Source organism: Microbacterium paraoxydans, assembly GCF_900105335.1.
Classification (GTDB): domain Bacteria; phylum Actinomycetota; class Actinomycetes; order Actinomycetales; family Microbacteriaceae; genus Microbacterium; species Microbacterium paraoxydans.
Genome location: NZ_LT629770.1, coordinates 662,771 through 719,385, shown reverse-complemented (window position 1 = coordinate 719,385; position 56,615 = coordinate 662,771). Strand labels below are relative to the sequence as shown.

The 56,615-nt window shown below is 69.6% G+C and carries 54 protein-coding genes, 2 tRNA genes and 1 pseudogene (1 of these 57 cut by a window edge); 38 read left to right on the top strand and 19 right to left on the bottom strand.

The annotated features are described in order from the left end of the window. The 3 genes in view from coaE to BLU02_RS03685 are tightly spaced (at most 11 nt apart) and all read left to right on the top strand, a layout consistent with a single transcriptional unit that may run on beyond the window. A protein-coding gene (gene coaE / locus BLU02_RS03695; RefSeq protein WP_060921199.1) for a dephospho-CoA kinase crosses the window boundary here: on the top strand, positions 1-89 show its 3' end. It extends 547 nt beyond the left edge of the window; only the last 89 of its 636 coding nucleotides appear in the window; the start codon falls outside the window, past its left edge; the stop codon is at positions 87-89. A gap of 3 nt (positions 90-92) precedes the next feature. Beyond that, a complete protein-coding gene (gene uvrB, locus BLU02_RS03690) occupies positions 93-2,165 on the top strand; it encodes an excinuclease ABC subunit UvrB (protein ID WP_060921198.1) in 2,073 nt (690 codons plus the stop codon). Positions 2,166-2,176: 11 nt separating this feature from the next. Continuing rightward, positions 2,177-2,524, top strand: a complete 348-nt coding sequence (locus BLU02_RS03685; RefSeq protein ID WP_060921197.1) for a TfoX/Sxy family protein — start codon at positions 2,177-2,179, stop codon at positions 2,522-2,524. A 12-nt stretch (positions 2,525-2,536) separates the two neighbouring features. Here BLU02_RS03685 and BLU02_RS17730 read toward each other — a convergent pair whose 3' ends face one another. Further along, positions 2,537-2,785, bottom strand: coding sequence for a hypothetical protein (locus BLU02_RS17730; RefSeq protein ID WP_060921196.1), 249 nt, complete (start codon positions 2,783-2,785; stop codon positions 2,537-2,539). Positions 2,786-2,824: 39 nt separating this feature from the next. On the opposite strand from BLU02_RS17730, the gene BLU02_RS03675 reads away from it, so the two are divergent. The 11 genes from BLU02_RS03675 (at position 2,825) to BLU02_RS03625 (ending at position 14,740) form a co-directional block, all read left to right on the top strand. Next, the gene (locus BLU02_RS03675; protein ID WP_060921195.1) at positions 2,825-3,268 is read left to right on the top strand and encodes a MarR family winged helix-turn-helix transcriptional regulator; all 444 of its coding nucleotides are present in this window, start codon (positions 2,825-2,827) and stop codon (positions 3,266-3,268) included. Positions 3,269-3,392: 124 nt separating this feature from the next. Further along, positions 3,393-6,281 carry an excinuclease ABC subunit UvrA gene (gene uvrA / locus BLU02_RS03670; RefSeq protein ID WP_060921194.1) on the top strand — a complete coding sequence of 963 codons (2,889 nt, stop codon included), beginning with the start codon at positions 3,393-3,395 and terminating at the stop codon, positions 6,279-6,281. Then, a complete protein-coding gene (uvrC, locus tag BLU02_RS03665) occupies positions 6,281-8,185 on the top strand; it encodes an excinuclease ABC subunit UvrC (protein ID WP_060921193.1) in 1,905 nt (634 codons plus the stop codon). Before uvrA ends, uvrC begins: the two co-directional genes overlap by 1 nt. A 38-nt stretch (positions 8,186-8,223) precedes the next feature. Beyond that, the gene (gene rapZ, locus BLU02_RS03660) at positions 8,224-9,096 is read left to right on the top strand and encodes an RNase adapter RapZ (protein WP_060921192.1); all 873 of its coding nucleotides are present in this window, start codon (positions 8,224-8,226) and stop codon (positions 9,094-9,096) included. 63 nt (positions 9,097-9,159) lie between these two features. Continuing rightward, a complete protein-coding gene (gene whiA / locus BLU02_RS03655; protein ID WP_060921191.1) occupies positions 9,160-10,137 on the top strand; it encodes a DNA-binding protein WhiA in 978 nt (325 codons plus the stop codon). A 161-nt stretch (positions 10,138-10,298) separates the two neighbouring features. Continuing rightward, positions 10,299-10,925 carry a superoxide dismutase gene (locus BLU02_RS03650; protein ID WP_060921190.1) on the top strand — a complete coding sequence of 209 codons (627 nt, stop codon included), beginning with the start codon at positions 10,299-10,301 and terminating at the stop codon, positions 10,923-10,925. 115 nt (positions 10,926-11,040) lie between these two features. Further along, entirely contained in the window at positions 11,041-12,051 is a 1,011-nt protein-coding gene (gene gap, locus BLU02_RS03645) for a type I glyceraldehyde-3-phosphate dehydrogenase (protein ID WP_025105026.1), read from the top strand. A gap of 10 nt (positions 12,052-12,061) precedes the next feature. Then, positions 12,062-13,276 carry a phosphoglycerate kinase gene (locus BLU02_RS03640; protein ID WP_060921189.1) on the top strand — a complete coding sequence of 405 codons (1,215 nt, stop codon included), beginning with the start codon at positions 12,062-12,064 and terminating at the stop codon, positions 13,274-13,276. Continuing rightward, complete coding sequence (tpiA, locus tag BLU02_RS03635; RefSeq protein WP_025105024.1) at positions 13,267-14,058, top strand: triose-phosphate isomerase; 792 nt, start codon at positions 13,267-13,269, stop codon at positions 14,056-14,058. The genes BLU02_RS03640 and tpiA overlap by 10 nt, the downstream gene beginning before the upstream one ends. 80 nt (positions 14,059-14,138) lie before the next feature. Further along, a complete protein-coding gene (gene secG / locus BLU02_RS03630; protein ID WP_025105023.1) occupies positions 14,139-14,387 on the top strand; it encodes a preprotein translocase subunit SecG in 249 nt (82 codons plus the stop codon). Beyond that, positions 14,387-14,740 carry an RNA polymerase-binding protein RbpA gene (locus BLU02_RS03625; protein WP_025105022.1) on the top strand — a complete coding sequence of 118 codons (354 nt, stop codon included), beginning with the start codon at positions 14,387-14,389 and terminating at the stop codon, positions 14,738-14,740. Before secG ends, BLU02_RS03625 begins: the two co-directional genes overlap by 1 nt. Before the next feature lie 56 nt (positions 14,741-14,796). Here the strand turns inward: BLU02_RS03625 and BLU02_RS03620 are convergent, their stop codons facing one another. Then, the gene (locus BLU02_RS03620; protein WP_060921188.1) at positions 14,797-15,864 is read right to left on the bottom strand and encodes a hypothetical protein; all 1,068 of its coding nucleotides are present in this window, start codon (positions 15,862-15,864) and stop codon (positions 14,797-14,799) included. Positions 15,865-16,201: 337 nt separating this feature from the next. Between BLU02_RS03620 and BLU02_RS03615 the strand changes: the two are divergent. Beyond that, a pseudogene (locus BLU02_RS03615) lies at positions 16,202-16,363 on the top strand (GNAT family N-acetyltransferase); the annotation flags it as partial. A 469-nt stretch (positions 16,364-16,832) separates the two neighbouring features. Here the strand turns inward: BLU02_RS03615 and BLU02_RS03610 are convergent. From BLU02_RS03610 to BLU02_RS03600, 4 genes are all read right to left on the bottom strand, one after another. Further along, complete coding sequence (locus tag BLU02_RS03610; protein WP_060921187.1) at positions 16,833-17,339, bottom strand: fibronectin type III domain-containing protein; 507 nt, start codon at positions 17,337-17,339, stop codon at positions 16,833-16,835. Positions 17,340-17,400: 61 nt separating this feature from the next. Continuing rightward, entirely contained in the window at positions 17,401-17,535 is a 135-nt protein-coding gene (locus tag BLU02_RS17835) for a hypothetical protein (RefSeq protein WP_255218685.1), read from the bottom strand. 275 nt (positions 17,536-17,810) lie between these two features. Then, positions 17,811-18,881, bottom strand: a complete 1,071-nt coding sequence (locus BLU02_RS03605) for a tyrosine-type recombinase/integrase (RefSeq protein WP_060921186.1) — start codon at positions 18,879-18,881, stop codon at positions 17,811-17,813. Between the two features lie 141 nt (positions 18,882-19,022). Beyond that, positions 19,023-19,093: transfer RNA gene (locus BLU02_RS03600), tRNA-Gly, on the bottom strand. A gap of 94 nt (positions 19,094-19,187) precedes the next feature. Here BLU02_RS03600 and BLU02_RS03595 point away from each other — a divergent pair. The 11 genes from BLU02_RS03595 (at position 19,188) to clpX (ending at position 29,141) form a co-directional block, all read left to right on the top strand. Further along, positions 19,188-19,261 (top strand) — tRNA-Pro (locus BLU02_RS03595). Positions 19,262-19,321: 60 nt separating this feature from the next. Beyond that, positions 19,322-20,800: a trigger factor gene (tig, locus tag BLU02_RS03590; RefSeq protein WP_060921185.1), complete on the top strand. Its 1,479-nt coding sequence runs from the start codon at positions 19,322-19,324 to the stop codon at positions 20,798-20,800. A 72-nt stretch (positions 20,801-20,872) separates the two neighbouring features. Then, positions 20,873-21,367 (top strand): tetratricopeptide repeat protein, encoded by a 495-nt coding sequence (locus BLU02_RS03585; protein WP_025105019.1) that lies wholly within the window; start codon positions 20,873-20,875, stop codon positions 21,365-21,367. Between the two features lie 81 nt (positions 21,368-21,448). Beyond that, the gene (locus tag BLU02_RS03580; RefSeq protein ID WP_025105018.1) at positions 21,449-22,036 is read left to right on the top strand and encodes an ATP-dependent Clp protease proteolytic subunit; all 588 of its coding nucleotides are present in this window, start codon (positions 21,449-21,451) and stop codon (positions 22,034-22,036) included. Between the two features lie 17 nt (positions 22,037-22,053). Further along, entirely contained in the window at positions 22,054-22,695 is a 642-nt protein-coding gene (locus tag BLU02_RS03575) for an ATP-dependent Clp protease proteolytic subunit (protein WP_025105017.1), read from the top strand. A gap of 154 nt (positions 22,696-22,849) precedes the next feature. Next, a complete protein-coding gene (locus tag BLU02_RS03570; RefSeq protein ID WP_060921184.1) occupies positions 22,850-23,785 on the top strand; it encodes a sugar-binding transcriptional regulator in 936 nt (311 codons plus the stop codon). Further along, the gene (gene deoC / locus BLU02_RS03565; RefSeq protein ID WP_025105015.1) at positions 23,782-24,783 is read left to right on the top strand and encodes a deoxyribose-phosphate aldolase; all 1,002 of its coding nucleotides are present in this window, start codon (positions 23,782-23,784) and stop codon (positions 24,781-24,783) included. Before BLU02_RS03570 ends, deoC begins: the two co-directional genes overlap by 4 nt. Before the next feature lie 53 nt (positions 24,784-24,836). Next, on the top strand, positions 24,837-26,279 hold the full coding sequence (locus BLU02_RS03560) for an aldehyde dehydrogenase family protein (RefSeq protein ID WP_060921183.1): 1,443 nt from the start codon (positions 24,837-24,839) through the stop codon (positions 26,277-26,279). Beyond that, entirely contained in the window at positions 26,276-27,127 is an 852-nt protein-coding gene (locus BLU02_RS03555; protein ID WP_060921182.1) for an aldehyde dehydrogenase family protein, read from the top strand. The genes BLU02_RS03560 and BLU02_RS03555 overlap by 4 nt, the downstream gene beginning before the upstream one ends. A 103-nt stretch (positions 27,128-27,230) precedes the next feature. Next, a complete protein-coding gene (locus BLU02_RS03550; protein ID WP_157546992.1) occupies positions 27,231-27,755 on the top strand; it encodes a hypothetical protein in 525 nt (174 codons plus the stop codon). Positions 27,756-27,872: 117 nt separating this feature from the next. After that, on the top strand, positions 27,873-29,141 hold the full coding sequence (gene clpX / locus BLU02_RS03545) for an ATP-dependent Clp protease ATP-binding subunit ClpX (RefSeq protein ID WP_025105011.1): 1,269 nt from the start codon (positions 27,873-27,875) through the stop codon (positions 29,139-29,141). 8 nt (positions 29,142-29,149) lie between these two features. On the opposite strand, the gene BLU02_RS03540 is transcribed toward clpX, so the two are convergent. Genes BLU02_RS03540 through BLU02_RS03530 form a run of 3 tightly spaced genes read right to left on the bottom strand, consistent with a single transcriptional unit; the run spans position 29,150 to position 32,660 of the window. After that, positions 29,150-29,647, bottom strand: coding sequence for a GyrI-like domain-containing protein (locus BLU02_RS03540; RefSeq protein WP_060921180.1), 498 nt, complete (start codon positions 29,645-29,647; stop codon positions 29,150-29,152). Between the two features lie 19 nt (positions 29,648-29,666). Next, positions 29,667-31,718, bottom strand: coding sequence for a M3 family metallopeptidase (locus BLU02_RS03535; protein ID WP_060921179.1), 2,052 nt, complete (start codon positions 31,716-31,718; stop codon positions 29,667-29,669). 9 nt (positions 31,719-31,727) lie between these two features. Then, a complete protein-coding gene (locus tag BLU02_RS03530; protein WP_060921178.1) occupies positions 31,728-32,660 on the bottom strand; it encodes a LysR family transcriptional regulator in 933 nt (310 codons plus the stop codon). Between the two features lie 81 nt (positions 32,661-32,741). Here BLU02_RS03530 and tdh point away from each other — a divergent pair, with 81 nt between their 5' ends. Genes tdh through BLU02_RS03510 form a run of 4 tightly spaced genes read left to right on the top strand, consistent with a single transcriptional unit; the run spans position 32,742 to position 35,855 of the window. Beyond that, positions 32,742-33,785: an L-threonine 3-dehydrogenase gene (tdh, locus tag BLU02_RS03525; protein ID WP_060921177.1), complete on the top strand. Its 1,044-nt coding sequence runs from the start codon at positions 32,742-32,744 to the stop codon at positions 33,783-33,785. Further along, positions 33,785-34,963 (top strand): glycine C-acetyltransferase, encoded by a 1,179-nt coding sequence (locus tag BLU02_RS03520; protein ID WP_060921176.1) that lies wholly within the window; start codon positions 33,785-33,787, stop codon positions 34,961-34,963. Before tdh ends, BLU02_RS03520 begins: the two co-directional genes overlap by 1 nt. A gap of 53 nt (positions 34,964-35,016) precedes the next feature. Continuing rightward, entirely contained in the window at positions 35,017-35,640 is a 624-nt protein-coding gene (locus BLU02_RS03515; RefSeq protein WP_060921175.1) for an ArsR/SmtB family transcription factor, read from the top strand. After that, positions 35,637-35,855, top strand: a complete 219-nt coding sequence (locus BLU02_RS03510; protein WP_060921174.1) for a hypothetical protein — start codon at positions 35,637-35,639, stop codon at positions 35,853-35,855. The genes BLU02_RS03515 and BLU02_RS03510 overlap by 4 nt, the downstream gene beginning before the upstream one ends. 84 nt (positions 35,856-35,939) lie before the next feature. On the opposite strand, the gene BLU02_RS03505 is transcribed toward BLU02_RS03510, so the two are convergent. Beyond that, a complete protein-coding gene (locus BLU02_RS03505; protein ID WP_060921173.1) occupies positions 35,940-36,149 on the bottom strand; it encodes a hypothetical protein in 210 nt (69 codons plus the stop codon). Next, positions 36,149-38,743: a valine--tRNA ligase gene (gene valS / locus BLU02_RS03500; RefSeq protein ID WP_060921172.1), complete on the bottom strand. Its 2,595-nt coding sequence runs from the start codon at positions 38,741-38,743 to the stop codon at positions 36,149-36,151. Before valS ends, BLU02_RS03505 begins: the two co-directional genes overlap by 1 nt. 157 nt (positions 38,744-38,900) lie before the next feature. Between valS and BLU02_RS03495 the strand changes: the two genes are divergently transcribed. Then, on the top strand, positions 38,901-39,950 hold the full coding sequence (locus tag BLU02_RS03495; protein WP_060921171.1) for a P1 family peptidase: 1,050 nt from the start codon (positions 38,901-38,903) through the stop codon (positions 39,948-39,950). A gap of 96 nt (positions 39,951-40,046) precedes the next feature. Here the strand turns inward: BLU02_RS03495 and BLU02_RS03490 are convergent, their stop codons facing one another. From BLU02_RS03490 to BLU02_RS03455, 8 genes are all read right to left on the bottom strand, one after another. Further along, positions 40,047-40,859: a serine hydrolase gene (locus BLU02_RS03490; protein WP_060921170.1), complete on the bottom strand. Its 813-nt coding sequence runs from the start codon at positions 40,857-40,859 to the stop codon at positions 40,047-40,049. Further along, the gene (locus tag BLU02_RS03485; protein WP_060921169.1) at positions 40,856-41,689 is read right to left on the bottom strand and encodes a serine hydrolase; all 834 of its coding nucleotides are present in this window, start codon (positions 41,687-41,689) and stop codon (positions 40,856-40,858) included. Before BLU02_RS03485 ends, BLU02_RS03490 begins: the two co-directional genes overlap by 4 nt. Further along, the gene (locus BLU02_RS03480) at positions 41,686-42,648 is read right to left on the bottom strand and encodes a S66 peptidase family protein (RefSeq protein WP_060921168.1); all 963 of its coding nucleotides are present in this window, start codon (positions 42,646-42,648) and stop codon (positions 41,686-41,688) included. The genes BLU02_RS03485 and BLU02_RS03480 overlap by 4 nt, the downstream gene beginning before the upstream one ends. Beyond that, positions 42,645-44,294: an ATP-binding cassette domain-containing protein gene (locus BLU02_RS03475; protein ID WP_060921167.1), complete on the bottom strand. Its 1,650-nt coding sequence runs from the start codon at positions 44,292-44,294 to the stop codon at positions 42,645-42,647. The genes BLU02_RS03480 and BLU02_RS03475 overlap by 4 nt, the downstream gene beginning before the upstream one ends. Before the next feature lies 1 nt (position 44,295). Beyond that, complete coding sequence (locus BLU02_RS03470; RefSeq protein ID WP_082749928.1) at positions 44,296-45,210, bottom strand: ABC transporter permease; 915 nt, start codon at positions 45,208-45,210, stop codon at positions 44,296-44,298. Continuing rightward, a complete protein-coding gene (locus tag BLU02_RS03465) occupies positions 45,207-46,250 on the bottom strand; it encodes an ABC transporter permease (protein WP_060921166.1) in 1,044 nt (347 codons plus the stop codon). The genes BLU02_RS03470 and BLU02_RS03465 overlap by 4 nt, the downstream gene beginning before the upstream one ends. A 72-nt stretch (positions 46,251-46,322) precedes the next feature. Further along, positions 46,323-48,128, bottom strand: coding sequence for an ABC transporter substrate-binding protein (locus tag BLU02_RS03460; RefSeq protein WP_231919632.1), 1,806 nt, complete (start codon positions 48,126-48,128; stop codon positions 46,323-46,325). 314 nt (positions 48,129-48,442) lie between these two features. After that, the gene (locus BLU02_RS03455; protein ID WP_083370875.1) at positions 48,443-49,591 is read right to left on the bottom strand and encodes a M20 family metallopeptidase; all 1,149 of its coding nucleotides are present in this window, start codon (positions 49,589-49,591) and stop codon (positions 48,443-48,445) included. Positions 49,592-49,684: 93 nt separating this feature from the next. Between BLU02_RS03455 and BLU02_RS17395 the strand changes: the two genes are divergently transcribed. From BLU02_RS17395 to BLU02_RS03420, 7 genes are read left to right on the top strand one after another with little or no spacing between them, the layout of a single operon-like run. Then, the gene (locus BLU02_RS17395; protein WP_157546990.1) at positions 49,685-50,464 is read left to right on the top strand and encodes a GNAT family N-acetyltransferase; all 780 of its coding nucleotides are present in this window, start codon (positions 49,685-49,687) and stop codon (positions 50,462-50,464) included. Beyond that, complete coding sequence (locus BLU02_RS03445; protein ID WP_060923601.1) at positions 50,461-51,144, top strand: MurR/RpiR family transcriptional regulator; 684 nt, start codon at positions 50,461-50,463, stop codon at positions 51,142-51,144. Before BLU02_RS17395 ends, BLU02_RS03445 begins: the two co-directional genes overlap by 4 nt. Next, on the top strand, positions 51,141-52,289 hold the full coding sequence (gene menC, locus BLU02_RS03440) for an o-succinylbenzoate synthase (RefSeq protein WP_060923600.1): 1,149 nt from the start codon (positions 51,141-51,143) through the stop codon (positions 52,287-52,289). Before BLU02_RS03445 ends, menC begins: the two co-directional genes overlap by 4 nt. Positions 52,290-52,319: 30 nt before the next feature. Continuing rightward, positions 52,320-53,207 carry an aminotransferase class IV gene (locus BLU02_RS03435; protein ID WP_083370874.1) on the top strand — a complete coding sequence of 296 codons (888 nt, stop codon included), beginning with the start codon at positions 52,320-52,322 and terminating at the stop codon, positions 53,205-53,207. A gap of 1 nt (position 53,208) precedes the next feature. After that, positions 53,209-54,321: a dipeptidase gene (locus tag BLU02_RS03430; protein ID WP_060921666.1), complete on the top strand. Its 1,113-nt coding sequence runs from the start codon at positions 53,209-53,211 to the stop codon at positions 54,319-54,321. Further along, positions 54,318-55,031: a type 1 glutamine amidotransferase gene (locus tag BLU02_RS03425; protein WP_060921667.1), complete on the top strand. Its 714-nt coding sequence runs from the start codon at positions 54,318-54,320 to the stop codon at positions 55,029-55,031. Before BLU02_RS03430 ends, BLU02_RS03425 begins: the two co-directional genes overlap by 4 nt. Further along, positions 55,028-56,554, top strand: coding sequence for a serine hydrolase domain-containing protein (locus BLU02_RS03420; RefSeq protein WP_060921668.1), 1,527 nt, complete (start codon positions 55,028-55,030; stop codon positions 56,552-56,554). The genes BLU02_RS03425 and BLU02_RS03420 overlap by 4 nt, the downstream gene beginning before the upstream one ends. The last annotated feature ends 61 nt before the right edge of the window (positions 56,555-56,615 follow it).

The window sequence follows — 56,615 nt, the reverse complement described above, 5'->3', positions numbered from 1 at the left end:
CGGACACGCTGGCCCAGACGGACGCGCTCTGGGGCCGGCTCCGAGCGCACGGACGCGGCCCCGATGTCGGAGGGGCGGCATACGCTTGATGTATGCAGCCCACCCGCAGTGTCCGCCCCTTCGAGGTCATCAGCGAGTACGCCCCCGCCGGTGACCAGCCGCAGGCCATCGCCGAGCTGGCTTCCCGCATCAATGCGGGAGAGACGGACATCGTGCTGCTCGGTGCGACCGGAACAGGCAAATCGGCGACCACGGCGTGGCTCGTCGAACAGGTGCAGCGTCCCACGCTCGTGCTCGCGCACAACAAGACCCTCGCCGCACAGCTCGCCAACGAGTTCCGCGAGCTCATGCCGAACAACGCCGTCGAGTACTTCGTCTCGTACTACGACTACTACCAGCCCGAGGCCTACGTCCCGCAGACGGACACCTTCATCGAGAAGGACTCCTCGATCAACGCGGAGGTCGAGCGTCTCCGCCACTCGACGACGAACTCCCTGCTGAGCCGTCGGGATGTGGTCGTGGTATCGACCGTCTCCTGCATCTACGGCCTGGGTGCTCCGGAGGAGTACCTGCGCGCCATGGTCGCGCTCCAGGTGGGTGAGCGGTACGACCGCGACGCCCTGATCCGGCAGTTCATCGCGATGCAATACAACCGCAACGACGTCGACTTCTCGCGGGGCAACTTCCGTGTCCGCGGCGACACGATCGAGATCATCCCGGTGTACGAGGAGCACGCCATCCGCATCGAGCTCTTCGGCGACGAGATCGAGGCGCTCTACTCGCTGCACCCGCTCACGGGCGAGGTCATCGAGAAGCTCGACGCCGTGCCGATCTTCCCCGCCTCGCACTACGTCGCGGGCACCGACGTCATCCAGCGCTCCATCGGCACGATCGAGCACGAGCTGGAGGAGCGGCTGAAGGAGTTCGAACGTCAGGGCAAGCTCCTCGAGGCGCAGCGCCTCCGGATGCGGACGACGTTCGACCTGGAGATGCTGCAGCAGCTCGGTTTCTGCTCCGGTATCGAGAACTACTCGCGTCACATGGACGGGCGCATGCCGGGGGAGCCCCCGCACACGCTCCTCGACTTCTTCCCGGACGACTTCCTGCTCGTCATCGACGAGTCCCACGTGACGGTGCCGCAGATCGGCGCGATGTACGAAGGCGACGCCTCCCGCAAGCGCACGCTCGTCGACCACGGCTTCCGCCTGCCGAGCGCGATGGACAACCGACCACTGCGCTGGGACGAGTTCAAGAACCGCGTGGGGCAGACCGTCTACCTGTCGGCGACCCCGGGCAAGTACGAGATGGGCATCGCCGACGGTGTGGTGGAGCAGATCATCCGCCCGACGGGACTGGTCGACCCGGAGATCATCGTCAAACCGTCGAAGGGACAGATCGACGATCTGCTCGAGGAGATCAGGCTTCGCGTGGAGCGGGACGAGCGCGTCCTCGTCACGACCCTCACGAAGAAGATGGCGGAGGAGCTGACCGACTTCCTCGGCGAGCACGGCGTCCGGGTGCGTTACCTGCACTCCGACGTCGACACCCTGCGTCGCGTCGAGCTTCTCAGCGAACTGCGCGCCGGTGTGTACGACGTCCTGGTGGGTATCAACCTGCTGCGAGAGGGACTCGACCTCCCGGAGGTGTCGCTCGTCGCGATCCTCGACGCGGACAAGGAGGGGTTCCTCCGCTCCGGGACGTCGCTCATCCAGACCATCGGCCGCGCCGCGCGAAACGTCTCCGGTGAAGTGCACATGTACGCGGACAACATGACGGACTCCATGGCGAAGGCCATCGAGGAGACCGACCGCCGGCGTGAGAAGCAGATCGCGTACAACAAGGAGCACGGCATCGATCCGCAGCCGCTGCGCAAGCGCATCGCCGACATCACCGAAGTGCTGGCGCGCGAGGGGCAGGACACGGCGGAGCTGATGTCCGGCCGGGGCCGCGCGTCGGGCAAGGGCAAGTCGCCGACACCGAACCTGCGGCGCACCGGGATCGCAGCCGAGGGCGCACAGCAGCTGGAGGCGACGATCCAGGACCTCACCGATCAGATGCTCGCGGCGGCCAGCGAGCTGAAGTTCGAGCTCGCCGGGCGTCTGCGCGACGAAGTGCAGGATCTGAAGAAGGAGCTCCGGTCGATGGAGCGGGCCGGGCACGCGTAGACGGAGACGATATGGACGCCGCAGGAGAGGAACTCGCCGACCGCGTCCGCGCGCTGTTCGGGGCCGACCCTTCCATCGAGGAGCGCCGGATGTTCGGGACCAGGGCGTTCCTCGACGAGGGGCGCATCCTCGTGGGCGCCCGGAAGGACGGGACGCTTCTCGTCCGCGTGGATGAGGAGAACGGGGCTGTCGCCGTGACGCTGCCCGGGGCCGCGCGTGCCGTGATGGGATCACGCACCATGGGGTCCGGCTGGATCGATGTCGCAGCCTCGGCGATCGCCGACGACGCCGCGCTCATGACGTGGATCGATATGGCCCGGGAGTCGGTCGGTGCCGCGCTCACCGATGACGACGCCTGACGCCGAGCGAGCTTACGGGCAGTGCACCAGCGTCTTCGGGCCCGAGCGATCGATCTCGTGCTCGGTCATCGGCGCCCCGCACAGCGGACAGGCCCGTTCCGCGCGCTCTGCGGCGCTGGGCGGGGGCGTCTTCTCGTAGGGTCCGACCGAGGCCGGACCGGCGAGACGCACAAGGTTGGTGTTCACCCAGGTGTAAAGGCCCCCCGCCTCGCGGATGCGGGTGCGAAGAGGAGGGCGGCTGGAGTCGCGTGACATGTTCATTAGTGTACTAATGATTCGTGCAGATGTATAGTCGGGATCGTGACTGACACCGATGATCTGCTCCGGCTCGAGAACCAGCTCTGCTTCGCCGTGGTCACGGCGGCGCGGAACGTCGTCGCGATCTATCGGCCGATCCTCGAGCCGCTCGGGTTGACGCACCCGCAGTACCTGGTGATGCTCGCCCTGTGGGAGCGGTCGCCGCGGACCCTGAACGACCTCGCGGCCGACCTCGCGCTGGAGCCCGCGACTGCGTCGCCCCTCGTCAAGAGACTCGAGGCCGACGGCCTGGTGACGCGCCAGCGCAGCAGTGAGGACGAGCGTCGGCTGGAGATCACGCTCACCAACGCCGGCGCGGCTCTGCGCGCGAGGGCCGTGGACGTGCCGCGGCAGGTGATGGCCGCCGTCGGGATGGGCATCGGTGAGATCGCCGCTCTCCGGGACGGGCTCGGGGCCTTCGCGGGGCGGCGCTCGGACCAGAGCTGATCGGTTCCGCGTCCGGCGTAGAGCGGGCCGCTCGCCGTGACGACTCGAGGAAGCCACCTCGCCGGGAGCCCAAGCGTTGGGCGTTCTCGGAGCCGATGTCCGTGGCCCCTCGTAGACTTGTTCGGTGCCCATCGTCCCCGTTGCTTCCCCAGGAAAACTCAGTGTCCGCGGCGCCCGCGTGCACAATCTCAAGAACGTCGACATCGACATCCCCCGTGACTCGCTGGTGGTCTTCACCGGCCTCTCCGGATCGGGGAAGTCGAGCCTCGCCTTCGACACGATCTTCGCCGAGGGGCAGCGTCGGTACGTCGAGTCGCTGAGCGCCTACGCGCGACAGTTCCTCGGCCAGGTCGACCGGCCGGACGTCGATTTCATCGAGGGGCTGAGCCCGGCGGTCTCGATCGATCAGAAGTCGACGAACCGCAACCCTCGGTCGACGGTCGGCACGATCACCGAGATCTACGACTACATGCGTCTGCTCTGGGCGCGCATCGGCGTTCCGCACTGTCCGGTGTGCGGGGAGAAGATCCAGCGTCAGACCGTCCAGCAGATCGCCGACCAGCTCATGGAGCTCCCGGAGCGCACCCGCTACCAGGTCGTCGCGCCGATCGTCTCGCAGAAGAAGGGCGAGTTCGTCGACCTGTTCCGGGAGCTCGGGGCGAAGGGGTACTCGCGGGCGATCGTCGACGGCGAGCTCATCCAGCTGGCCGAGCCGCCGACGCTCAAGAAGAGCTACAAGCACGACATCGCCGTGGTCGTCGACCGCCTCGTCGCCTCGCCGGACATCCTCGGACGTGTGACCGACTCGGTGGAGACCGCTCTCGGACTCGCCGGCGGTGTGGTGCAGATCAACTACGTCGACGGCGAGGGAGACGACGCCTGGCAGACCTTCTCGGAGAAGCTCGCGTGCCCCAACGGCCACGCGCTCACCCTCACCGAGATCGAGCCGCGCACGTTCTCCTTCAACGCGCCGTTCGGCGCCTGCCCCGCCTGCTCGGGCCTCGGCACCCGCATGTCGGTGGACGTCGATCTGATGCTCGGCGACGAAGACCTCTCGATCCGCGAGGGCGTCATCATCCCGTGGACCACGCAGGGCAAGGGGCTCTTCCAGTACTACGAGCGCCTGCTCGAAGGACTCTCCCGCGACCTCGACTTCTCCCTCGACACCCCGTGGCGCGAACTGCACTCCGACGTCAAGGAAGCAGTCCTGCGCGGAGAGAACTACAAGGTCACCGTCAAGTGGAAGAACCGCTACGGCCGTGAGATGCGCTATGCCTCCGGTTTCGAGGGCGTGGTGCCGTACATCGAGCGGCAGTACCTGCAGGCCGAGTCAGACACCCAGCGCAGCCGGTGGGGCGAGTACCTCCGCGAGGTCCCGTGCCCGGTCTGCAACGGCGACCGTCTCAAGCCCGAGGTGCTGGCCGTGCAGGTGCACGGTCACTCCATCGCCGAGGTCTCGCACCTGAGCCTGGCCGACGCCCGGGCCTTCATGGAGAAGCTGCACCTCACCGACCGCGAGGCCAAGATCGCCGCCCAGGTGCTCCGTGAGATCCGGCTGCGCCTCGACTTCCTCCTCCAGGTCGGTCTGTCCTACCTCAACCTCAGCCGTTCGGCCGGCTCGCTGTCGGGTGGCGAGGCCCAGCGCATCCGCCTCGCCACGCAGATCGGCTCCGGGCTGACCGGCGTGCTCTACGTCCTCGACGAGCCGTCGATCGGACTGCACCAGCGCGACAACCGGCGTCTCATCGAGACGCTGCTCACGCTGCGCGATCTCGGGAACACCCTGATCGTCGTCGAGCACGACGAAGAGACGATCGAGGCCGCGGACTGGGTGGTCGACATCGGTCCCGGCGCGGGTGTGAACGGCGGAGCGGTGGTCCACTCCGGGCCGTACTCCGCGCTTCTCGCCGACACCGACTCCATGACCGGCGACTACCTCTCGGGCCGTCGAGAGATCCCGATGCCGGCGAAGCGCCGGAAGATCGACAAGAAGCGCATGCTGAGCGTCGTGGGCGCGCGCGCCAACAACCTCCGCAACGTCACGGCGGACTTCCCGCTCGGCGTCCTCACCGCGGTCACCGGCGTTAGCGGATCCGGGAAGTCGTCCCTCGTGAACGACATCCTGTACCAGGTGCTCGCGTCGCGGCTCAACGGCGCGCGAACGGTGCCGGGCAAGCACACCCGCGTGACCGGCCTCGACAACCTCGACAAGGTCGTGCACGTCGACCAGGCGCCGATCGGCCGCACCCCGCGATCGAACCCGGCGACCTACACCGGCGTCTTCGACCGCATCCGCACGCTCTTCAGCGAGACGCCCGAGGCGAAGGTCCGCGGCTACCAGCCGGGCCGGTTCAGCTTCAACGTCAAGGGCGGACGCTGCGAGGCCTGCTCGGGTGACGGCACGATCAAGATCGAGATGAACTTCCTCCCGGACGTGTACGTGGACTGCGAGGTGTGCCACGGCAAGCGGTACAACCGCGACACCCTCGCCGTGCACTACAAGGGCAAGAACATCGCCGAGGTGCTGGAGATGCCCATCGAGGAGGCGGCCGAGTTCTTCGAGCCGATCCAGGCCATCCACCGCTACATGAAGACCCTCGTCGACGTGGGGCTGGGGTACGTCCGCCTCGGGCAGTCCGCGACCACGCTCTCCGGTGGTGAGGCGCAGCGCGTGAAGCTCGCGACCGAGCTCCAGCGCCGCAGCAACGGTCGGAGCATCTACGTGCTCGACGAGCCGACGACGGGTCTGCACTTCGAAGACGTGCGCAAGCTCCTCGAGGTGCTGAACGGTCTGGTCGACAAGGGCAACACGGTGATCGTGATCGAGCACAACCTCGACGTGATCAAGTCGGCCGACTGGGTGATCGACCTGGGTCCGGAGGGCGGGTCCGGCGGTGGCACGATCCTCGCCACCGGCACGCCGGAGCAGATCGCGCGGGTCGAGGAGAGCCACACCGGCCAGTTCCTCGCCGAGATCCTGGGTGAGGGGCGCTCTGCGCGGAAGGCCAGCTGATGGCCGACGTGCTGCCGTACAAGCCCCGGGCGGGCGAGATCCCGACCGACCCGGGGGTGTACCGCTTCCGCGACGCCAACGGCCGGGTGCTGTACGTCGGGAAGGCGAAGAACCTCCGTCAGCGGCTGTCGAACTACTTCGCTCCGCTGCGGACGCTGCATGAGCGCACGCGTCGGATGGTGACGACGGCGGCGTCGGTGGAGTGGACGGTCGTGCCCACCGACGTCGACTCCCTCCAGCTCGAGTACATGTGGATCAAGGAGTTCGATCCGCCGTTCAACGTCAAGTACCGGGACGACAAGTCGTACCCGTTCATGGCCGTGACGCTGGGCGACGAGGCGCCGCGCGTGCTCGTGACTCGGAACCGGAAGATCCCGGGGGCCCGCTACTTCGGTCCCTATCCGAAGGTCTGGGCGGTGCACGAGACCATCGACCTGATGATCAAGGCATTCCCCATCCGCACCTGCAGCGACGCGAGCTACAAGCGTGCGATGCAGACGGGCCGCCCGTGCTTCCCCGGGCAGATCGGCAAGTGCGGCGGGCCGTGCTCGATGACGGTGTCGATCGAGGAGCATCGCGCCATGGTCGACGATTTCGTCGCGTTCATGGCGGGCGGTGACGAACGCTTCACGCGCGAGCTCACGCAACGCATGCTCGCCGCGTCGGCGGCGATGGACTACGAGGCGGCCGCGAAGTTCCGGGACAAGCTCTCCGCGATCGAGGCCGTGCTCGGCAAGAGCGCCCTCGTGCTGCCGGCGGACGAGGACGCCGACCTGTTCGGCATCGCCGAGGACGAGCTCGCGGCCGCGGTGCAGCACTTCGTCATCCGCGGCGGTCGTGTTCGAGGGGTCCGGGCCCTGACGATCGAGAAGGAGATCGACATCTCCGGCGGGGAGCTCGTGGAGCAGGTCCTCCAGCAGGCTTACGGGGAGGCGCAGGACGTGCCGCGCCGCATCCTCGTCCCGGTGCTTCCCGACGACGCCTCCGAGCTGGAGGTGTGGTTGCGTGAACGTCGAGGCCGGAAGGTCGAGATCGCGGTGGCGCACCGCGGCCAGCGGGCCGACCTCATGCGCACGGCTACCCTGAACGCCCAGCAGGCGCTGATCAGGCACAAGACGCGTCGGACGAGCGACTACGTCGCGCGCACGCAGGCGCTGACCGACCTGCAGGAAGCGCTGGGCATGGAGGAGGCGCCGCTCCGGATCGAGTGCTTCGACATCTCGCACCTCGGGGGAACGAACGTGGTCGCTTCCATGGTCGTGTTCGAGGACGGGCTGCCCCGCAAGGACCAGTACCGCACCTTCAACATCGCGGAGACCACGGACGACACCGACTCCATGTACCAGGTGCTGCGGCGTCGGCTGGCCTACCTCGACCGCCCGGAGGAGCAGGAGACCGTCGACCCGACCACCGACGAGGTGGTCGCGGAAGACGTCGGCGAGGCGGGTGTGCGCCGGAAGCCCCGGTTCGCCTACCCACCGCAGCTGCTGCTCGTGGACGGAGGGCAGCCCCAGGTCGAGGCCGCTGCCCGAGCCCTCCGCGACTCCGGACACACCGAGATCGCCGTCTGCGGCATCGCCAAGCGCCTGGAGGAGATCTGGCTTCCGGGAGACGATTTCCCCGTCATCCTCCCGCGGACCAGCGAATCTCTCTACCTGCTCCAGCGGCTCCGCGATGAGGCGCATCGATTCGCCATCACGCACCAGCGGAAGAAGCGCAAGAAGGACATCACGACGGTGCTCGCCGAGGTGCCCGGTCTGGGTGCGTCGCGGATCAAGGTCCTGCTGAAGCACTTCGGCTCGGTCACGGCGCTGCGCTCCGCCGAACCCCACCAGATCCAGGAGGTCCAGGGGATCGGACCGGTGCTGGCCCAGAACATCCATACGCACCTGTCCACTCGCTAGGCTGGGAGGCCGAGGGGGAGAAGGAGCAGTGAGTAGCGATGTCTGACGGGGAGAAGGGCGAGTTCCTCATCGTCACCGGGATGTCCGGCGCGGGGCGCACCACGGTGGCCAATGCGCTCGAGGATCTCGGCTGGTACGTCGTGGACAACCTGCCGCCGCAGATTCTTCGTCCGCTGCTCGACCTCACCGGCATGGGCGGGGATTCGCTGCCGAAGGTCGCCGCGGTGGTCGACGTCCGCGGTCGCAACCTCTTCGACGACTTCCCCGAGGTGGCGCGTGTGCTGCGCACCCGGGGATCGATCCGCGTGCTGTTCCTCGATGCGTCCGACGACGTCCTCGTCCGTCGGTTCGAGGCGGTGCGTCGCCCCCACCCGCTCCAGGGCGATGGGACGCTTCTCGACGGCATCCGCACCGAGCGCACCCGGCTGGCGCCGATCCGCGAGGCCGCAGACCTCGTGATCGACACCACGGCGTTGAACATCCATCAGCTGGCGACGAAGGTGTCCGACATCTTCTCCGAGGAGGGGGAGGCGCGGCACCGGGTCACGCTGCTCAGCTTCGGATTCAAATACGGGCTCCCCACCGACGTCGACGTCGTCGCCGACATGCGGTTCCTGCCGAACCCGTACTGGAACGAAGACCTCCGCGGACTCACGGGGCAGGACGAGACGGTACGGGAGTACGTGCTCTCCCGCGACGGTGCGGAGGAGTTCCTCGACGCCTACGCGAAGGCTCTCGTCCCCGTCCTCGAGGGGTACCAGCGCGAGAACAAGAGCCACTCCACGATCGCCATCGGGTGCACGGGCGGCAAGCACCGTTCTGTCGCCATGTCCGAGGAGCTCGCCCGTCGACTGGCGGGAATCCCGGGCGTCGCGGTCAACGTCCGCCACCGCGACCTCGGCAGGGAATAGGCCCCCGAGCGAGTAAGCTGGAGGTTTGCGTCGCGACCCGGCGCGTGAACGTGAAGGAGTCTCGTGGCACTAACCACCGACGTCAAGGCTGAGCTCGTCAGCATCCGCAATGCACCCCCCACGGTGCGCGTCGCTGAGGTGACGGCCATCCTCCGGTTCGCCGGTGGTCTGCACTCCATCGCCGGCCGTGTGGCGGTGGAAGCGGAGGTCGATGCCGAGACCCTCGCCCGCCGTGTGGCCCGTGACCTCGCCGAGATCTACGGCGTCCGTCCGGAGATCGCCCAGGTGCAGTCGAGCACCGCCAACGACGGCGCCCGCTGGGCCGTTCGGGTCATCGCGCAGGGGGAGACCCTGGCCCGCCAGACCGGACTGCTCGACCAGCGTCGCCGCCCGGTCCGCGGACTCCCGAACCGCCTCACAACGGGTTCCCGTGCGGAGGTCGCCGGTCTCTGGCGCGGGGCGTTCCTCGCCGCGGGGACGCTCAGCGAGCCGGGCCGCTCCGCCATGCTCGAGGTCGCCTGCCCGTCGTCCGAGGCGGCCATGGCGCTCGTGGGTGCCGCTCACCGTCTCGGCGTCGCCGCGAAGGCCCGCGAGGTCCGCGGGCTTCCCCGCGTCGTCGTCCGCGAGGGCGAGGCCATCCGCACCATCCTCAGCGAGATGGGCGCCCAGCGCACCGCTCTCGCCTGGGAGGAGCTGCGACAGCGCCGCGAGGTGCGCGCCGGCGTCAACCGTCTCGTCAACTTCGACGACGCGAACCTCCGCCGTTCCGCGCAGGCCGCCGTGGCGGCGTGCGCCCGTGTCGAGCGCGCTCTCGAGATCCTGGCCGACGAGGTGCCCGACCACCTCCGTGTCGCCGGCGAGCTCCGCCTCGCGCACCGCGATGCCAGCCTCGACGAGCTGGGACACCACGCCGACCCTCCGCTCACCAAGGACGCCGTGGCCGGCCGCATCCGCCGCCTACTGGCGATGGCGGATAAGCGTGCCCAGCAGGAGGGCATCCCGGGGACCGAGGCCGCCGTCCCCGCCGGGCTCGACGTCTGACCCGGGTGACGCCGCCCTGGACGGCGTGTCAACCCCCGGAAGGATCCGGACACCCGAGGCGTTGTCGTCAGTAGGATGAAAGTCGTCCGCTCTCCGTCGCACATCGGCGACGCGGAGCATCGGCAAGCGCCGCGGCGCGGCGCGGATTGGATGAATGCGATATGGCAACCTACACGCTCCCCGACCTTCCCTACGACTTCGCCGCTCTCGAGCCGCACATCAGCGGCAAGATCATGGAGCTGCACCACGACAAGCACCACGCGACCTACGTCGCGGGCGCCAACACCGCGCTGGAGCAGCTGGCCGAGGCCCGCGAGAGCGGCAACCTCGCGAACGTGAACAAGCTCGAGAAGGACCTCGCGTTCAACCTCGGCGGGCACGTCAACCACTCGATCTTCTGGACCAACCTCTCGCCGAACGGCGGCGGCCAGCCCGAGGGCGAGCTCAAGGCGGCCATCGACGAGTACTTCGGCTCCTTCGAGAAGTTCCAGGCGCACTTCACCGCCGCCGCCACCGGGATCCAGGGTTCCGGCTGGGCCGTCCTGAGCTGGGACTCGATCGGCTCGCGCCTCATCATCCAGCAGCTCTTCGACCAGCAGTCGAACGCCGCGCAGGGCACCATCCCGCTGTTCCAGCTGGACATGTGGGAGCACGCCTTCTACCTCGACTACCTCAACGTGAAGGCCGACTACGTCAAGGCCGCGTGGAACATCGCCAACTGGGAGAACGTCGCCCAGCGCCTCGAGGTCGCCCGTCAGCAGACGAACGGCCTGCTGGTACTGTCGTAATCGGGTCGCGTCCCGGCGGGCCCAGGGCTCGTCGGGGCGCCATCTCAGCCAAAAAACCCGCGCATGGCGCACGCTCGACGGCGGCGCTCGGCGCATGAGAAACAGGGAGACCTGAGTGTCTGTCAAGATCGGTATCAACGGCTTCGGCCGCATCGGACGCAACTACTTCCGCGCAGCTCTCGCGCAGGGAGCAGACCTTGAGATCGTCGCGGTCAACGACCTCACCGACAACAAGACCCTGGCACACCTGCTGAAGTACGACTCGGTCAGCGGCGTCCTCGACGCCGAGATCACGTACGACGACGACAGCATCACCGTCGACGGCAAGGAGATCAAGGCCTTCGCAGAGCGTGACCCCGCCAACCTCCCGTGGGGCGAGCTGGGCGTGGACATCGTCATCGAGTCCACCGGCTTCTTCACCAACGCCGACGCCGCGCGCAAGCACATCGACGCCGGTGCGAAGAAGGTCCTCATCTCGGCTCCGGCCACGGGTGACGACCGCACCATCGTCATGGGCGTGAACGAGGAGACGTACAACCCGGAGACGGACCACATCATCTCCAACGCCTCCTGCACGACGAACTGCCTCGCGCCGCTGGCCAAGGTGTTCAACGACGCCTTCGGCATCGACCGTGGCTTCATGATGACGGCCCACGCCTACACCGCCGACCAGAACCTGCAGGACGGTCCGCACAAGGACCTCCGCCGCGCCCGCGCCGCCGCGATCAACATCACGCCGGCCTCGACGGGTGCCGCGAAGGCCATCGGCCTCGTCCTCCCGGAGCTGAACGGCAAGCTCAGCGGCTCCTCCTACCGCGTGCCGGTTCCCACGGGCTCGATCGTCGACCTGACGCTCATCACGGACCGCGAGAACCTCACGGTGGACGAGGTCAACGAGGCCTACAAGAAGGCTGCGGCCGAGGGTCGTCTGGCCGGGTACCTGCAGTACAACGAGGACCCGATCGTGTCGAGCGACATCGTGCACAACCCGCACTCGTCGATCTTCGATTCCACGCTCACCAACGTCAGCGGCAACCTGATCAAGGTCTCGAGCTGGTACGACAACGAGTGGGGCTACTCCAACCGTCTCGTCGACCTGACCGAGTACGTCGCCGAGCGCATCTGAGCTCCGACACATGACTCTGCGCACCCTGGACTCACTGGGTTCGCTCGAGGGCAAGCGCGTCATCGTCCGTTGTGATCTGAACGTCCCCCTGCGGGACGGGATCATCACGGACGATGGCCGTGTCCGCGCCTCGCTGCCGACCCTGAAGACCCTCATCGACGCGGGCGCCCGCGTCGTCGTCTGCTCGCACCTCGGCCGTCCCGACGGCGCCCCCGACCCGCAGTACAGCCTCGAGCCGGTCGCCCAGCGACTGTCCGAGCTGCTCGGCGCGCCGGTCGCCTTCGCGGGCGACACGGTCGGCGAGGCCGCGAAGGATGCCGTGGCGTCCCTCGAGAACGGCCAGGTCGTCGTGATCGAGAACCTCCGGTTCAACCCCGGGGAGACCTCGAAGGACGACGCCGAGCGTGGTGCCTTCGCGGCGCAGCTCGCGGAGCTGGGCGACGTGCTCGTCTCCGACGGCTTCGGCGTCGTGCACCGCAAGCAGGCGAGCGTCTACGACCTCGCGAAGCTGCTGCCCTCGGCGGCCGGCCTCCTGATCGCGACCGAGCTCGACGTGCTCGACCGCCTGACGGAGAACCCGGAGCGTCCGTACGCGGTGGTGCTCGGTGGGTCCAAGGTCAGCGACAAGCTCGGAGTCATCTCCCACCTGCTGCCGCGGGTGGACCGCATCCTCGTCGGCGGTGGCATGCTCTTCACCTTCCTGAAGGCGCAGGGTCATGCCGTCGCGTCGAGCCTCCTCGAGGAGGACCAGCTCGATACCGTCCGGGGCTACATCGCCGAGGCGGCCGAGCGCGGCGTGGAGCTCGTGCTCCCCACCGACGTGGTCGTCGCCGCGTCCTTCGGCGCCGACGCGGACTACGAGGTGGCCGCCGCGGACGCGATCGAGGAGACGGCGTTCGGCTCGTCGGGCATCGGCCTGGACATCGGGCCGGAGACCGCGGCGCGCTTCGCCGAGGTCATCCGCGGATCGAAGACGGTGTTCTGGAACGGCCCGATGGGTGTGTTCGAGTTCCCCGCCTTCGCCGCGGGTACCAAGGCGGTCGCGCAGGCGCTGACCGAGGTCGACGGCCTGAGCGTCGTCGGCGGCGGCGACTCCGCCGCAGCCGTCCGCCAGCTGGGATTCACCGACGACCAGTTCGGGCACATCTCGACCGGCGGCGGCGCATCCCTCGAATTCCTCGAGGGCAAGAAACTACCTGGGCTGGAGGTCCTCGGATGGGCGTGAGCTCCCGTACCCCGCTGATCGCGGGCAACTGGAAGATGAACCTGGACCACCTGCAGGCGGTGGCGTTCGTGCAGAAGCTGCACTGGACGCTGAAGGACGCCAAGCACGAGGACGGATCCGTGGAGGTGGCGGTCTTCCCGCCCTTCACGGACATCCGCAGCGTGCAGACGCTGATCGATGCTGACAAGATCCCGTTCGCGTTCGGTGCACAGGATGTCTCGGCGCACGACTCCGGTGCGTACACGGGCGAGATCTCCGGGGCGTTCCTGGCGAAGCTCGACGCGAAGTACGTCATCATCGGACACTCCGAGCGTCGCGAGTACCACGCGGAGTCCGACGAGATCGTGGCCGGCAAGGTGAAGGCTGCGCTCAAGCACGGCCTCTCCCCGGTGATCTGCGTCGGCGAGACGGCGGAGGACCTGGAGAAGTTCGGTGCCAGCGCGGTTCCGGCCGGACAGCTCGAGGCCGCCCTCCAGGGCGTCTCCCCGTCGGCTGACATCGTCGTGGCGTATGAGCCCGTCTGGGCCATCGGGTCGGGCCAGGCGGCCACTCCGCAGCAGGCGCAGGACGTCTGCGCGGCGCTCCGCGGTGTGATCGCGAAGGTCCTCGGTGACGAGGCGGCGGCCCGCACCCGCATCCTCTACGGCGGCTCGGTCAAGGCGGCCAACATCGCCAGCTTCATGCGCGAGCCCGACGTGGACGGCGCTCTGGTCGGCGGCGCGAGCCTCGTCGTCGACGAGTTCGCGGCGATCATCCGCTTCGAGAAGCACGTCGGCGTGTGAGTGCGGCGGGGCTCCGGCCCCGCTGCACCGTATACTTGACCGTTACGGGGGCGCTCCGGCCCCAGCGAAAGGCTCTTTCCGTGGCAATTCTCGAGTTCGTCCTGCAGGTCGTGCTGGGCATCACCAGCGTCCTGCTGACTCTCCTCATCCTCTTGCACAAGGGTCGCGGCGGCGGCCTGTCCGACATGTTCGGCGGCGGCATGACCACTGCGGTCGGCTCCTCCGGTCTCGCGGAGCGGAACCTGAACCGCTTCACCGTCGTCCTGGCGCTCACGTGGTTCATCGCCATCGTGGCGCTCGGCCTCATCACGAAGTTCGAGGTGATCTGATGGCTACCGGTGGAAACGCGATCCGCGGTACCCGTGTCGGTTCCGGTCCCATGGGGGAGCAGGACCACGGCTACCACGCCGACCGCATCGCGGTGTCGTACTGGGACGGTCTCGGCAACGAGACTGTCCGCTACTTCGCCGCCGGTCTCCCCGAGGAGGAGATCCCGGAGATCATCGACCACCCGCAGTCCGGTCTTCCGGCCGGGCGCGACAAGGAGAACCCTCCTGCCGTCGCCAAGGCTGAGCCGTACAAGACGCACCTGGCATACGTGAAGGAGCGTCGCACGGACGAGGAGGCCGTCCAGCTCCTGGAGGACGCCCTCACCCAGCTCCGCGAGCGTCGGGGTCAGTGACCGCCGACTGAGCGAGAGGAGAAGCCGCCGTGATGATCACGGCGGCTTCTTCCGTCTCAGCGGCAGCCGGCCGCGGCGTCGATGTAGTTCTGCGGGGGATACCCGTAGGCCCATACGCCGTTGGCGTCGTCCGTGAAGCCCATGCTGATGGCCCAGGCCGTCGCCCACTTCTCGATGCTGTCCTGGGTGGATGAGTCGTACATGTCCTGACATTTGACGCTGATGGCGTGGCCCACCTCGTGGGCGACGAGCGCCTTGCTGCGTTCCGCGGGCCACTGCTCCGCGACCGAGTCGGACAGCTCGATGACTGCGCGTCCCGGTGTGTCCCACCACCAGGTCGTGTAGCCGCCCATACTGCCGTTGTATCCGGCGCCGTTGACGACGGGGGCCCAGTCGAACTCCAGCAGGACCCCGGGAGCGAGTGAGCGGGCGAAGGCCTCGATCTCGAGTCGAGCGTTCCGCAGCGGACCCGCCTTCTCCGCCATCTCCTCCGCCTCGGTCGCCACGACCTGCGCGGCCGCCTCCTGCAGTGCGACGTAGACGGAGGCGGTGGCGTCATCGACGGCGGTCACGGCCGAGGCGTCCGCGGCTGCGGCGCGCAGGGCGATCACGGCGTCGTTGCGGGCGGAGAGGTGCCCGGCCTCGAAGGTATCCGCGGCGCTTCCGGCTGCCGTGACGACCGCGATTCCGCTCTCGGAGACGGCGATCCGGCCGTCGGCGGCGTCGGTGGAGGCCTTCCTCAGGTCGTCGACGAGGTCCTCCACCCGTTCCTGGTCCGCGTGGAGTTCCGCCGTGGCTCCGAAAAGCTCCCAGAACCACGACGGCTTCTTTCCGCTCTGTGGAGGCGTCGCCGCGGCGACCTTCTCGACCTCGGCGCCGATCGCCTCACCGTCGGCGACGGCAGACATCAACGAGTCCCAGGCGTCATCGGGCACGGGGAGGCTGGTGTCCCCGGTGTCGAGGATCACGTGTCCCGCGTCGGTCGATTCGACGAGTTCTCCGTAGCGGTGATCGACCTCCGTGCTCTGCGCCTGGAAGCTGCGCGAGGCCGTCTCGAAGTCGCTCCGGGCGTCGTCATAGCCGAGGTCCGCGGACACCTGCGCGGTGGCCAGGCCGCCGACCACGACGAATCCGCCGAGGAGGCCGACGACGACCCGACGGCGGGGGCGACGACGTTCTCCGCTCCCGGTGCTCGTAGCGTGGGAGGGTCGTGCATCCCGAGGTTGTGACAGCACGCTCGGCAGGTGGTGTCCACCGTGCGGTGGGCTCTGCGGCGCGACAGGTCCGGAGGGGAGCGCATCCGTCACGACATATCCATTCGCTCGGGCCTTCCGGTCGGGGACTGCGTGTATCTGCTGTCAGCGTATTGGACGCAGCGGGTCCCCGTCGCGGGGCGTGGGACTGCCAGGATGAGCGCATGCCAGGCGTGACGGTGCGGACGATGACCGTGGACGAGGCGAGGGACTGGGGCGCGGCCTGCTCGCGGCGGCGGAGCACGCGGCACGCGCTGCGGGCGCGACGGCGCTCGAGCTCAACGTCTTCGGCGGGAACCGGACGGCGATCGGGATGTACGAGACGGCGGGCTACGAGGCGGTCACGCAGCAGACGCGGAAGCAGCTCTGATCGGGGCGAGGCTGCGCGGAAGGAGAGGGGGTGACGGGAATCGAACCCGCGCAATCAGTTTGGAAGACTGATCCTCCGCCTTCGAAGCTCTGCCGGAAGCCTTGTAAATCCAGAAATGAGAGACAACTCCCGAGCCCTAGCCTACGGCCCAGGAGCCGCAGGTTTGTCCATAGATTGTCCGCGGATCGTCCGGCACGCGCCTACCCCGCTTCGGTGAGGAAGCGGGGTAGGCTGTGTGTTACTTGATGAGAAGCCAGAAGATGACGATGTAGGCGATGGGCTGTTCGAGCAGCCGGTTCACCTCGTGCAGGATCTGGCTAGTAACGGGTTTCTCAGGCATGGTGCCTCCTGTGTTCAGTTGTCCGCAGCGGGCCGCTGCGTTACTTACACCATGCCTGAGAAATTCCGTGGATTGCCATCTCGACACGCCCACGATTCGTTACGGGACGATGCACGATTCCGGTCGGGCTCAGGTCGCGGAGACCCAGGCTCCGTTTCGATACACGTAGACCTCGGCGGGGACCCACTTGCCGTTGCGGTACACCAATACCTCTACTGGCTTCCAGGCGTTGCCTCGACGGACGTACGCACCAGAGAGCGTCCGGATGCTGATGACGCTGGACCATGGCCCCGCACCCACGCCGTTCACGCCGCGAGACCGGGCGTAGTAGACCTGGCCCGGGCGAAGGCCGGTGTAGACGTGCGTTCCGCTGGTTGCGTGGCTCATCGACTTCAGGTTCTGGTTGAAGCCGGTGTTGGTGGCCACCTGGCTCTCCCATCGGATGATCGAGGAGCCACCGTTGTCGTTGCCGGAGAAGCGGTACCGGAAGCCGGTGGGTGTGGCCTGGTCGAGCCCAACGGGGGTCGGTGCGGCGGGCACCTTCGGGATGCGGGGGAGCGCGAAGGTGCCGGAGGTCGTGGCCGCACCGATGTTGGAGTGGTTCGAGTCCCACCACCCGGAGAGGCAAAGAGCCACCCTCTTTCCGGACGTACTCCCCGGAAAGAGGGTGGCTCTTTTATTGCTCGTTATGCGCTAATCATGCTGCATTCGCGCTAACTTCACTTTCGGAATTGACGCGCTCGTACACTTCCGCCGCTGCCTCGGCAATCCGGATGGCGTACTCGATGTCCGTCGCGAATGCATGGAGCGCTATCGCGTTCAGCCGTTCCATGCGCTCCGCGTTCAGCGGTCCACGACGGAGTCGCCTGAGGGTCGCTTCCGACCGGCACGTCTGGCATCGGCAGCCGTGCCCATACGCCGTGACAGCCGTCTTCCCAGTGCGTGGGCAGAAGACCGTGGAGGAGACCTTCCGGGCCTGCACCCTCGCACCGAGCTTGCGACGGCGAGCATCGGAGCGCGCGGAGTTGAAAGCACGGCACGCATCGCACCGGCAGCCGCGGTTGTATCCCGTCGCGCACGACAGTCCGGTCCGGGGGCAACGCTCTTTCACGACGCCCTGGAGATCTTCTTGATGAGCATGTCCACGTTCTCCACGGCCTCGGCGTGCTGCCTCTGGCTGGTGTGCATGTAGCGCCGCGTCGAGGTCGCGGAGGCATGTCCGGCGCGCTGCTGGACCACCTTCTCGGACGCCCCGGATTCGGCCACCAGCGACAGGGAGATGTGACGGATGTCGTGGATGTGGAAGTCCTCATAGCCCGCGGCCTCGCACGCCTCGTTCCAGACGCGCTGGAGGGTGGCCCGCGGGAGCCGGTACGCGCGCTCTCCGGGGAACAGGGGAGTGTCACCGATGCCGGGCGGGAGAGTGGCAAGGGCGTCCCGGCCACGCTCCAGGAGCTGAATGCGCTTCTTCTGGCCGGTCTTGGTGGAGGCGGTGAAGCCCTCCTTGGTCTTCTGCCTGGTGGAGCTGACGAAGCCGTGGCGGACGTCGGACCAGTTGAGGGCCACCAGCTCCCCGATCCGGAAGTGGCCAGCGAACATCACGTTCAGCGCGGGGTGGTAGAACTCGGGCACGTGCTCCAGGACCGCGTCGAAGTCCTGGACCGTCCAGTCGGGGCGCTGCTTGGATGCGTCGGCTCCGGCGTTCTTGATCTTGACCGGCGAGACGGCCAACAGGTCCCACTCCACGGCCTGCTCGAAGAGGCCCTTGATGAAGTAGTAGGCATTCCTCCGGTTGACCGGGCGGTGGGCGTGCCTGGCCCACCATGTATCGACCGTGCGCCGCGTGATCTGGTTGAGCTTCTTCACGCCGAACGTCGGGAGGATGGTCGTCTTCAACAGGCTCAGGTAGTTCTTGTACTGGCCGTAGCTGACTTGCTTCTCCTTGAACGCCAGGTACTCCTTGGCGAAGTCCGAGAAGCGGACGTTGCCCTTGCGCTCGTCGTGGAAGACGCCCTTGTCGAGGTCCGCGAGGATGCCTCTTAATAGCGTCTCCGCCTGCTTCCTCGTCGCGGGCCGGATGACCTTCGACCCGCGCCCTCCATCGGGCGTTGACCACTTCAGTTGGAACCCGTCCTTGTAGGGGGTAACCGTCCCGGTGCCGTGCGCTCTCTTCGCCATGAAGCTCTCCATGATCGTTGTACGCCGGAGAGCAGGTGCTGAGAAAGGATTGTCCACACGTTGTCCACGGACGCCTCTCGACTCCAGCGAGGAGAGGCCGTCAAGCCTGGAACGTCAACGCCCCGTAGGGCTTCTGAGGAGAGGGGGTGACGGGAATCGAACCCGCGCAATCAGTTTGGAAGACTGAGACTCTACCATTGAGCTACACCCCCGGAACCGGAGTCCGGACTCCATCGATCATAGCGGACGGTCGGGCGTGCTCCTGTCCGTTAGACTCGATGGGGCTGAATCTGCGTGCGGATTCCCCGGGGCGTAGCTCAGCTTGGTAGAGCGCCCGCTTTGGGAGCGGGAGGTCGCAGGTTCAACTCCTGTCGCCCCGACTCGACCCCACGACCTTCCAGCCGCGTTCTGCGCGGAAACCACAAGGAGAACACACCAGCATGGCGAACAGCACCGTCGAGAAGCTGACCCCGACCCGGGTCAAGCTCACCATCACGGTCACCCCGGACGACCTCAAGCCCAGCATCGCGCACGCCTACGAGCACATCGCGCAGGACGTCCAGATCCCCGGCTTCCGCAAGGGCAAGGTGCCCGCTCCGATCATCGACCAGCGCATCGGCCGCGGCGCCGTCATCGAGCACGCCGTCAACGAGGGCCTGGACAAGTTCTTCCGCGAGGCGACCGCCGAGCACAAGCTCCGCATCGTCGGCCGTCCGTCGGCCGAGATCACGCAGTGGCCGAGCGAGAAGGACTTCTCGGGCGACCTCCTCGTCGACGTCGAGGTCGACGTGCGCCCGGAGATCGAGCTCCCCGACTACGCGGGCATCACCCTCGAGGTCGACGCCGTGGAGGCCGACGAGGCCGCCCTCGACGCCGAGCTGGAGAACATGCGCGCCCGCTTCGGCACGCTCATCCCCGTCGACCGCCCCGCGGCCAAGGGCGACTTCGTCGAGCTGGACCTCGTCGCCACCATCGACGGCGCCGAGATCGACCGCGCCGAGGGTGTCTCGTACGAGATCGGCTCCGGCGAGCTCCTCGAGGGCATCGACGACGCGATCGAGTCGCTCACCGCCGGTGAGGACACCACCTTCCGCTCCGCCCTCGTCGGCGGCGACCACGCCGGCAAGGAGGCGGAGGTCTCCGTCAGCGTCAAGGCCGTCAAGGAGCGCGAGCTTCCCGAGGCCGACGACGAGTTCGCGCAGATCGCGAGCGAGTTCGACACCATCGCCGAGCTGCGCGACAGCCTGCGTGAGCGCGTCGAGCAGCAGGGCGTCTTCACGCAGGGCTCCGCCGCCCGCGACAAGCTCGTCGAGACGCTTCTCGCGCAGATCGAGATCCCGGTCCCGCCGCAGCTCATCGAGGACGAGGTGCACAACCACCTCGAGGGCGAGGGTCGTCTCGAGGACGACGTGCACCGCGCCGAGGTGACCGAGGCCAGCGAGAAGCAGTTCCGCACGCAGGTGCTGCTCGACACGATCGCCGAGCAGGCCGACGTGCAGGTCTCGCAGGAGGAGCTCTCGCAGTACCTCATCCAGTCCGCCGCGCAGTACGGCATGGCGCCGCAGGAGTTCGTCGAGGCGCTGCAGTCCTCGAACCAGCTCCCCGCTCTGGTCGGCGAGGTCGCCCGGAACAAGGCGCTCGCGATCGCGCTGGGCAAGGTCAAGGTCGTGGACACCAACGGCAAGGCCGTCGACCTCTCCGACTTCGTCGTGACCGACGACGAGGCCGAGTCCGAGGACGAGAAGCCCGCCGAGGCCGAGGAGAAGCCGGCCGCGAAGAAGAAGGCTCCCGCCAAGAAGGCGGCCGCCAAGAAGGACGCCGACGCGGACGAGAAGCCCGCTGCGGAGAAGAAGCCCGCCGCCAAGAAGCCGGCGGCGAAGAAGGCTCCGGCCAAGAAGGACGCCGACACCGCCGAGTGATCGGCGCGGTCGAGTGAAGAGGGCGGGTGCTGCGGCATCCGCCCTCTTTCTCATCGAGGGAAGGGCGACGGGATGACGAGCTGGGACGACCGCATCGAGCAGGTGTGGGCGGAGGCCTCCGGAGAAGAGGTCGGCGACGAGACGATCGCGCGCATCGACGCCCTCGCCGCCGAACGGGGTGCGGACGACGCGAGGGCCGAGTTCGAGCGCGCCGGTGCTCGCGATTCCGCCGGGCGCCCGGCGGAGGCCGTGGAGCTGTACCGCCGCGCCCTGGCGCTCGGCCTCGACGAGGAGCACCGCCCGCAGTGCGTGATCCAGCTCGCGAGCTCGCTGCGCAACCTCGGTGACTACGACGAGGCGCTGAGGGTGATCCGCGCCGAGGAGGAGATCGCGGCGGACGGGCCGTATCGCGACGCGGTCGCAGTGGTGCACGCCCTCATCCTCGCGAGTGCCGGCCGGCCCGCGCAGGGCCTGTCGGTGGCCATCCTCGCCCTCGTCCCGCACCTGCCGCGCTACCACCGGTCGATGACGGCGTACGCGCACGAGATCGCCGGCAGCGACACCTGATATGCCGACGGCGAACACGACCTAGGGGCTGTGCGCGCGCCGGTAGATTCGAATCACTGAAACACGGAAGCAGGAGCTGACATGGCTGAACCCCTCGTCGCGACAAGCGTCTTCGACAGGTTGCTGAAGGACCGCATCATCTGGCTCGGCTCGGAGGTGCGAGACGACAACGCCAACGAGATCTGCGCGAAGATCCTCCTTCTCGCCGCCGAAGACTCCGAGAAGGACATCTACCTCTACATCAACTCGCCGGGCGGCTCGATCACCGCGGGCATGGCGATCTACGACACGATGCAGTTCGTGCCGAACGACATCGTCACCGTCGGCATCGGCATGGCCGCGTCCATGGGCCAGCTGCTGCTGACGAGCGGCACCAAGGGCAAGCGCTACATCACGCCGAACGCCCGCGTGCTGCTGCACCAGCCGCACGGCGGCTTCGGCGGCACCGCGAGCGACATCCAGACCCAGGCGCAGCTCATCCTGTCGATGAAGAAGCGCCTCGCCGAGATCACCGCGTCGCAGACCGGCAAGCCCGTCGAGCAGATCAACGCCGACGGCGACCGCGACCGCTGGTTCACGGCGGAGGAAGCCCTCGAGTACGGCTTCGTCGACCACATCCGCGAGCACGCCAGCGACGTCACCGGCGGCGGCGGCACGGGCGTCGAGTAAGGATTCGAGAGGACACCATGTACACACCCACGTTCCAGTCCGCCGGAAACCTGCCCTCCAGCCGGTATGTGCTGCCGCAGTTCGAGGAGCGCACCGCCTACGGCTTCAAGCGCCAGGACCCGTACAACAAGCTGTTCGAAGACCGCGTGATCTTCCTCGGCGTGCAGGTCGACGACGCGTCGGCCGACGACGTCATGGCACAGCTCCTCGTCCTGGAGAGCCAGGACTCCGAGCGCGACATCACCATGTACATCAATTCGCCCGGTGGCTCCTTCACCGCGATGACGGCGATCTACGACACGATGCAGTACGTCGCGCCGCAGATCCAGACCGTCGTGCTCGGCCAGGCGGCCTCGGCCGCCTCCGTGCTGCTCGCGGCGGGCGCTCCCGGCAAGCGTCTCGCGCTGCCGAATGCCCGCGTGCTGATGCACCAGCCCGCAATGGGGGAGGCCGGACACGGTCAGGCCTCCGACATCGAGATCCAGGCGGCGGAGATCCTCCGCATGCGCACCTGGCTCGAGGAGACCATGGCCCGTCACACCGGCAAGCCGGTCGAGCAGGTCAACCGCGACATCGATCGCGACAAGATCCTCTCGGCCAACGAGGCGCTGGAGTACGGCATCGTCGACCAGGTGCTCACCTCGCGCAAGCGCGCGTAGTCCGCATCCGCAGAGAAGGACGCCCGTCGGATCGACGGGCGTCCTTCTCGCGTCTCCGGCGGATGTGCGCGGGAAGACGGCGCGCCTGCGCATATGAGCAGATGGGTGCGCGAACGCTGAATCCGGCCTACCCTGGAGGAGGAAGGAGGACACCGTGGAAGAAGATCTGCTCATGGTCCGGGTCGCCGAGTTGTACTACGACGAGGACAAGACGCAGGACGAGATCGGTGGCCTCCTGAAGATCTCCCGGTGGAAGGTCGGGCGCCTCCTCACGCAGGCGCGGCAGCGCGGCATCGTCCGCATCGAGATCGTCCACCCGCGCGCCCGTCGGCTCGGCCTCGAGCGCGAGCTCGTGGAGCGGTTCGGGCTCACCGACGCCGTGGTCGTCCCCTCGCCGGAGGGCGACGAGGGCACGCTGGAGCGCGTCGCTCAAGCAGCCGCCGACTTCCTGACCGCCCTTCGTCCGGTTCCGCGCACGCTCGGGGTGAGCTGGGGCAAGACCCTCCGCGCCGTGGCCGAGGCCCTGCCCGACGGCTGGGCGAACGGCGTCACCGTCGTGCAGCTCAACGGCGGTGTCAGCCTCAATCGGCGCTCAGGAGGGGCCGCGGGACTCGCGGTGACTATCGCCCAGCGAGCGTCCGGCCAGGTCTCGCTGCTGCCGAGCCCCGCGATCCTGGAGCACGTCGAGACGAAGCAGGCCATCGAAGGCGACCGCACCGTCGCGGCCGTGCTGGAGGAGGCTGCGGACGCTCAGGCGTTCCTGTTCACCGCCGGACCGTGCGATGCGACCTCCGCCCACGTCGAGAACGGCTATCTCACGGCCGCCGATGTGGAGGAGCTGGCGCGCCGCGGTGCCGTCGGCGACGTCCTCGGGCGCTACGTCGACGCCGAGGGCAACATCGTCGACCCGCAGTTGGACGCCCGCACGGTCGGCGTCTCGCTCGACCGCCTGCGCGGCGCCGCGCGGGCCATCTTCGTGACGGCGGGCCCCGCCAAGCACGACATCGCGCGCACGGTCGTGACCAGCGGCCTGTGCGGGGTCCTGGTGACCGATGAGACCACAGCACGAGCATTGTTGGAGGAACAGTGACGACGACAGAACTCAGCCGCAGGACGGCGGTGGACGTCCTCGGCGGTGAGCCGGATGACGCGACCCTCCGTCGTTTCCTGCACGGCCTCCCCGGCGTGGACGCCGTCGGGCTGGAGCAGCGCGCTGCCGGCCTCGGCACCCGCTCCATCAAGACGACGTCGAAGGCGTGGGCGCTGGACACGATCATCAAGCTGATCGACCTGACCACCCTGGAGGGTGCGGACACCCCTGGCAAGGTCCGTTCGCTCGTCGCCAAGGCGAAGAACCCGGATGCGGCGGATCCGTCCACGCCTCGGGTGGCGGCCGTGTGCGTCTACGGCGACATGGTCGCCGGAGCGGTCGAGGCTCTCGGCAGCCTGCACGGCGACCCCGACGACGGCCTCATCTCGGTCGCCGCGGTGGCCACCGCCTTCCCGAGCGGCCGGTCCTCCCTCGCGATCAAGCTCGCCGACACCGCGGAAGCGGTCGCCGCGGGTGCGGACGAGATCGACATGGTCATCGACCGCGGTGCGTTCCTGTCCGGCCGCTACGGACTGGTGTTCGATCAGATCGCTCAGGTCAAGGAGGCGTGCCGCCGTGAGGACGGTTCGTACGCCTCGCTCAAGGTGATCCTCGAGACCGGCGAGCTGAACACGTACGACAACATCAAGCGCGCCTCCTGGCTCGGCATCCTCGCCGGCGGCGACTTCATCAAGACCTCGACGGGCAAGGTGCAGCCGGCGGCGACGCTGCCGACCACGCTGCTCATGCTGGAGACGGTGCGCGACTGGTATCGCGGGACGGGGGAGCGCATCGGCGTGAAGCCCGCCGGCGGCATCCGCTCGTCCAAGGACGCGGTCAAGTACCTCGTCACCGTCGCCGAGACCGTGGGGGAGGAGTGGCTCCAGCCGCACCTGTTCCGCTTCGGCGCCTCGAGCCTGCTCAACGACGTGCTCCTGCAGCGCCAGAAGCTCACCACAGGCCACTACTCCGGCCCCGACTACGTCACGATCGACTGACTTCTTCGGCCGGTCCCTGAGCCGGTCGAAGGGCAGCAACCCAAGGGATTGAAATGAACTTCCTGGAATACGCTCCGGCTCCGGAGTCCACGGCGGTGCTGAACCTCAAGGACAGCTACGGGCTGTTCATCGACGGCGAGTTCGTCGACGGCTCCGGCACCCCCTTCCGCACCATCTCCCCGGCGACCGAGAAGGAGATCGCCGAGATCGCCTCCGCCGACGACGCGGACATCGACCGCGCCGTCGCCGCGGCCCGTCGCGCCTACGACAAGGTCTGGTCGCGCATGAGCGGCCGCGACCGGGGCAAGTACCTGTTCCGCATCGCCCGCCTCGTGCAGGAGCGCGCCCGCGAGCTCGCCGTCGCCGAGAGCCTCGACAACGGCAAGCCCATCAAGGAGAGTCGCGACGTGGACGTGCCGCTTGTCGCGTCCTGGTTCTTCTACTACGCGGGGTGGGCCGACAAGCTCGACTACGCAGGTCTGGGCGCGAACCCGCGCGCCCTGGGCGTCGCCGGGCAGGTCATCCCGTGGAACTTCCCGTTGCTGATGCTCGCCTGGAAGCTCGCGCCCGCGCTGGCGGCCGGCAACACGGTCGTGCTCAAGCCGGCCGAGACCACGCCGCTGACGGCGCTGATCTTCGCCGAGATCCTCCAGCAGGCCGATCTCCCTGCCGGTGTCGTGAACATCGTCACCGGAGCCGGGGCGACCGGTGCCGCCCTGGTCCGTCACCCGGACGTCGACAAGGTCGCCTTCACCGGCTCGACGGGTGTGGGTCGCGACATCGCCCGCGCCGTGGCAGGGACGAACAAGAAGCTGACGCTGGAGCTGGGTGGCAAAGCCGCGAACATCGTGTTCGACGACGCGCCGATCGATCAGGCCGTCGAAGGTATCGTCAACGGCATCTTCTTCAACCAGGGCCACGTGTGCTGCGCGGGCAGCCGCCTGCTGGTGCAGGAGTCGATCCACGACGAGGTCGTCGACCGGCTGAAGAACCGGCTGTCGACGCTGCGTCTCGGTGACCCGCTCGACAAGAACACCGACATCGGCGCGATCAACTCCGCCGCGCAGCTCGCCCGCATCCGCGAGCTCAGCGACATCGGCGAGGCCGAGGGCGCTGAGCGCTGGACCGCCGACTGCGCGATCCCGGAGCAGGGCTTCTGGTTCGCTCCGACGATCTTCACCGGCGTCGAGGCCTCGCACCGCATCGCCCGCGATGAGGTCTTCGGCCCGGTGCTGTCGGTCCTCACCTTCCGGACGCCCGTCGAGGCGATCGCCAAGGCCAACAACACCCCGTACGGTCTCTCCGCCGGCATCTGGTCCGACAAGGGCTCGCGCATCCTCGCCGTCGCCGATCGGCTGCGTGCGGGCGTCGTGTGGGCGAACACGTTCAACCGTTTCGACCCGTCGAGCCCGTTCGGCGGCTACAAGGAGTCCGGGTACGGCCGCGAGGGCGGTCGCCAGGGCCTCACCGCCTACCTCAAGGGAGCCGCAGCATGAGCAAGCGATTGACCGTTCCGAAGACCTACAAGCTCGCCATCGGCGGGGCCTTCCCCCGCAGCGAGTCCGGACGCACGTACGAGGTCGTCTCCCGCAAGGGCGCCTTCCTCGCCAACGCCGCCAAGGCCTCCCGCAAGGACGCCCGGGATGCGGTCGTCGCCGCGCGCGCCGCCGTGAAGGGCTGGTCGGGGGCGACGGCCTACAACCGCGGCCAGGTGCTCTACCGCGTGGCCGAGGTGCTCGAGGGACGTCGAGCACAGTTCGTCGACGAGATCGTGGCGCAGGAGGGCATCCCGTCCTCGGCGGCCACGGCGCAGGTCGACGAGGCGATCGATCTCTGGGTCTGGTACGCCGGCTGGTGCGACAAGTACGCCCAGGTGGCGGGCAACGCGAACCCCGTCTCCGGTCCGTACTTCAACATCTCGGTGCCAGAGCCCACCGGTGTGGTCGCCATCGTGGCGCCGCAGGACTCGGCGCTGCTCGGCCTGGTCTCGGTCGTCGCCCCGGCCCTCGTCGCCGGGAACACCGTCGTCGTGGTCGCGAGCGAGCAGTTCCCGCTGTCGGCGATCAGTCTCGCCGAAGTGCTCGCGACCAGTGACGTCCCCGGGGGCGTGGTGAACGTGCTCACCGGCTCGCCGGCGGAGATCGCGCCGTGGCTCGCCTCGCACCAGGATGTGAACGCCCTCGACCTCGCCGGCGCCGGTGCGCTGGAGTGGGTCGACATGCAGATGGCCGCGGCGGAGACGCTGAAGCGCGTGCTCGCCCCCGGCGACGTGGTCGCGTCGCCGGAGCGGATCGCCGCCTTCACCGAGGTCAAGACGGTCTGGCACACCAAGAGCATGGTCTGACGACACGTCACGATGACCGAGGGCCCCGTCGCGCATCGCGCGGCGGGGCCCTCGTCGTGCGACCAGCGTGCGGGCGACGCCGGTGCTGTGGTTTCATGGCGGCATGATGGCGATCTCCGGCGTCCGCGCCCGCCCCGGGCGAGTGACGCTCGTGCTGGCGGCGATCCTGCTTCTCGGCGGCTGCGCTGCGGCGCCGGCCGGCGTCGCCGCCGGAGAGCCGAAGCCGACCGTGACGCCCACCGCCGCCTGCCCGCAGGTGGACGGCGCCGAGCTTCCGCCGGAGTGTGCGCCGTACGACCCGGAACACGCGATGGAGCAGAACGACCGGCATCGTGAGCGGAAGGAGACGTCGGCCGAGGCGGGGGCGGCCGCCGAGCAGCCGGCGGCGGACCTCCGCGTGCGTCTCGAAGCGCTGCGCACGGAGAGCACGATCTCGGTGACCGCCGTCGAGGACGCCTTGCGCGAGGTCGGCCTCGTCCATCACGTCGCCCGGGGAGATGCGCGCGCGGTGGCGTTCGGGGCCGACGGTCCGGAGGGCGGCTGCGTCTTCGGGGAACTGCGTCCCGACGAGGTCCGCGTCGAGGTCGGCGGATACATCATGGACGGCGGCTGCCTCCCCGCGGAATGACGCCGGAGACTCCGTCGTCCGCCGGACCCGCCGAACGACTCGTCGCCAATGCGGCCCGGTGTCGTATGCAGCGGTTAGGCTCGAAGAACGATCCTGATCCCCCCGAGGAGGACGCGCATGGCCCGCATCGGTGAAAGCGCTGACCTGTTCAAGTGCTCTTTCTGCGGAAAGAGTCAGAAGCAGGTGCAGCAGCTTATTGCCGGACCCGGCGTGTACATCTGCGACGAGTGCGTCGAGCTCTGCAACGAGATCATCGAAGAGCGCATGGCGGAGTCGTCCGCCGAGGGGGTCGCCGAGTTCGAGCTGCCGAAGCCCCGCGAGATCTTCACGTTCCTCGAGGAATACGTCGTCGGACAGGAGCCCGCGAAGCGTGCGCTGTCCGTCGCCGTCTACAACCACTACAAGCGGGTGCGCGCGCACGGCACCCTGCAGCCCGCCGAGCAGAAGGCCGAAGAGGTCGAGATCGCGAAGAGCAACATCCTGCTCATCGGGCCGACGGGCTGCGGCAAGACCTACCTGGCGCAGACGCTCGCCAAGCGCCTCAACGTGCCGTTCGCCGTCGCCGATGCGACGGCACTGACCGAGGCGGGCTACGTCGGCGAAGACGTCGAGAACATCCTCCTGAAGCTCATCCAGGCCGCCGACTACGACGTGAAGCGCGCCGAGCAGGGCATCATCTACATCGACGAGGTCGACAAGATCGCCCGCAAGGCCGAGAACCCGTCGATCACCCGCGACGTGTCGGGCGAGGGCGTGCAGCAGGCGCTGCTGAAGATCATCGAGGGCACGGTCGCCTCGGTGCCGCCGCAGGGTGGTCGCAAGCACCCGCACCAGGAGTTCCTGCAGATCGACACCTCGAACGTGCTCTTCATCGTGGCCGGCGCCTTCGCCGGTCTGGAGGACATCGTCTCGGCGCGCGTCGGCAAGCACGGTGTCGGCTTCGGTGCTCCGCTGCACGACAAGGGCAAGGACCTCGACCTGTTCAGCGAGGTGCTCCCGGAAGACCTCCACAAGTTCGGTCTCATCCCGGAGTTCATCGGTCGTCTGCCCGTCGTGACGAACGTGTCACCGCTCGACCAGGCCGCCCTCATCGACATCCTCACCGGTCCGCGCAACGCCCTCGTCAAGCAGTACCAGCGCATGTTCGAGCTCGACGGGGTCCAGCTGGAGTTCGAGGAGGACGCGCTGCGGTCGATCGCCGACCTCGCCGTCGAGCGCAAGACCGGTGCCCGCGGACTCCGTGCCATCCTCGAGGACGTGCTTGGTCCGGTGATGTTCGAGATCCCCTCTGCCGAAGACGTCGCGAAGGTGATCATCACCCGTGCCGCCGTCGACGAGGGCGCCCCGCCCACCATCGTGATGGAGCGCAAGCGCAAGAGCGCCTGAACGCCTGCTCAGGCCACGGGCATGAGCAGGTCCGTGCGGAGCTCGTCGGGATCGACACCGGGGTCCGAGACGTAGACCTCGATCCAGACGCCGCGCGGGTGCAGCCCCGCCTCCGCCGCACGCGCGACCAGCGCCGCCCATCCGGCGCCGAGGCCGTCGTAGGAACCGAGGACGGTGGTCGCGACGGCCTTCCCCGTCGGCAGGGCCGAGGCGATGATGACGGCCCCGTCGCCCGTGGCGATCGGGTCGGAGGGTGGAGCCTGGACCGGGAAGCCGAGCTCCAGGTCGAACACGCCCATCGGATCGCCGTGGTAGATCGCGAGCGCCGGGCCGGCCGGAATCAGGGTGCCCGCAGAGAAGGCGGCACCCATCGCCGCGTATCCGGAGTCGAAGGCATCGCGGAGGTCGGCGATCCGGATGCCCTCGTGGCGGATGACGGCCAGGGGAACGGCCTCCAGCTCCAGGCTGTCTGCGGGGCCGAACGGAGCGTCAGGGAATGCGTCCATGCGCTCAGGGTCTCACGACTCAGGAGTCCAGTCCACGGCGTTTCAGGAGCGGCTCGATCTCGGCGTCCCGTCCCCGGAAGTCGCGGTAGGCGGCCAGCGGGTCCTTCGAACCGCCGACCCCGAGCAGCCGGTCGCGGAAACGGTCCCCATTGGCCCGGGTGAGGCCGCCGTTCTCCCGGAACCACTCCACGGTGTCGGCGTCGAGCACCTCACTCCAGATGTACGAGTAGTACCCGGCGCTGTAGCCGCCGGAGAAGACGTGGGCGAAGTAGGTGGAGGAGTACCGGGTCGGAACGGCGGGATCGTCGAGGCCGATGTCCGCCAGTGCGGCCGCCTCGAAGTCGGCGACATCGTCCACTGCGTCGTCGACGGAGAGCCGGTGCCACGCCTGATCCAGCCACGCCGCGGCCAGGTACTCGCTGGTCGCGTGGCCCTGGTCGAAGGTCGCGGTGTCCCGCAGCCGCGCCACGATGGCGGGATCCAGCGGCTCGCCGGTCTCATGGTGCCGGGCGTAGTGGTCGAGGACCTCGGGCCAGAGGATCCACATCTCGTTCACCTGGCTCGGGAACTCGACGAAGTCGCGGAACACGTTGGTCCCGGCGAAGTGCGGGTAGGTCACCGTGGCGAACAGGCCGTGCAGAGCGTGCCCGAACTCGTGGAACAGCGTCGTCACCTCGTCGAGCGTCAGCAACGTGGGCTCGCCGTCCCCGGGCTGCGGGACGTTGAGGTTGTTGACCACGACCGGGGCGCTGCCGCGCAGACGGGACTGGCTGACGATCGCGTTCATCCAGGCGCCGCCGCGCTTGGAGTCGCGGGTGTAGAGGTCGAGCACGTAGAGCCCGAGTGGGGAGTCGTCGGCGTTGCGCACCTCGAAGACGCGGGCCTGCGGGTGGTAGGCAGCGAGGTCGTGCCGTTCGTGGAAGGTCACCCCGTACAGGCGGGTCGCCGCGAAGAACACGCCGTCCTGCAGCACGCGCTCCGCCTCGAACCAGGGGCGCAGGGCGGCGGTGTCGATGGCGTAGCGGGCGGTGCGCACGCGCTCGGTGTAGAACGCCCAGTCGTGGGCTTCCACGGGGAAGGGGTCCGGTTCGGTCTCGTCGACGATCGCCTGGAGCGCGTCCCGTTCGGTGCGGGCGTTACGCGCGGACGGCGCGGACAATCGGCGCAGCATCCGCTCGACGGCCTCGGGGGAGCCCGCCGTCTCGTCGGCGGTGACGTACGCGGCATGCGAGGCGTAGCCGAGGAGGCGCGCGCGCTCGGCGCGGAGGCGCACGATCTCGCGCAGCACCGGGCGGTTGTCGTTGCCGTTGTCGCGGGAGCCCCGCGCGCGCGACGCCGCCATGATCCGGCGACGGGATTCCCGCACCGCGAGCCGTGCGAGGGCCGGATGGCCGGTGAACAGCGGCAGGGTGAGGAGGTAGCGGCCGTCGAGCCCGCGGTCGGCCGCGGCGCGTGCGGCCGCGGACAGCTCGCCGGCGCTGAGGCCCTCCAGTTCGGCGGCGGAGTCGAAGACCACGGCGAGGTCGTTCGTATCGCTCAGCAGATTCCGCTCGAAGGTGTTCGTGAGCACGGACAGCTTCTGGTTCAGAGCCGTGAGCTGCGTCTTCGCCTCGTCGTCGAGCCCGGCGCCGGCATGCGTCATCTCGCGGTGGTAGCGCTCCACGAGGTAGCGCTGCTCAGGATCGAGGTCGAGGGTGTCGCGTTGCTCGTACACGTGGGCCACGCGCGCGTAGAGCGCCGCATCGAGCGTGATGGCATCCTGGTGGGCGGCCATGAGCGGCGCGAGCTCCTCGTCGATCGCCTGGATCTCCGGCGTGGCATCGGCGGAGCTCACCGTGTAGAACGCGTGCGCCACCCGGTCGAGGAGCGCGCCGGACCTCTCCAGCGCCTCGAGGGTGTTCTCGAACGTCGGCATCGACCGTACGCGGGTGATGTTCGCGACCTCGGCGAGCTGCTCCGCGAACCCGGCGCGGAAGGCGGGGAGGTAGTGTTCCGGACGGATGGCCCGATAGTCCGGGAGCCCGAAGGGGAGGGTCGACGGCTGCAGCAGCGGGTTCGTGGCGTCGCTCATCCTCCGAGCCTAGCCACCGCCGTCTCCGGAACGCTCCGCGCTCAGACGGGTCATCACCTCCCGCAGGGCGTCGACGACGACGCGGACCGAGCGGCGGCGCAGGTTCTCCGGCCGTGCGAGGACGTCGATCATGCGGTGCGTGCTCACGCCTCGGAGCGGGATGCGCACGATGGCGCGATCGTCCACGCTGCGCGAGGTGAACCGGGGGAGCATGCCCAGGACGCCGCCGGCCGCGACCACCGCCGACACCGCACCGTAGTCGTTGATGCGGTGCCGGACTTCGACCGGGCGGCGGGCGACGGCGGCGACGGCGCGGAGCACGTCGTCGGGGGAGTACCCCACACGGCTCGTCACCCACTGCTCTTCGGCGATCTCGTCCGGCGAGAGGGTGCGGCGATCGGCGAGAGGGTGGTCGGCGGAGACGGCGACGTCCAGAGGCTCGCGGACGAGACCCACGGCGCGGACACCCTCGGTCGGCCACGGCGCGGAATGCTCCATCCGATGGGCGAGGACGAGGTCGTACCGCGCGGTGAGTCCGGGGAACTCGCTCTGCGCGACGTCCTCGTCCGTGAGACGCACGGTCGGGGCGTGCTCCTTCCCGGACAGCTCCCGCACGATTGGGCCGAAGAGCGCCTGGCCGACGCTGTGGAAGCCGCTGATGCTCACCTCTCCCGTCGCCGCGCCCTCGAAGTCGTCCAGGGCGTGGCGCGCCGCCGCCATCGCGTCGATGGCCTCGGCTCCGGCTGCTGCCAGCACCTCGCCGGCGGCGGTCAGCACGAGCGTGCGGCCCTGGCGACGGGTGAGCGGGGCAGGGAAGGAGCGCTGCAGCGCGGCGAGCTGCTGCGAGACCGCGGAGGGGGTGACCCGGAGCGCTTCGGCGACGGCGGTCGCGCTTCCCAGCGCTCCGAGTTCGCGGAGGATCTGGAGCTGGTGGAGTTCCACGACAACAGTTTAGTTCGTGCTACAGAGTCGATGCAGAAGATGCCGATTGTTCTACAGCAAAGGACGCGATGAGATCAGAGCATGAGAGCTCTGTTCAAGGAGGAACCCGGCGCCGGCCTCGCGCTCGTGGAACGCCCCGACCCGGTGGCAGGCCCCGGCGAGGTCGTCATCCGCGTCCTCCGCACCGGCATCTGCGGAACCGATCTGCACATCCGGCGCTGGGACGATTGGGCGGCCTCCGCGATCGCCGCTCCCCTCATCCCGGGACACGAGTTCTACGGGGAAGTCGTCGAGGTCGGGCCGCTTGTCCACGACATCGCGGTCGGCGACCGGGTCTCCGGCGAGGGACACATCGTCTGCGGCACCTGCCGGAACTGCCGTGCCGGACGGCGGCAGATGTGCATCCGCACGATCGGACTCGGGCTGCAGCGCGACGGCGCCTTCGCCGAGTACCTCTCGCTGCCGGCGACGAACGTGTGGGTCCACCACGCCGAGGTCACCCCGGAGCTCGGCGCGATCTTCGACCCGCTCGGCAACGCCGTGCACACCGCCCTCCGCTTCCCGCTCGTCGGTGAGGACGTGCTCGTCACCGGGTGCGGTCCGATCGGCCTGATGGCGATCGCCGTCGCCCGGCATGCGGGCGCCCGCTTCATCGTCGGGACCGATGTGAGCGCGCCGCGCCTGGAGATGGCGCGCGGGATGGGAGCCGACGAGGTCGTCGACGTCTCCCGCCAGGAGATCCGCGACGCGCAGCGGGCGCTCGGCATGCGCGAGGGTTTCGACATCGGCTTCGAGATGAGCGGCGCGGCGTCGGCGCTCCCGGCGATGATCGACAACATGAACCACGGAGGACGCATCGCCATGCTCGGGCTGCCGTCGACCGGATTCGACATCGACTGGGGCAAGCTCGTCACGCACATGCTCACGATCACCGGGATCTACGGCCGGGAGATGTTCGAGACATGGAACGCCGTGGGGGCGATGCTGCAGACCAGTGCGACGTTGCGCGAAGCGATCGGTCGGGTGATCGCCGAGGTCGTACCGGCGCGCGACTGGGAGCGCGGATTCGCGGCGGCGGAGTCCGCCGGCACGGGCAAGATCATCCTCGACTGGACGGAGCTGTGATGTACGCGACCTTCAAGGACCATGTGGCGCAGGAGCTGGCGGGAATCGAGGAGGCGGGGCTCACCAAGCACGAGCGCGGCATCCACGGACCGCAGCGGGCGGAGATCACGGCCGACGGCGCCGAGGTGCTCAACTTCTGCGCCAACAACTACCTGGGGCTGGCCGACGACCCGCGCATCCTCGCTGCGGCCCGGACGGCCCTGGACGAGTGGGGGTACGGGCTCGCGAGCGTCCGCTTCATCTGCGGCACGCAGGAGCAGCACCTCGAACTGGAGCGTCGGCTCGCGGACTTCCTCGGCACCGATGACGCGATCCTCTACTCCTCCTGCTTCGACGCGAACGGCGGTGTCTTCGAGACGCTGTTCTCCGTCGAGGACGCGATCATCTCGGACGAGTTGAACCACGCGTCCATCATCGACGGGATCCGGCTGTCCAAGGCGCGCCGGCTCCGCTACCGCAATCGCGACATGGCGGATCTGGAGGAGCAGCTGCGGGCGGCCGCCGATGCCCGGTTCCGCGTGATCGTGACCGACGGTGTCTTCTCGATGGACGGCTACATCGCGCCGCTGGCCGAGATCTGCGACCTCGCGGAGCGCTACGACGCCCTCGTCTTCGTTGACGACTCGCACGCGGTCGGCTTCGTCGGCGACAACGGGCGCGGAACCCCCGAGCTGTGCGGCGTCGCGGATCGCGTGGACATCTACACCGGCACGTTCGGCAAGGCACTGGGCGGCGCCTCCGGCGGGTACGTCGCCTCCCACGCGGAGATCGTCGCGTTGTTGCGTCAGCGCTCCCGTCCGTACCTGTTCTCGAACACCCTCGCTCCGGCCATCGTGGCCGGAACGCTGACCGCGCTCGACCTGGTCGAGGGGTCGGCCGACCTCCGGGCGCGGCTCCGCGACAACGCGGCCCTGTTCCGCGCTCGGATGGCGGAGGAGGGCTTCGACCTGCTTCCGGGCGAGCATCCGATCGTCCCGGTCATGTTCGGCGACGCCGCCCTCACCGCCCGGATCGCCGCGGCGATGCAGGACCAGGGTGTCTACGTGACGGCGTTCAGCTTCCCGGTCGTGCCGCGGGGCAAGGCGCGCATCCGGGTGCAGCTCTCCGCAGCGCACACGCCCGACCAGGTGGAGCGCTGCGTGGCGGCCTTCGTCGCGGCCCGGGATACCGTAGGTTGACTGGATGCAAAGAAACGCTTGCAAAGATTTGTTTGCAAGCGTATCTTTGCATCATGACGAACGAGACGCAGGTACGGACGCTGGATGCAGGGGCGCTCAAAGCGCTCGCGCATCCGCTGCGGGTCAAGATCTTCGATCTGCTCGCCTCTCGTGGTCCCCAGACGGCCAGCTCTCTCGCAGCCCTCGTGGGGGAGACCTCGGGATCCACCAGCTATCACCTCCGCGCTCTCGCGGCCCACGACCTCATCCGCGAGGTGGAAGGCCGTGGTACGGCACGGGAGCGATGGTGGGAGCGTCCGAAGGGACGCATCGATGTGCCGGGCCCGGACGAGCAGATGTCGCCGGCCAACCGTGCCGCGGCGCAGATCGTCACGTCGGAGTTCTTCCGGCTCCGGCACGAGACCTTGATGCAGTACCTCAACCGCCCGGAGTCGGACGTTCCCGAGGGGTGGCGCGACGTCGGCATCACCATCACGACGCACCTCGACGTCACGCCGGCGCAGGCCATGGCGCTGCGGCAGGAGATCGAGGATCTCATCGAGCAGGCCATCGAACGCTATCGGGGTCAGACCGGGCCCGACGTCCGACGGGTCTCCGTGCGGGCCGAGCTGTTCGACCTGCCGACGTCGCCGCGGGAGGCCCTCGCCGGTGCGGGCGAGACGACGGAGGCATCATGACCGCCGCGACCCTGCGCCTCGTCAGTCCCACACGGACGGAGCGCGGCCTGCTGCGCCTCGCCGACCGGGTCACCGCCGGGGTCGAGCACCGGATCGAGCGGCGCGCCCAGCGTCGGACCCTCGCCCTCGACCTCCTCCGCGAACAGCAGGCCCGCCGCCACGACCCGCATGCCGTGGATCATCTCCTCGCGCAGCTCGGAGCCCCGCGCCGCTGACCCGAGACCCCGGGTACGCGGCGAGACCCCCTCCTTCCCGCGCGGGACGGAGGGGGTCTCGACGATGAAGCGGGGTCTCGGCGATCAGAAGGGGCGGGCGACGACGTCGCCGGAGGGGGTCTGGAGGACCTCCCAGCCGGCGTCGAGCTCCGCGATCGCGCGGCCCTCGAGCCAGGTGAGGGTCCAGTGCCCGGTGAGGCCCTGGGACTCGACCTCGGCGATGGCGGGACGCAGCGCCTCGGGGACGGACGCCGGCGGCTGGGCACCCGTAGCCCATCGCGTGCCCAGCTGCATCAGGAGGCCTCGACCGGGGCGAGCTCGATCGCGATGACCGCGAACTCCTCCGCCTCGGTGATCTCGAGCTCGGCGATGCGGCCGACCGCGCGGAGGTCGTCCGCCGCGGCGCGCAGGGCCTCGACCTTCGCGGCGGGAGCGGCGATGGCGGCACGGGAGACCGGGGTCTTCTGCGATGCCTTCGCCTCGGTCTTCGCGCGTCGGATGCCGATGAGCGCCTCGCTCGCGGCGGCCAGCACGGCCGGGTCGCCCTCGATGCCGAGCTTCTCGGGCCACGCGGCGGTGTGCACGGAGCCCTCCTCGAACCACGACCAGGCCTCCTCGGTGGCGAAGGAGAGTACCGGCGCGAGCAGGCGGAGCAGCGTGGACAGCGCCAGGCGCAGCGCGAGAGCGGCCGAGGCCTGACCCACGTCGTTCTGGTTGTAGGCGCGCTCCTTCACGAGCTCCAGGTAGTCGTCGCAGAACGTCCAGAAGAACGCCTCGGTCAGCTCCAGCGCCCTGGCGGCGTCATACCGGTCGAAGGCCGCGGTCGCCTCGGTCACCACGCCATCGAGGGCCGTGAGCATCGAGGCGTCGAGCGCGTGGGTCACCTGCGCGCCCTCGGGCACCGGGAACGACAGCACGAACTTGGCGGCGTTGAGCACCTTGATCGCGAGACGCCGGCCGATCTTCACCTGGGTCGGGTTCTGCGGGTCGAAGGCCGCGTCCATGCCGAGGCGGCTCGACGCCGCCCAGTACCGCACCGCGTCCGAACCGTGGGCGTCGAGCACGTCGGCCGGGGTGACCACGTTGCCCTTCGACTTCGACATCTTCTTGCGGTCGGGGTCGACGATGAAGCCGGAGATGGCGGCGTTCTTCCACGGGGCGCGGCCGTCTTCGAGCGTGGAGCGCAGCATGGTCGAGAAGAGCCAGGTGCGGATGATGTCCTGTCCCTGCGGGCGCAGATCGAACGGAGCGGTGAGCTGCCACAGCTCCTCGTCCCGCTGCCAGCCGCCCGCGAGCTGCGGGGTCAGCGACGAGGTCGCCCACGTGTCGAGGATGTCGGCCTCGGCGTCGAACCCGCCCGGCACGCCGCGCTGGGTCTCGGTGTAGCCGGCCGGCACATCCGTGGTCGGGTCGATGGGCAGCGCGGCCGCGTCCGGGGTGAGCACGCGGTCGTAGTCGCGCTCGCCGTTCTCGTCCAGCGCATACCAGAGCGGGATCGGCACGCCGAAGAACCGCTGCCGGGACACGAGCCAGTCGCCGGTGAGGCCGCCGACCCAGTTCTCGTAGCGGACCCGCATGAAGTCGGGGTGCCACGCCAGCTCGGTACCGTGCGCGAGGAGCTGATCGCGCAGCTCGCCGTCGCGGGCGCCGTTGCGGATGTACCACTGCCGGGTCGAGACGATCTCGAGCGGGCGGTCACCCTTCTCGAAGAACTTCACGGCGTGCTGGAAGGGCTTGCCGACGGCGGTCATGTCGCCGGTCTCCTGCAGCTTCTCCACGATCGCCTTGCGGGCGCTGAAGACGGTCTTGCCGGCCACGTTCTCCGCGTACCAGGCGCGCGCGTCGGCGTCGGCCACGATCGACGGGGCCTCGGCGAGGAAACGGCCGTCGAGGCCGATCGTCGTCATGTTCGGCAGGGATTCGCCGGCGGCGGTGCGCAGCTCGCGCCACCAGATGATGTCTGTCACGTCGCCGAAGGTGCAGACCATCGCCGCGCCCGTGCCCTTGTCGGGCTGGGCGAGGTGGTGACCGTGGATCTCGATCTCGGCGCCGAAGTAGGGCGTGCGGACCTTGGTGCCGATGAGGTGCTTGTGCGGCCCCTCGGGGTGGGTCACGATCGCGATGCACGCGGGGAGGAGCTCCGGGCGGGTGGTGTCGATCGCGATGGAGCCGGAGCCGTCCGCGAAGGGGAACTCGATCGTGTGGTACGCGGCCTGCTGGTCGCGGTCCTCGAGCTCGGCCTGCGCGATCGCGGAACGGAAGTCGATGTCCCACAGCGTCGGCGCGAGAGCCTGGTACGCCTCGCCGCGCTCGATGTTGCGGAGGAAGGCGAGCTGACTCTGCCGGATCGTGTCGTCGGAGATGGTGCGGTACGTCTGCGTCCAGTCCACGCTCAGTCCGAGCTGACGGAACAGCGCCTCGAACTGCTTCTCGTCCTCGATCGTGAGGCGCTCGCACAGCTCGATGAAGTTGCGACGGCTGATCGGCTGCTGGTCGGCCGCCCGGCTCGACTTGTTGTCGCCGCCCTCGAACGGCGGGGTGAAGTCGGGGTCGTAGGGGAGGGAGGGGTCGCAGCGCACGCCGTAGTAGTTCTGCACGCGGCGCTCGGTGGGCAGGCCGTTGTCGTCCCAGCCCATCGGGTAGAACACGGTCTTGCCGCGCATGCGCTCGTACCGCGCCTTGACGTCGGTGTGCGTGTAGGAGAACACGTGACCGATGTGGAGGCTCCCGGAGGCGGTGGGCGGCGGGGTGTCGATCGAGTAGACGCCCTCACGACCGAGCTCGGCGGCGCGCAGACGGTCGAACAGGTATGTGCCCTGCTCCGCCCAGGCGGCGTCCCACTTCGCTTCGAGACCTTCGAGTGCGGGCTTGTCGGGAATGGCGGACATGGAGGTCTCCTCGAGCGATGTATGCGGCACTGTGTGAGCGTGCCTGAGTGTGGGTGGTGCCGCCCAGTCTACCGAGCGCACGGGCGGGGCGCTCGACCCGGGGGAGCGTCCGGCGCGGCGCTGCGGCCGGCCCGTTCGACGCTGGAAGGATCGGAGCATGACACCGCCGTCGTCCTCGTCCTCCCGTCCCCGTCTCGCCGACCTCGGTGTGCCGTCCGGAGCCTTCCCGCGCGGCGCGGAGAACGCGATCACCGACGTCTCCGGTGTGCGGGTGGGGCATGCCACGCTGCACGGCGACGGTCTGCACACGGGCGTGACGGCGATCGTCCCCGACGCCCTCACCACCGAGCGTCGGAGCCTTCCCGCGAACCTCTCCGTGGGCAACGGCTACGGCAAGCTCGTCGGTGCCACACAGCTCCGGGAGCTCGGGGCGCTGGAGACGCCGATCCTGCTGACCTCGACGCTGTCCGTGTTCCGCGTCGCGGACGCGCTGCTCGGGCATCTGCTGGCGACGCCGGCGCACGCACGGACGACCACGTTGAACCCGGTGGTGGGCGAGACGAACGACGGATTCCTCTCCGACATCCGTCGCCGAGCCGTCGGAGAGGAGCAGGTGACGGCGGCCCTGGCGACGGCGGCTCCGGGTGCGGTCGCGGAGGGAGGCGTGGGGGCCGGTGCCGGGACCGTCGCCCTCGGGTACAAGGGCGGCATCGGCCCGGCATCGCGGCTGGTCGAGGTCACGGGGCGCCCGCGCACCGTGGGGGCGCTCGTGCAGACGAACTTCAGCGGCACGCTGCGGATCGCCGGCGTCCCGCTGCCCGCAGAGGAGCTCCTCGCCGATGCTCCGGCACAGCCTGTGGGCAATTCCTGCATGATCGTCGTCGCGACGGACGCCCCCGTCGACGGACGGCAGCTCGGCCGTGTGGCCAACCGCGCCGTGTTCGCAATGCGCGGTGTCGGCGCCGACTATGCGCAGGGCAGCGGCGACTACGCGATCGCCTTCTCGGTGCACGACCAGGCGGACGGCGGTCCGGCCGCGGACGACGAGCTCTCGCCGCTCTTCGCCGCGACGATGGACGCGGTCGAGGAGGCCCTGGTCAACTCGGTGCTCGCGGCGGAGACGACGGTGGGCCCCGAGGGGCGGACGGCGCACGCGGTACCGATCGATCGGGTGCGGGAACGCCTGGCTCGCGCCGGGGTCGTCTGACCCGCGTTCACAACTCAGGAGAAACCGGGTCGGCGGCGCCGCGGGAGCGGCGCGTCGTACCGACCGCCGCCGGATGTCCTGAGTTGTGAACCGAGGTCAGTCGGCGAGCGCGGCGTGGATGCCCTCGCCGATAAGGCGCATGGCGGCCAGCACCGGTCCGCGTCCGTCGGCGCCCCGGTCCCAGTTCGCCAGGACGGCGTAGGCGATCCGGCGGGTGGGGGACATGACGATCCCGGTGTCGGCGCGGACGCGGGAGATCGTGCCGGTCTTGTTCAGCAGCCAGACGCCGCGATCGAAGCCCCAGTGCGCGAGCGGGTCGAGGTCGAACGCCGACGCGACCATCGACAGGTCCATGCCCGCGCCCAGCCAGCGGCGCAGCGTGTCGGCCGAGGCGGGGGAGAGATCGGTCCCATCGGCGAGCCGCGACATGAAGAGCACGAGTTCCGCGGCGTTCGCGTGCGACAACGTCTTCGGGGCGCCGGGCGGGATCGGCCACCGCACGATATCGTCGAGGGCCGAGGCGGTGTAGCCGAGCGCGCGGGTATGCTCCTGCACGGTCGGGATGCCGATGACGCGACCCAGCGTGTTGGTCGCGGCGTTGTCGCTCACGGCCCCGATGAGAGCGGCCACGTCGTACAGCGACAGCTCGGACGCCTGCAGCAGGTACCAGAGACCGGAGTCCTCGATGGCCTCGACCGGCCGGCGGGTCACACGCTCGTCGAGAGTCCGCGTACCGGCGTCCACCTCGGCGAGGAGGCGGTGCAGGAGGAAGATCTTGCCGACGCTCGCCGTGTCCAACACCGTCTCAGGTTCATGGCGCAGCAACACCTCGCCGGAGTCGATGTCCTGGACGAGGACAGACCAGGCGGTGCCGTTCTCGTCGGGGAGCTCCAGGTCGATCGCGCTCATGCGTCCTCCTCGTCTCGTGCGCGTCCGGTGACATGCGCACGGATGAGCTCGCCGACGGCGCGCATGCCGTCGAGCACGGGCGCGCGGAGGTCGGCCGCGGAGTCCTTCCAGTTCGCCGCCACCGCATACGCGACGGCGGCCCTCGGGCCCCGCAGCAGTCCGACGTCGACGCGGGCGAAGCTCACGCTGCCGGTCTTGTGACGCAGCACCATGCCCTGATACTCGGCCTCGACGTGGGCGAGGGGGTCGAGCAGGAAGGCGTCGGCGGTCATCGACGTGTCGGTGTCGGCGGCGAGCCAGTCCAGCACCCGGGCGCTCACCGCGGGGGAGAACGCCTCGCCGGCGCCGAGCCGGCGCATCACGTCGGACAGCTCGGCCGCCGTGCCGAACGACGGGGTCCAGGGCAGGTCGGGGGTGCGCTCGTTCCGGATGTAGTCGTGCAGCGCCGTGTCGCGGTACCCGAGGGCCCGGGCGACGGCCCGCACCTCCTCCAGGCCGCAGAGATGGATCAGCGCGTTCGTGGCGAGGTTGTCGCTCACCGCACCGACGAGGAGCGCCGCGTCGTGGACCGTGATGCGCTGATCGTGCATGCGGTACAGCAGCCCGGAGTCCTCGACGCGGTGCTCGTCCGGGACCGCGATCCGGTCGTCCTCGGCGAGCGCGCCCGTCTCCAGCCGCCGAGCGACCTCGAGGAGCAGGAAGATCTTGCCGATGCTCGCGGTCTCGCACTGGGTGTGCGGCTCGTGCTCGGCCAGGGTCTCGCCGCTGCCGGCGTCGACGAGCCGGATCGACCAGGTGATGCGGGGGTCGAGGGGCGGAAGGGCGATCATGGCCGTCCCACCGTGAGGCGGGGCTCGTCGCCGGTCGCGTCCAGCACCCCATCCACACCGAGCGGGATGGTGAGGGCGTGCGGGTCGTGGCCGAAGCCCTGCTCCCACAGCACGGGGACGCCGGCGTCCTGGAACTCATCCCGCATGAGCGCGTGGACCAGGTCGAGGTCGCCGCACTCATGCCAGGAGCCGAGCACGATGCCCTTCGCCTGGGCGAGACGGCCCGCGCGCCGGAGCTGCGTGACGAAGCTGTCGAGGCGGTACGGCTCCTCCGTGATGTCCTCCAGGAAAAGAATTCCGGGGGCGGGGACGTCCGCCTCCGGGGCGCCGAGTCCGGCGGCGAGCAGACTGAGGTTGCCGCCCGTGAAGCGTCCCTCGGCGCGACCCGGCGTCATGATCTCGGTCTTCGGGCCGATGAGCTCGCGTCCGCGCCAGGGTTCGAAGAGCCAGCGCTGCACGTCGTCGCGCACCTGCTCCGAGTCGCGGAAGACGTTGTTGCCCGCCATCGGGCAGAAGAGCGTCGCGACGTCGAGATGCGCACGCCACGTCTCGTGCAGCGCCGTCACGTCGGACGAGCCCGTGAGCAGCTTCGGCCGTCCGTCCTTGCGCAGCGCCCCTCGGCGCATGTCGGCCCAGTCGATGCCGTCGAGGAGGCGCAGGGCCCCGTAGCCGCCGCGTGCCGTGACGACGGCGTCCACGTCCGGATCGAGCCAGGCGTCGACGAGGTCGGCGCGGCGGAGGTCGTCCGGCCCCGCGAGGTACGACGCGCGCGGGTGGGGCGTGAGGACGTGCGCCCCCACGCGGACCTTCAGGCCCCAGGACTCGTAGTAGCCGACGGCGCGCTGCGTGTTCTCCTCGTTGCCGGGACCGGATGGCGAGACGATCGCCACCGTGTCTCCGGGCTGCAGGGGAGCCGTGTCGAGATACGGCGACACCGCCGCCTCCGTCAGGGTGCTCATGCCGTCTTCTCCTCGATGCGCGGCGCCGCGGACAGCAGGTGCCGGGTGTACTCGTGCTGCGGGTTCAGCAGCACCTCTTCGGTGGGTCCGTGCTCGACGATCTGCCCGTGGTACATCACCGCGACCGTGTGGGCGATGTTCCAGGCCAGGCCGAGGTCATGCGTGATGACGAGGGCCGAGAGCCCGAGGCGGCGACGCAGCTCCAGCAGGAGGCCGAGGATCTCTCCGCGCACTGACGCGTCGAGCGAGGCGACGGGTTCGTCGGCGATGAGCAGCTGCGGCTGCACGGCGAGCGCTCCGGCGATCACGACGCGCTGCCGCTGCCCGCCGCTGAGCTCCTGCGGGATGGCGCCGAAATAGCGCTCCGGCGGGGTGAGCTCCGCATCGGCGAGGCTCTGCGCCACCCGCTCGCGCTCGTCGCCGGGGAAGCGCTGCACACGCAGCCCCTCGGCGACGGACTCGTACACGCTGTGCTTCGGGTTCAAAGCCGCCCACGGATCCTGCAGCACGAGCTGCACCTGCGAGCGGAACCGCGCGAGGTCGCGTCCTTTCGACGGGATCGGTGCGCCGTCGAAGAGGATCTGCGACCCGGGGTCGGCTGGCTGGAGTCCCATGAGTGCGCGGGCGAGGGTCGACTTGCCGGAGCCGGACTGGCCGACGAGCGCAACGATCTCGCCTTTGCGCACCGAGAGGTCGACGTCGCGGACCGCATGCACGGGGCGCCCGCCGGAGCGGTAGGTGACGTTGACTCCGCGGGCCTCCAGCAGCACCTCGTCGCCGTGGGTGATCTCCGGCACGTCGTCCGCATCGCGGCCGTGCCGGGTCACCGGGGCCATCCGGGAGGCCGGGTCGCCGATCGTGGGGAAGGCGTCGGCGAGCTGGCGGGTGTACGCCTCCTTCGGGGTGGTGCAGACCGCGTAGCTCTCGCCGACCTCGACGAGCTCCCCGTCGCGCATGATGGCGATCCGGTCGCACGCCGTGGCGAGCACCGAGAGGTCGTGGCTGATCATGAGCATCGAGATGCCGCGCTCCGCCACGAGACGGGAGATCATGTCGAGGATCTGCTTCTGCACGATCACGTCGAGCGCGGTGGTCGGCTCGTCCGCGATGATGACCTCGGGATCGCAGGCGAGGGCCATCGCGATCATGACGCGCTGCTTCTGGCCGCCGGAGAGCTCGTGCGGATACGACTCGCTCTTCTGCTGCGGCAGGTCGACGATGTCGAGCAGCTCCCGCACCCGCTCCTTGCGCGCCTTCTCGCCCTTCCATCGATCGGAGGCGTGCAGCTCCAGCGCCTCCAGGAGTTGCCAGCCCACCGTGCGGACCGGGTTGAGCGAGTGCATCGCGCCCTGGAACACGATGGACGTCTGCGCCCAGCGCACGGCGCGCAGCTGCCCGAAGGACAACGTGGCGACGTCCTGGTCGCCGAGCAGCACGCGGCCGCTGAGCCGGGCGTTGCGCGGCAGGAGCCGCAGGACGCTCATGGCGAGAGTGGACTTGCCGGAGCCGGACTCGCCGGCGATGCCGAGCGTCTGCCCGGCGGGGAGGTTGAGCGAGACGTTGCGCACGGCCGCCACCTCGTCCCGACCCGACCGCCCCGAGGTGCGGTACGTGATGGAGACGTCGTCGAAGATCAGGTCGGGCATCTCAGCGGCTCCTCAGCGTCGGGTTGGTGATGTTCTCGACGGCGCGGCCCATCAAGGTGAACGACAGCACGACGAGGACGATGGCGATGCCCGGCACGAGCACGTACCACCAGTAGCCGCTGGTCGCCGCGGAGACGTCCATCGCGTTCTTCAGGATCGAGCCCCACGACTGCAGGGTGGTGTCGCCGAGGCCGAGGAACGCGAGGGTGGATTCGGAGATGATCGCCGAGCCGACGGTGAGCGTCGTGTTGGCGAGCACGAGCGGCAGCACCCCGGGGAGGAGGTGCTTCATGATGATGTGCCAGTGCCCGGCGCCGAGGGCCCGTGAGCGTTCGATGTAGTCGCGCGATTCGACGGACAGGGTCTGCGCGCGGACGACGCGGGCGGTGCCGGCCCAGGAGGTCAGGCCGATCGCGATGATGATCGTCCAGACGCCACGGCTCAGCACTGACGAGAGCACGATCGCGAGGATCAGCGACGGCAGCACGAGGAAGAAGTCGATGATGCGCATCATCAGCCCCCCGAAGAAGCCGGTGAAGTGGCCCGCCGAGAGGCCGACGAGGGTGCCGATGATCATCGACATCGCCGTGGCGGCGAGGCCGACGAGCAGGGACACCCGGGCGCCCCACACCATGCGGACCCAGATCTCGCGACCCTGATGGTCGGTGCCGAGGGGATGCTCCCAGGACGGCGGGGCGAAGCGCTGCACGTCGACGAGCTTCGTGACGTCGAGCATGCTGGCGGGGGCGATCACGGGGGCGAAGATCGCGATGAGGGCCACGATCACGAGGAAGACGAGGCCCACCATGCCCGCCCGGTGCTGGGCGAACTGCCGGCAGAAGTCGACGAAGGCGGTGCCGCGGCGGTGCCACGCCAGGGCGCGGGGGGAACGGATAGTCGGGGTTGCCGTGGTCATGCGCGCCTCACCCTCGGGTCGAGCTGCCGGTAGATGAGGTCCGCGATGAGGTTCATCGCGATGATGATCGTGGAGAACACCACGAAGGTGCCCTGCAGGAGCGGGAGGTCGGGGCCGGAGATGGCCTCGAAGGTGAGCTTCCCGAGCCCGGGCCAGGAGAACACCGTCTCCACCGTGACGGCCCCGGCGATGAGACCGCCGATGTGCATGAAGACGAGGGTGACGGTCGGCAGCAGGGCGTTGGGGACGGCGTGCCGACGGCGGACGAGGTCCTCCCGGAGGCCCTTGGCCCGAGCGGTGGTGAGGTAGTCGGCGCCCATCTCCTCGAGGAGCGAGCTGCGCATCACCATGAGGTACTGCGCGTACACGACCGCGACCATCGTGATCACCGGGAGCACCATGTGCGAGATCACGTCCAGGACCGCGCCGACCGGATCGGTGGGCGGGTTGGGGGAGACCATGCCTCCGGTTGGGAACCAGTGCAGCGTGCCGCCGAAGACCATCAGGAGCAGCAGGGCCAGCCAGAAGGTCGGCACCGACCAGAACACGAGCGACGTGCCGGAGACGATGCGGTCGAAGGTGGAGCCGTGCTTCCAGGCCGCCTTCTGCCCGAGCCAGAGGCCGAGGGCGATCGCGATGATCGCCGCCGTGCCGGTGAGGAGGATCGTGTTCCAGAAGTACTGGCCGATGAGGTCGGACACCGACGTGCGGTAGACGTAGCTCGTGCCGAAGTTCAGGGTGAAGACGTTGCCGAGGTAGTCGATGAACTGCTGCCACAGGGGCTTGTTCAGACCGAGCTGCTCGCGCAGCTGGTCTGCCTGTTCGGCGCTCATCCCGCGCTCGCGGGCGATCGAGGCGACCGGATCGCCCGGCAGGATCTTGAAGGCGAAGAATCCGAGGAGGATCACCATCGCCAGGCTGATGGCCGCGCCGCCGAGCTTGACCAGGAAGTAGCGGAGGGCGCCGACGCCCTTCGGCTGCTCCTCGGCCGCGGCGCTCGTCGCGATGGCGGAGGTGGACGGGGGTACCGCGTTGGACATGGGGGTCTCCTTACAGCGGACCGGGAGACGCCGCGGGGGCGGAGGCCCGCCACCCGCGGCGTCTCGCCGGACTCATTCGACGTCGGCGATGTTGCGGCGACGGATCAGGAAGAAGATGAACCCTCCGATGATGACCACCCCCACGACGATGCCTCCGATGAGGAGTCCGGTGTTCGTGCCGGTGCCGCCGGCGGTCGCGCCTTCGACGGGCTCGACGGTGAGGTAGCCCCAGTAACCGGCCTGGTTGGCGATGATGCCGCCGTCCTTCGGCTGCAGCGTGAAGCCCGTGAAGCGGTCGGAGCGGTAGGCCTCCAGCGAGTTGGCGTACCAGGTGGCGACCTGCGCGGTGTCGGTGTAGTTCAGCGCGAGCATGTCGTGCACGATCTCCTGGCGCTTCTCCGCGTCGATCTCGGAGCGCTGCGCGGCGTACATCTCGTCGAACTCCGGGTTGCAGTACCCGTCCTGCGTGGTGCCGCCGGTGCCGTCGGTCGCGGTCGGCAGGTTCATGCAGGTGTTGATGCCCAGCTGGTAGTCGGGGTCGGGGTTGACCGACCAGCCGCTGAAGTACAGGTCGTAGTCGCCGGAGGTGGCCTTCGCGCTGATCGTGTCGGAGTCGGTGGACTCGACCGTGATCTCGATGCCGATGTCCTTCATCCACGGGACGAAGAAGTCGGAGATGGACTGCTCGTTCGCGTCGTCCGCGTCCGTCAGCAGGCGCAGGCTCAGGCGCTGGCCGTCCTTCTCGCGGATGCCGTCCGCGCCGGGGACCCAGCCCGCCTCGTCGAGCTTCGCCTGCGCGGCCTCGGGGTCGAAGCCCACGATCACGTCGTCGTCGTCCGACAGGTGCCACTTCGGGAAGGACGCCGGGATGAAGCTCGTCGCGAGCGTGCCCTCGCCGTCCAGGACCTTGTCGAGGAGGGTGGCCGTGTCGGTGCCGAGACGGATGGCCTGGCGCACCTCGAGCTCCTTCAGCGCGGCGTTGCCGGTGCCGTAGGGCACGTTGTCGCGGGTCTGCTGACCGACGTTGATGCTGATCGAGTGGTAGCGGCGGCCCTCACCGGAGTGCGTGGTGATGCCGTCGACGCCCTCGAGTGCCGAGAACTGGGTGGGGGTGAGGCCCGTGACGAGGTCGACGTCGCCCGCCTTGAGCGCCTGCACCTGGGCGTCCGAGTTCGTGTAGTACACGTACTGGATCGCGTCGATCTTGGGGGCGCCCCGCCAGAAATTCTCGTTCGCCTTCAGCACGATGGACTGGTTGGCCGAGTAGCTGTCGAGGACGAACGGGCCGGAGCCGACCACGTCGGCGTCGTTGGTGAAGGTCGTCGGGTCGTCGACCTCCTCCCAGATGTGCTTCGGGACGATCGGGATCTCCGAGCCGGGGTTCGGGGCCTGCGGGGTCTTCAGGGTGATCACGACGGTCTTGTCGTCGGGGGTCTCGACGGTGTCGAAGTTGGAGACGAGGTTGCCGTTGGCGGTGCCGAGGGCGGGCACCGTCATCATCTGGTCGTACGTGTACTTCACATCGGCGGAGGTGATGGGCTCGCCGTCCGACCAGACGAGGTCGTCCTGGAGGGTGAAGGTCCACGTCTGACCACCGTCGGTCGCCTCCCAGCTGTCGGCGAGGCCCTTCGTGGGCGAGCCGTCCTCGGCGTCGTTCTGCACGAGCGACTCGTAGACGTACCGGATGATGTTCGTCGGCGTCAGGTAGATCGAGATGAACGGGTTGAACGTGTCCACGAACCCGGAGGTGGCGATCCGGAGCGTCGTGTCGGAGGCCGGGGATTCGGTGGCGGCGCTGACGGACTGCGCCTGAGCGGCACCGACCGGAGCGGCGAGGAGGAGCGCGGAGGCGATCGCGGCGGCGGTCAGACTTCGCACGGTTCTGGAGCGGGGGGCAAGACGCATGGAAGGTCCCTTCGGGCGCCGCCCGGATCCACAGTGAAGCCGGGTCGGTGCTGACCATGCAAGCGGAAGACGGCCCTGTGGTCAAGACATTCGATGCGTATCGCGCAAGAAAAATCGCGCGGATCCGAAAGATCGCCGGCCGTCGAGCGGGTGTAACACAGCGGAAACACGCGGATGCCAGGATGCGCGCATCGGAATGACGGGAGCGAAGGATGACTTCTCGACGCGGACATCCGGAACGTATCTCGGGCCGGTTCGGGTCCGGCACGCGAACCGGAATCGTATCGTCACTCCGCCGGGACGGTGAGCACGGCACGCAGGAGCGCGATGCGTTCGTGCAGGGAGGAGCGCAGGAAGTGCTCGTCCAGCGCATGCGCACCGCCGCCCCGGGGGCCGAAGCCGTCGACGGTCGGCAGACCCTTTCCGCCGAGGAGGTTCGTGTCGCCCGCGCCGGCCGCGGGGCGGCCGTCGACGTGCTGGCCGAGTGCGGCGCCGCCCGCGGCGATCCGGGCGAGGAGGTCGGTGTCCTCCGCCGAGGCCTGCCAGGCGGGCCGGGCGCTCAGCACGGCGATCTCGAGGCGGGCGCCGGGGCGCACCGGTGCCAGCTCCTGGAGGGCGGTGAGGACGCGCTGCTCGCTGTCCGGGTCTTGGAAGCGGAGGCCGATCTCGGCGGCCGCGTGCGCTGGCACCACGTTGGTCCTCGCGCCGCCGTCGATGACGCCGACGTTGCACAGCACCGGACTCGGAAGCTCCGGGTCCGCCACGATCGTGCGGACCAGGAGGAGCTGGTCGACGAGCTCGTCGATTGCGGAGACGCCATGCTCGGGGTCGAGGGCGGCGTGGGCCGCGCGGCCGGTGACGGCGATGCGCACCCGGGCGCTGCCGCGGCGGCCGACCTTGAGGGCGCCGTCGGGATGCGGGGACTCGAATCCGATGGCGCAGGCCGCGCCCCTGGCCCGTTCCGCGAGCTGGGGGCCCGAGACGGGGGAGCCGATTTCCTCGTCCGCGACGAGCACGATCCGCACGGCGCGCCGCTGTGCGAGCGGCACGGACTGCAGGTGCCGCAGGGCCTCGAGCATCACCACGATGCCGGCCTTCATGTCGTAGGCACCGGGGCCGCGCACGACATCGCCGTCCTCGGCCCACGGCAGGTCGTCCGACAGCGTGCCCGCCGGCCAGACGGTGTCGGTGTGGCCGACGAGGAGAACCGGGTCTCCGGTACCGGGGACGTCGATGACGAGATCCGTCCCGAGCTCGTGCGGGATCCGCTGGACGCTGCCGCCGACGCCGGCGAACCAGGCGGACAGCAGGTCGGCGATGCGGGCGCTCGCCTCCGTGTCGCGGCTCGGCGTCTCGATCAGCACGAGTTCGCGCACGAGTGCGATGATGTCGTCGGAAGGATGGTCCCCGTCGCGCACTGCCGAGAGAGTCGTCACGGTTACGAACCGTATCTTGCCCCTTGATCGCCCCGCAACCCGCCGATAGCATCGCTCTCAGCAGCAGGACTCCTCGATCTTAGGAAACGTATCGTGCCTCATTCTTCGGTGGCCGCCGGTGTCGCCCACGGCTGCCGCGAACTCACCCGGTACACCGAGTTCCGTGAGGCCGCCGCGCTCTACGCCCGCGTCTTCGCGTACACGGAGAACGAGTACGCCCTCAACGCCAACCTGCTCACCGCCCTCGCCCGCAACGGCGGTTCCGCGGTCGGCGCCTTCGCCGACGACGGGGAGCTGATCGGGTTCGCGTACGGGTTCGCCGGCTGTGACACCACCGGCGCGTCCTTCCACTACTCGCAGGCGGCCGCTGTCGATGCCGCGCACCAGGGACGCGGCGTCGGCCAGGCGCTCAAGCTCGCGCAGCGTGCCGTGGCCCTGCGCTGGGGGCAGCGGACGATGCGGTGGACGTTCGATCCGCTGCTGTCACGCAACGCGCACTTCAATCTGAGCTCTCTCGGCGCCGTTGGCATCGCGTACGAGCGCGACTACTACGCCCGCCCCGACACCGACCGCCTGGTGGTCTCCTGGGACCTGGACGTCGCCGATCGTCCGACCCGCCGGTCCCTTCCCGTCCCTCCCATGCTCGGGCCGGACGACTGGGGGCGGGCCGTGGCGGCGGACGGCGGCACCTGGATCGCGATCCCAACCCGTCCCGGCGCCCTCGACACCGAGGAGCGCGCGGTGCTGCGGCGGGATCTGGAGCGGACGATGACCGCGGCATTCCGCCGCGGGGACGTCCTCGTCGGGGCCACGCGCCTCGACGACGACGACACGGCGGTCTACCGCGCGACACCTCGGGAGGGCACGGCATGAACGACCACGACCAGGAGGATCGCGACCTCGTCTCTCCGCGAGACCGCTACGGCGAGCGCATCCGCACCAACCTCTCCGCCGAGAGCATCCAGGCGCGGATCATCGAGACCGAGCAGCGCACGCTCGCCCAGACCTTCGAGGAGCTCAGCCGCTCGGCCCAGGTGCCGCAGGCCGCGGCGCTGCTGCTCGGCGCCCGGCGACGGTACGTGGCCGGCGAGGGCAAGGCGGCGGCGTACGCGCAGCTCCTCAACGCGGATCTCTCGGCGACGCTGTCGAACGTCTTCCTCGTCGACGGGCACGCGCTGCAGCCGCTCACCGTGCTCACCGACGTCCGGGCCAGCGACGTGCTCATCGCGTTCTCCCTGCGGCGCTACCGGGAGGAGACCGTGCGGCTCGGGCGGCTCTTCCACGAGGCGGGCGGTCAGCTCGTCGTGATCACCGACAGCGAGGACGCCCCGCTCGCATCCATCGCGACCTCGCTCATCCGGGTGCGCACGGGATCGGCGTCGTACGCCGACTCGCCGACCCCGGTCGCGGCGGTGTGCCACCTGCTGAGCGCGCTCACCACGGCGAGCGCGAAGGGAGCGCGACGGCGGCTCGCCGAACGCGACCGGCTGGTGGCGCGCCTGGGTCTCTACGGCCCCGAGACCGCGCGGGCCCGCCCCGAGGAGGAGGCGTGAGGGTCGTCCGCGTCCGGCTGTTCGCCCTGCGCCAGCCGCTGCGTCACAGCTTCGAGACGAGCTCGCACCGCAAATCCGGCATCGAACACGTGCTCGTCGAGGTCACCGATGCCGACAGCCGGACGGGCTGGGGGGAGATCGCGTCCCCGAGCGATCCGTTCTACGGTGCGGAGACCACGGTCACCGCGTGGGAGATCGCCACGCGGTACCTCGTGCCCGCGCTGCTCCGTGCCGAGGGGGAGGAGCCGGCGGAGCTGGAGGCGTCGTGGGCGCGGGTCCGCGGGCACGAGTTCGCGAAGGCCGGGTTCTCCGGCGCGGTGTGGGACCTGGCCTCTCGGCGGCGGGGGGTCGCGCTCGCCGCGGCCCTGGGCGGGACGCGTGACGAGGTCGTCGCGGGGGTGTCGTTGGGCATCGAGCCGTCGATCGACGAGCTGCTCGCGCAGGTGGAGGTGCAGCGCGCCGCCGGCTACCCCCGCGTCAAGCTCAAGATCGCTCCGGGATGGGATGTCGAGCCGGTGCGTGCGGTGCGCGGCGCCTACCCCGACCTCGATCTCCACGTGGACGCGAACGGCGCCTACGCCGATGACGAGCGGGCGGCCGCGGTGTTCGCGCGCCTGGATCGCGAGGCGCTGACCATGATCGAGCAGCCCTTCGCGCCGCGGGATCTCGTGGCCCACGCCGATCTGCAGGCGCGGCTCGACACGGACGTGTGCCTGGACGAGTCGGTCGTCGACCTCGGCGACCTGCGGACCATGATCCGGTTGGGTGCAGGGCGGGTCCTCAACATCAAGGTGTCGCGGATGGGCGGGCTCACCGTCGCCCGCGCCGCGCACGACGTTGCGCAGGACGCGGGCATCCCCGTGTGGTGCGGCGGGATGCACGAGTTCGGCGTCGGGCGAGCTGCGAACGTCGCGCTGTCGTCCCTTCCCGGCTTCCTGCTGCCGTCGGATGTGTCGGGATCGGACAAGTACTACGAGTCCGACATCATCGCGCCTCCGGTGACCGCCGTCGCCGGTCGCGTGACGGTCCCCACCGGACCGGGCATCGGACACGAGGTGCTCGCCGAGCGCATCGCCCGTGACGCGTCCCGCGTCTTCGACTCCTCCGCGGCCGAGGCCCCCGAGGCCGTCCTGACCGCGGGCTGACCGACCCCGAACCTGCGAGAGCGGAATCCCATGCGTGCACTGCTGCTGTACCGGCTCGATCTCGCCGTCGAAGCCGCGGAGGACGGGATCCACCCCGTCGATCCGCGCGAGCCGATCATCCGGGCGACCGACCTCGGCGTCACCCGCGGCGACGGCGTGTTCGAGACCGCCGTGGTGCGCGGGGGCAGGCCGCAGGCGCTGGAGGCGCATCTCGCGCGGCTGGAGCGTTCGTCGCAGCTCCTGGGGCTGCCCGCGCCAGGCCGAGAGCTGTGGGCGCGGGCGGTGCGCCGCGCGGCCGCCGAGGTCTCCCGCCCCGGAGTGCTCCGGGACGGGGAGATCGCCTCGATCAAGTTCGCGATGACCCGCGGGGACGAGATCGACCCGGCCGGACCGACGGGGTGGGTGCTCGGCTTCGCGGCAGAGGACCCGGAGGCCGTCCGCGCGCGGGGCATCTCCGCGGTGGTGCTCGACCGCGGGTACCGGCACGACGTCATGGAGACCGCGCCCTGGCTGCTGCAGGGAGCGAAGTCCCTCGCCTACGCCGTGAACCAGGCGGCCCTGCGGGAGGCACGGAGCCGAGGTGCGGACGATGTCGTCTTCGTCAGCGCCGACGGGTTCGTCCTCGAAGGGCCGCGGTCGACGCTGATCGCGCGGCTCGACGGGACGCTGGTCACGCCACCGCCCGAGCACGGGGTGCTCCCCGGGACGACCCAGGCCGACGTCTTCGCGGGACTCGCCGAGGTGCCCTCCCGCGTCGGTCCGATGATGCGGGACGATCTGGAGCGGGCGGACGCCCTCTGGCTCTGCTCCAGCACCCGCGGTGCGGTGCCCGTGCGGGAGCTGGACGGTGTCGCGCGCGCCGTGGACCCGGTGCTCACCGCGCGGATGAACGCGGTGCTGGATGGACGAGAGGACTGAAATGGTCGACGCGGACCTGCCGATCGATCGGGTGATCGACGGCCACAACGACCTCGCCTGGGCGAGCAGGACGCTGCTCGGCTACCGGGTCGCGGAGCTCTCCGGCCCGGTGACGGCCACGCAGACCGATCTGCCGCGGCTGACCGCGGGCGGGGTCGCCGGCCAGTTCTGGTCGGTCTGGGTCGATCCCGTGCTGGAGGGGGCGGAGCAGGTGGTGGCCACGCTCGAGCAGATCGACTTCGTGCACCGCCTCGTCGACGCCCACCCGCAGCGCTTCGCGATCGCTCGGACGGCGGCCGACGTGCGTGCGGCGATGGCGGAGGGGCGGATCGCCTCGCTCATCGGCATCGAGGGCGGCGACCAGCTCGGCGGATCGCTGGCCGTGCTGCGGCAGTTCGCGCGTCTCGGCGCGCGGTACCTGACGCTCACCTGGTCGCGGACGATCGCCTGGGCGGACTCCGCGACCGACGAGGCGCGCCACGGCGGCCTGACGGACTTCGGACGCGAGGTGGTGCGTGAGATGAACCGCATCGGTGTGCTCGTCGACCTCTCGCACGTCGCTCCGACGACCATGCGGCATGCTCTGGAGATCACGACCCGCCCGGTGATGGTCAGCCACTCCGGCGCTTTCGCCCTGTGCGACCACCCCCGCAACGTGCCGGACGACGTGCTCGCCGCGATCGGCGCGCAGGGCGGCGTCGTGATGGTGCCATTCGTCCCCACGTTCGTCTCGCAGGGCCGCCGCGACTGGTGGGAAGCCGGCGGAGAAGGAGAGGCGCCGCGCGTCGGCGTCGCGGACGTCGCCGATCACCTGGACCACGTGCGTCGCGTGGCCGGCGCACAGGCGGTCGGGATCGGCGCCGACTACGACGGCTCCGATGCGATGCCGGACGGTCTCGGCGACGTCTCGGGGTACCCGGCGCTGTTCGCCGAGCTGCGGCGTCGAGGCTGGTCGGAGGACGACCTCCGGGCCCTGGCGCACGAGAACGTCCTCCGGGTGCTGGAGGCGTCGGACCCCGACCACGAGGCCTTTCTCGCGGGCAGTGCAGGAGAGCCCGCCGCGGCCGCGCTCGCTCCGGCGGTCGACACGACGATCCGGGAGGGGGCGCTGTGACCCCGCGCGTCCTCGTGATCGTGAACTCCGCGAGCTCCGGCCCGCGCCGCCTCGGCACCTGGCTGCGGGAGAAGGCGATCGACGTCGATGAGATCGTGGGAGCCGAGCAGCCGCTGCCCACCTCCCTGGACGGCTACGCCGGACTCGTCATGCTGGGCGGCGGGCTTATGCCGGACGACGATGACCGCGCGCCGTGGCTCGCCGCCGAGCGCGCGCTCGCCGCGGAGGCCATCGACCGTGACCTCCCCACCCTCGGTATCTGCCTGGGCGGTCAGCTGCTCGCCCACGTGGCCGGCGGCGAGGTCGCCGAGAAGACCGGACCCATCGAACGTGGCGCGACCCCCATCCGCCCCACCGCGGCGGGACGTGCCGACGCCCTGTTCGCGGCCCTCGGCGATGAGGCTCCGATGATCGAGAACCACCAGGACATGATCACGCGGCTGCCATCCGCGGCGGTGCTGCTGGCGACGAGCGCCGCCGTCGAGAACCAGGCCTTCCGGCTGGGGGCTCGGGTGCGGGGCGTGCAGTTCCATCCCGAGGCGTCCGCGGCCGACCTCGCGCGTTGGGACGACGCGGCACTGCGGGGAGAGGGACGCTCGCTTCCCGCCCTCATCGCCGCCGCCGAGCGCGTGCACGATCACAACACCGCGGCCAGCCGCGCGCTCATCGAGGCCTTCGCCGACGAGGTGCGCGCCGGGGTCCCCGCATGACCGGGAAGGATGCGGATCTCCTCGTCACGGAGGAGACCGCCGCGGAGGCACTCCGCCACGGCCTGGACGAGCGCGCGCGTCGTGCCGCCCCGGCCGCCATCGCCGCGGTGGCCGAACGGGGAAGCGTCCGCGCAGTGCTCACCCACGGCCATCCCCGCGCCGATGAGGCCCCGACGACGCGGGACACCGTCTTCCGCATCGCGTCGATGTCCAAGAGCTTCCTGGCCGCCACCGTGCTCTCGTTGCGCGACCGCGGCCTGCTCGACCTCCACGCGCCGATCCGCACCTACCTGCCGGAGGTCCGGCTGCAGTATCGGGGCGCCGACGTCGAGGTCACCGGCGACCTGCTGCTCTCCAACCGGTCCGGTCTGGGGGAGGACAACGCCTGGGTGGACCGCCATCTCGGCGCCTCCCGCGCGGAGATCGCGGCGCTCTTCGCGGGTGGGGTGCGGCTCGCGGCCGCGCCGGGAACCGTCTACCAGTACTCCAACCTCGGCCAGTCGCTGCTCGGCCGCGTCGTGGAAGCGGTGACGGGGCGGGCCGTGGAGGACGTCATCCGGGAGACCCTGCTCGAGCCCCTCGGACTGCGCCGGACGGCGCACGGGGCGGACGGCTACGCGCCCGAGACGCTGGCCGGCGGGTTCCGGACGTTCGACGACGGCGCCACGTTCCGCCCCGAGCCGTTCGTGGGGTCCGGGGCACTCGGCTGCATCGGCAGCATGTTCAGCACCGTCGACGACATCGCGAGATGGATGTGGTTCCTCGGCTCGGCCTTCACCGACGACCCGCTGGCGCCCGCCGTGCTGGCTCCGGCGTCGCGACGGGAACTGCAGCAGGCCCGCACCCCCATCCCGGTGCCGACGGCGATGTTCGACGGGCGCGATCTCGCGGGGGCCGGCTACGGCTACGGCCTCTTCGTCGAAGACGACCGGCGGTTCGGGCGGGTCGTGCAGCACTCCGGCGGCCTTCCCGGATTCTCGGCGCACATGCGCTGGCACGCCGCCACCGGCATCGGCGTCGTGGCCTTCGGGAACTCCGACGAGTTCGGCGCCCGGCGGATCGCAGGCGCCGCGCTCCAGCAGCTGCTCGAACAGACGGACGCCCCCTCCGCGGTCCTGCACCCGTGGGCGGAGACGGTCGCCGCCGCGCAGGCTCTCGATGCCGCGATCCGCTCCGGACGGCCTGCCGCCACGTACCCGTTCCTCGCCGACCATGTGCTCGACGACATCCCGGCCGACGTCCGCGATGCCCGGCTGGCGGCACACGTCCAGGAGATCGGCGGATTCCGCGCAGAGCAGGACCCCTTCCCGGATCGCGTGGTGGCCGCGGCGACGGAGGCCGAACTGCGCTGGCGGATCGCGGGGAACCGCGGCGACCTCCTCGTCGACGTGCGGCTGGTCGGGCTGCCGGAGCCTCGCGTGCAGGGGGTGAGCGCGGCGGTCGTCGCGCCAGGGCGGACACGTGTCGAGGGGGAAGGGGCCGGGGCCGCAGAGCGACACCGGGTCATCCTGCCGTCCCCCTGATCCCGGGACGGGCACAGATCGACCGGGTCCAAAAAACCGCCCTAGGATGGAGACATCCCGA

Coding starts and splice junctions, on each gene's coding strand:
- uvrB (WP_060921198.1), top strand. CDS start 93: ATGCAGCCCACCCGCAGTGTCCGCCCCTTCGAGGTCATCAGCGAGTAC.
- BLU02_RS03685 (WP_060921197.1), top strand. CDS start 2,177: ATGGACGCCGCAGGAGAGGAACTCGCCGACCGCGTCCGCGCGCTGTTC.
- BLU02_RS17730 (WP_060921196.1), bottom strand. CDS start 2,785: ATGAACATGTCACGCGACTCCAGCCGCCCTCCTCTTCGCACCCGCATC.
- uvrC (WP_060921193.1), top strand. CDS start 6,281: ATGGCCGACGTGCTGCCGTACAAGCCCCGGGCGGGCGAGATCCCGACC.
- rapZ (WP_060921192.1), top strand. CDS start 8,224: ATGTCTGACGGGGAGAAGGGCGAGTTCCTCATCGTCACCGGGATGTCC.
- BLU02_RS03650 (WP_060921190.1), top strand. CDS start 10,299: ATGGCAACCTACACGCTCCCCGACCTTCCCTACGACTTCGCCGCTCTC.
- BLU02_RS03640 (WP_060921189.1), top strand. CDS start 12,062: ATGACTCTGCGCACCCTGGACTCACTGGGTTCGCTCGAGGGCAAGCGC.
- tpiA (WP_025105024.1), top strand. CDS start 13,267: ATGGGCGTGAGCTCCCGTACCCCGCTGATCGCGGGCAACTGGAAGATG.
- BLU02_RS03625 (WP_025105022.1), top strand. CDS start 14,387: ATGGCTACCGGTGGAAACGCGATCCGCGGTACCCGTGTCGGTTCCGGT.
- BLU02_RS17835 (WP_255218685.1), bottom strand. CDS start 17,535: ATGGAACGGCTGAACGCGATAGCGCTCCATGCATTCGCGACGGACATC.
- BLU02_RS03605 (WP_060921186.1), bottom strand. CDS start 18,881: ATGGCGAAGAGAGCGCACGGCACCGGGACGGTTACCCCCTACAAGGAC.
- tig (WP_060921185.1), top strand. CDS start 19,322: ATGGCGAACAGCACCGTCGAGAAGCTGACCCCGACCCGGGTCAAGCTC.
- BLU02_RS03585 (WP_025105019.1), top strand. CDS start 20,873: ATGACGAGCTGGGACGACCGCATCGAGCAGGTGTGGGCGGAGGCCTCC.
- BLU02_RS03580 (WP_025105018.1), top strand. CDS start 21,449: ATGGCTGAACCCCTCGTCGCGACAAGCGTCTTCGACAGGTTGCTGAAG.
- BLU02_RS03575 (WP_025105017.1), top strand. CDS start 22,054: ATGTACACACCCACGTTCCAGTCCGCCGGAAACCTGCCCTCCAGCCGG.
- BLU02_RS03560 (WP_060921183.1), top strand. CDS start 24,837: ATGAACTTCCTGGAATACGCTCCGGCTCCGGAGTCCACGGCGGTGCTG.
- BLU02_RS03555 (WP_060921182.1), top strand. CDS start 26,276: ATGAGCAAGCGATTGACCGTTCCGAAGACCTACAAGCTCGCCATCGGC.
- BLU02_RS03550 (WP_157546992.1), top strand. CDS start 27,231: ATGATGGCGATCTCCGGCGTCCGCGCCCGCCCCGGGCGAGTGACGCTC.
- clpX (WP_025105011.1), top strand. CDS start 27,873: ATGGCCCGCATCGGTGAAAGCGCTGACCTGTTCAAGTGCTCTTTCTGC.
- BLU02_RS03540 (WP_060921180.1), bottom strand. CDS start 29,647: ATGGACGCATTCCCTGACGCTCCGTTCGGCCCCGCAGACAGCCTGGAG.
- BLU02_RS03535 (WP_060921179.1), bottom strand. CDS start 31,718: ATGAGCGACGCCACGAACCCGCTGCTGCAGCCGTCGACCCTCCCCTTC.
- tdh (WP_060921177.1), top strand. CDS start 32,742: ATGAGAGCTCTGTTCAAGGAGGAACCCGGCGCCGGCCTCGCGCTCGTG.
- BLU02_RS03520 (WP_060921176.1), top strand. CDS start 33,785: ATGTACGCGACCTTCAAGGACCATGTGGCGCAGGAGCTGGCGGGAATC.
- BLU02_RS03515 (WP_060921175.1), top strand. CDS start 35,017: ATGACGAACGAGACGCAGGTACGGACGCTGGATGCAGGGGCGCTCAAA.
- BLU02_RS03510 (WP_060921174.1), top strand. CDS start 35,637: ATGACCGCCGCGACCCTGCGCCTCGTCAGTCCCACACGGACGGAGCGC.
- BLU02_RS03505 (WP_060921173.1), bottom strand. CDS start 36,149: ATGCAGCTGGGCACGCGATGGGCTACGGGTGCCCAGCCGCCGGCGTCC.
- valS (WP_060921172.1), bottom strand. CDS start 38,743: ATGTCCGCCATTCCCGACAAGCCCGCACTCGAAGGTCTCGAAGCGAAG.
- BLU02_RS03495 (WP_060921171.1), top strand. CDS start 38,901: ATGACACCGCCGTCGTCCTCGTCCTCCCGTCCCCGTCTCGCCGACCTC.
- BLU02_RS03490 (WP_060921170.1), bottom strand. CDS start 40,859: ATGAGCGCGATCGACCTGGAGCTCCCCGACGAGAACGGCACCGCCTGG.
- BLU02_RS03485 (WP_060921169.1), bottom strand. CDS start 41,689: ATGATCGCCCTTCCGCCCCTCGACCCCCGCATCACCTGGTCGATCCGG.
- BLU02_RS03480 (WP_060921168.1), bottom strand. CDS start 42,648: ATGAGCACCCTGACGGAGGCGGCGGTGTCGCCGTATCTCGACACGGCT.
- BLU02_RS03475 (WP_060921167.1), bottom strand. CDS start 44,294: ATGCCCGACCTGATCTTCGACGACGTCTCCATCACGTACCGCACCTCG.
- BLU02_RS03470 (WP_082749928.1), bottom strand. CDS start 45,210: ATGACCACGGCAACCCCGACTATCCGTTCCCCCCGCGCCCTGGCGTGG.
- BLU02_RS03465 (WP_060921166.1), bottom strand. CDS start 46,250: ATGTCCAACGCGGTACCCCCGTCCACCTCCGCCATCGCGACGAGCGCC.
- BLU02_RS03445 (WP_060923601.1), top strand. CDS start 50,461: ATGAACGACCACGACCAGGAGGATCGCGACCTCGTCTCTCCGCGAGAC.
- BLU02_RS03435 (WP_083370874.1), top strand. CDS start 52,320: ATGCGTGCACTGCTGCTGTACCGGCTCGATCTCGCCGTCGAAGCCGCG.
- BLU02_RS03430 (WP_060921666.1), top strand. CDS start 53,209: ATGGTCGACGCGGACCTGCCGATCGATCGGGTGATCGACGGCCACAAC.
- BLU02_RS03420 (WP_060921668.1), top strand. CDS start 55,028: ATGACCGGGAAGGATGCGGATCTCCTCGTCACGGAGGAGACCGCCGCG.